This window comes from Streptosporangium sp. NPDC006930 (assembly GCF_040635605.1).
Classification (GTDB): domain Bacteria; phylum Actinomycetota; class Actinomycetes; order Streptosporangiales; family Streptosporangiaceae; genus Streptosporangium.
On sequence record NZ_JBEYID010000007.1, the window covers coordinates 273,581 to 331,019 of the forward strand.

The 57,439-nt window shown below is 67.0% G+C and carries 52 protein-coding genes and 1 other RNA gene (1 of these 53 only partly in view); 17 read left to right on the forward strand and 36 right to left on the reverse strand.

The window, feature by feature from the left end; genetic code table 11:
• Positions 1-499: 499 nt before the first annotated feature.
• The 6 genes from ABZ664_RS15450 to ABZ664_RS15475 all read left to right on the forward strand — a co-directional run bounded on the left by ABZ664_RS15450 (position 500) and on the right by ABZ664_RS15475 (position 10,043).
• The gene (locus ABZ664_RS15450) at positions 500-1,894 is read left to right on the forward strand and encodes an endo-1,4-beta-xylanase (RefSeq protein ID WP_362508956.1); all 1,395 of its coding nucleotides are present in this window, start codon (positions 500-502) and stop codon (positions 1,892-1,894) included.
• A 483-nt stretch (positions 1,895-2,377) separates the two neighbouring features.
• Positions 2,378-4,444 carry a family 43 glycosylhydrolase gene (locus tag ABZ664_RS15455; protein WP_362508959.1) on the forward strand — a complete coding sequence of 689 codons (2,067 nt, stop codon included), beginning with the start codon at positions 2,378-2,380 and terminating at the stop codon, positions 4,442-4,444.
• 100 nt (positions 4,445-4,544) lie between these two features.
• Positions 4,545-5,996 carry a non-reducing end alpha-L-arabinofuranosidase family hydrolase gene (locus ABZ664_RS15460; protein ID WP_362509249.1) on the forward strand — a complete coding sequence of 484 codons (1,452 nt, stop codon included), beginning with the start codon at positions 4,545-4,547 and terminating at the stop codon, positions 5,994-5,996.
• A gap of 219 nt (positions 5,997-6,215) precedes the next feature.
• Positions 6,216-8,051: a family 43 glycosylhydrolase gene (locus ABZ664_RS15465; RefSeq protein ID WP_362508962.1), complete on the forward strand. Its 1,836-nt coding sequence runs from the start codon at positions 6,216-6,218 to the stop codon at positions 8,049-8,051.
• Positions 8,052-8,074: 23 nt separating this feature from the next.
• Positions 8,075-8,236, forward strand: coding sequence for a hypothetical protein (locus tag ABZ664_RS15470; RefSeq protein ID WP_362508969.1), 162 nt, complete (start codon positions 8,075-8,077; stop codon positions 8,234-8,236).
• A 139-nt stretch (positions 8,237-8,375) separates the two neighbouring features.
• Complete coding sequence (locus ABZ664_RS15475; protein WP_362508972.1) at positions 8,376-10,043, forward strand: lectin; 1,668 nt, start codon at positions 8,376-8,378, stop codon at positions 10,041-10,043.
• A 173-nt stretch (positions 10,044-10,216) separates the two neighbouring features.
• Here ABZ664_RS15475 and ABZ664_RS15480 read toward each other — a convergent pair whose 3' ends face one another.
• Positions 10,217-11,128 carry an aminoglycoside phosphotransferase family protein gene (locus ABZ664_RS15480; RefSeq protein ID WP_362508975.1) on the reverse strand — a complete coding sequence of 304 codons (912 nt, stop codon included), beginning with the start codon at positions 11,126-11,128 and terminating at the stop codon, positions 10,217-10,219.
• A 225-nt stretch (positions 11,129-11,353) separates the two neighbouring features.
• Here ABZ664_RS15480 and ABZ664_RS15485 point away from each other — a divergent pair, with 225 nt between their 5' ends.
• A complete protein-coding gene (locus ABZ664_RS15485; protein WP_362508978.1) occupies positions 11,354-12,235 on the forward strand; it encodes a hypothetical protein in 882 nt (293 codons plus the stop codon).
• Positions 12,236-12,369: 134 nt separating this feature from the next.
• On the opposite strand, the gene ABZ664_RS15490 is transcribed toward ABZ664_RS15485, so the two are convergent.
• Positions 12,370-12,828 (reverse strand): hypothetical protein, encoded by a 459-nt coding sequence (locus ABZ664_RS15490; protein ID WP_362508981.1) that lies wholly within the window; start codon positions 12,826-12,828, stop codon positions 12,370-12,372.
• Between the two features lie 143 nt (positions 12,829-12,971).
• Here ABZ664_RS15490 and ABZ664_RS15495 point away from each other — a divergent pair, with 143 nt between their 5' ends.
• A complete protein-coding gene (locus ABZ664_RS15495; protein WP_362509252.1) occupies positions 12,972-13,163 on the forward strand; it encodes a VOC family protein in 192 nt (63 codons plus the stop codon).
• Here ABZ664_RS15495 and ABZ664_RS15500 read toward each other — a convergent pair.
• The 8 genes from ABZ664_RS15500 to ABZ664_RS15535 form a co-directional block, all read right to left on the reverse strand.
• Positions 13,140-13,760, reverse strand: a complete 621-nt coding sequence (locus ABZ664_RS15500) for a hypothetical protein (RefSeq protein ID WP_362508984.1) — start codon at positions 13,758-13,760, stop codon at positions 13,140-13,142. The genes ABZ664_RS15495 and ABZ664_RS15500 overlap by 24 nt on opposite strands.
• A complete protein-coding gene (locus ABZ664_RS15505) occupies positions 13,757-14,554 on the reverse strand; it encodes a hypothetical protein (RefSeq protein ID WP_362508987.1) in 798 nt (265 codons plus the stop codon). The genes ABZ664_RS15500 and ABZ664_RS15505 overlap by 4 nt, the downstream gene beginning before the upstream one ends.
• Before the next feature lie 314 nt (positions 14,555-14,868).
• Positions 14,869-15,495, reverse strand: a complete 627-nt coding sequence (locus tag ABZ664_RS15510) for a hypothetical protein (protein ID WP_362508990.1) — start codon at positions 15,493-15,495, stop codon at positions 14,869-14,871.
• Between the two features lie 171 nt (positions 15,496-15,666).
• A complete protein-coding gene (locus ABZ664_RS15515; RefSeq protein ID WP_362508993.1) occupies positions 15,667-16,050 on the reverse strand; it encodes a MazG nucleotide pyrophosphohydrolase domain-containing protein in 384 nt (127 codons plus the stop codon).
• Between the two features lie 97 nt (positions 16,051-16,147).
• Complete coding sequence (locus ABZ664_RS15520) at positions 16,148-16,483, reverse strand: helix-turn-helix transcriptional regulator (protein WP_362508996.1); 336 nt, start codon at positions 16,481-16,483, stop codon at positions 16,148-16,150.
• On the reverse strand, positions 16,480-16,851 hold the full coding sequence (locus ABZ664_RS15525; RefSeq protein WP_362508999.1) for a type II toxin-antitoxin system RelE/ParE family toxin: 372 nt from the start codon (positions 16,849-16,851) through the stop codon (positions 16,480-16,482). Before ABZ664_RS15525 ends, ABZ664_RS15520 begins: the two co-directional genes overlap by 4 nt.
• 130 nt (positions 16,852-16,981) lie before the next feature.
• On the reverse strand, positions 16,982-17,185 hold the full coding sequence (locus tag ABZ664_RS15530; RefSeq protein ID WP_362509002.1) for a DUF397 domain-containing protein: 204 nt from the start codon (positions 17,183-17,185) through the stop codon (positions 16,982-16,984).
• On the reverse strand, positions 17,172-18,020 hold the full coding sequence (locus tag ABZ664_RS15535) for a helix-turn-helix transcriptional regulator (RefSeq protein ID WP_362509005.1): 849 nt from the start codon (positions 18,018-18,020) through the stop codon (positions 17,172-17,174). The genes ABZ664_RS15530 and ABZ664_RS15535 overlap by 14 nt, the downstream gene beginning before the upstream one ends.
• Before the next feature lie 199 nt (positions 18,021-18,219).
• Between ABZ664_RS15535 and ABZ664_RS15540 the strand changes: the two genes are divergently transcribed.
• From ABZ664_RS15540 to ABZ664_RS15555, 4 genes are all read left to right on the forward strand, one after another.
• Positions 18,220-18,399, forward strand: coding sequence for a hypothetical protein (locus ABZ664_RS15540; RefSeq protein ID WP_362509008.1), 180 nt, complete (start codon positions 18,220-18,222; stop codon positions 18,397-18,399).
• 62 nt (positions 18,400-18,461) lie between these two features.
• Complete coding sequence (locus ABZ664_RS15545; RefSeq protein ID WP_362509011.1) at positions 18,462-18,788, forward strand: hypothetical protein; 327 nt, start codon at positions 18,462-18,464, stop codon at positions 18,786-18,788.
• The gene (locus ABZ664_RS15550) at positions 18,785-18,970 is read left to right on the forward strand and encodes a hypothetical protein (RefSeq protein WP_362509014.1); all 186 of its coding nucleotides are present in this window, start codon (positions 18,785-18,787) and stop codon (positions 18,968-18,970) included. The genes ABZ664_RS15545 and ABZ664_RS15550 overlap by 4 nt, the downstream gene beginning before the upstream one ends.
• 262 nt (positions 18,971-19,232) lie before the next feature.
• On the forward strand, positions 19,233-19,466 hold the full coding sequence (locus ABZ664_RS15555) for a hypothetical protein (RefSeq protein ID WP_362509017.1): 234 nt from the start codon (positions 19,233-19,235) through the stop codon (positions 19,464-19,466).
• On the opposite strand, the gene ABZ664_RS15560 is transcribed toward ABZ664_RS15555, so the two are convergent.
• Both ABZ664_RS15560 and ABZ664_RS15565 read right to left on the reverse strand, forming a co-directional pair.
• Positions 19,438-19,734, reverse strand: a complete 297-nt coding sequence (locus ABZ664_RS15560) for a helix-turn-helix transcriptional regulator (protein ID WP_362509020.1) — start codon at positions 19,732-19,734, stop codon at positions 19,438-19,440. The two genes, ABZ664_RS15555 and ABZ664_RS15560, sit on opposite strands and share 29 nt — an antisense overlap.
• A gap of 394 nt (positions 19,735-20,128) precedes the next feature.
• Positions 20,129-20,893 (reverse strand): transposase family protein, encoded by a 765-nt coding sequence (locus ABZ664_RS15565; protein WP_362509023.1) that lies wholly within the window; start codon positions 20,891-20,893, stop codon positions 20,129-20,131.
• A gap of 552 nt (positions 20,894-21,445) precedes the next feature.
• On the opposite strand from ABZ664_RS15565, the gene ABZ664_RS15570 reads away from it, so the two are divergent.
• Positions 21,446-22,429, forward strand: a complete 984-nt coding sequence (locus tag ABZ664_RS15570; protein WP_362509255.1) for a DUF6461 domain-containing protein — start codon at positions 21,446-21,448, stop codon at positions 22,427-22,429.
• Positions 22,430-22,630: 201 nt separating this feature from the next.
• Positions 22,631-23,266, forward strand: a complete 636-nt coding sequence (locus ABZ664_RS15575) for a class I SAM-dependent methyltransferase (protein WP_362509026.1) — start codon at positions 22,631-22,633, stop codon at positions 23,264-23,266.
• 84 nt (positions 23,267-23,350) lie between these two features.
• Here ABZ664_RS15575 and ABZ664_RS15580 read toward each other — a convergent pair whose 3' ends face one another.
• The 7 genes from ABZ664_RS15580 to ABZ664_RS15610 form a co-directional block, all read right to left on the reverse strand.
• The gene (locus tag ABZ664_RS15580; RefSeq protein WP_362509029.1) at positions 23,351-24,655 is read right to left on the reverse strand and encodes an FAD-dependent oxidoreductase; all 1,305 of its coding nucleotides are present in this window, start codon (positions 24,653-24,655) and stop codon (positions 23,351-23,353) included.
• Positions 24,652-26,025 (reverse strand): NAD(P)/FAD-dependent oxidoreductase, encoded by a 1,374-nt coding sequence (locus ABZ664_RS15585; RefSeq protein ID WP_362509032.1) that lies wholly within the window; start codon positions 26,023-26,025, stop codon positions 24,652-24,654. The genes ABZ664_RS15580 and ABZ664_RS15585 overlap by 4 nt, the downstream gene beginning before the upstream one ends.
• Positions 26,022-27,455, reverse strand: a complete 1,434-nt coding sequence (locus ABZ664_RS15590; protein WP_362509035.1) for an FGGY family carbohydrate kinase — start codon at positions 27,453-27,455, stop codon at positions 26,022-26,024. Before ABZ664_RS15590 ends, ABZ664_RS15585 begins: the two co-directional genes overlap by 4 nt.
• The gene (locus ABZ664_RS15595; RefSeq protein ID WP_362509039.1) at positions 27,452-28,921 is read right to left on the reverse strand and encodes an amino acid permease; all 1,470 of its coding nucleotides are present in this window, start codon (positions 28,919-28,921) and stop codon (positions 27,452-27,454) included. Before ABZ664_RS15595 ends, ABZ664_RS15590 begins: the two co-directional genes overlap by 4 nt.
• A gap of 182 nt (positions 28,922-29,103) precedes the next feature.
• Positions 29,104-29,871, reverse strand: a complete 768-nt coding sequence (locus ABZ664_RS15600; protein ID WP_362509042.1) for a DeoR/GlpR family DNA-binding transcription regulator — start codon at positions 29,869-29,871, stop codon at positions 29,104-29,106.
• 114 nt (positions 29,872-29,985) lie between these two features.
• A complete protein-coding gene (locus ABZ664_RS15605; protein WP_362509045.1) occupies positions 29,986-31,113 on the reverse strand; it encodes an FAD-dependent oxidoreductase in 1,128 nt (375 codons plus the stop codon).
• Positions 31,114-31,463: 350 nt separating this feature from the next.
• Positions 31,464-32,015, reverse strand: a complete 552-nt coding sequence (locus ABZ664_RS15610; RefSeq protein ID WP_362509048.1) for a hypothetical protein — start codon at positions 32,013-32,015, stop codon at positions 31,464-31,466.
• A gap of 315 nt (positions 32,016-32,330) precedes the next feature.
• Here ABZ664_RS15610 and ABZ664_RS15615 point away from each other — a divergent pair, with 315 nt between their 5' ends.
• Positions 32,331-34,043, forward strand: coding sequence for an alpha/beta fold hydrolase (locus tag ABZ664_RS15615; RefSeq protein ID WP_362509051.1), 1,713 nt, complete (start codon positions 32,331-32,333; stop codon positions 34,041-34,043).
• Between the two features lie 356 nt (positions 34,044-34,399).
• Here the strand turns inward: ABZ664_RS15615 and ABZ664_RS15620 are convergent, their stop codons facing one another.
• From ABZ664_RS15620 to ABZ664_RS15685, 14 genes are read right to left on the reverse strand one after another with little or no spacing between them, the layout of a single operon-like run.
• Positions 34,400-35,404 (reverse strand): diiron oxygenase, encoded by a 1,005-nt coding sequence (locus tag ABZ664_RS15620; RefSeq protein WP_362509054.1) that lies wholly within the window; start codon positions 35,402-35,404, stop codon positions 34,400-34,402.
• The gene (locus ABZ664_RS15625; protein ID WP_362509057.1) at positions 35,404-36,183 is read right to left on the reverse strand and encodes a phosphodiesterase; all 780 of its coding nucleotides are present in this window, start codon (positions 36,181-36,183) and stop codon (positions 35,404-35,406) included. Before ABZ664_RS15625 ends, ABZ664_RS15620 begins: the two co-directional genes overlap by 1 nt.
• A complete protein-coding gene (locus ABZ664_RS15630) occupies positions 36,167-37,417 on the reverse strand; it encodes an ATP-grasp domain-containing protein (RefSeq protein ID WP_362509060.1) in 1,251 nt (416 codons plus the stop codon). Before ABZ664_RS15630 ends, ABZ664_RS15625 begins: the two co-directional genes overlap by 17 nt.
• On the reverse strand, positions 37,414-39,027 hold the full coding sequence (locus tag ABZ664_RS15635) for a CTP synthase (RefSeq protein WP_362509063.1): 1,614 nt from the start codon (positions 39,025-39,027) through the stop codon (positions 37,414-37,416). The genes ABZ664_RS15630 and ABZ664_RS15635 overlap by 4 nt, the downstream gene beginning before the upstream one ends.
• Positions 39,028-39,061: 34 nt before the next feature.
• Positions 39,062-40,360, reverse strand: a complete 1,299-nt coding sequence (locus ABZ664_RS15640; protein ID WP_362509066.1) for a cation:proton antiporter — start codon at positions 40,358-40,360, stop codon at positions 39,062-39,064.
• Positions 40,360-40,884: a hypothetical protein gene (locus ABZ664_RS15645; RefSeq protein WP_362509069.1), complete on the reverse strand. Its 525-nt coding sequence runs from the start codon at positions 40,882-40,884 to the stop codon at positions 40,360-40,362. The genes ABZ664_RS15640 and ABZ664_RS15645 overlap by 1 nt, the downstream gene beginning before the upstream one ends.
• A complete protein-coding gene (locus tag ABZ664_RS15650; protein WP_362509072.1) occupies positions 40,881-42,467 on the reverse strand; it encodes an AAA family ATPase in 1,587 nt (528 codons plus the stop codon). Before ABZ664_RS15650 ends, ABZ664_RS15645 begins: the two co-directional genes overlap by 4 nt.
• Positions 42,460-42,891 (reverse strand): SRPBCC family protein, encoded by a 432-nt coding sequence (locus tag ABZ664_RS15655; RefSeq protein ID WP_362509074.1) that lies wholly within the window; start codon positions 42,889-42,891, stop codon positions 42,460-42,462. The genes ABZ664_RS15650 and ABZ664_RS15655 overlap by 8 nt, the downstream gene beginning before the upstream one ends.
• Entirely contained in the window at positions 42,891-43,427 is a 537-nt protein-coding gene (locus tag ABZ664_RS15660) for a DUF6031 family protein (RefSeq protein ID WP_362509077.1), read from the reverse strand. Before ABZ664_RS15660 ends, ABZ664_RS15655 begins: the two co-directional genes overlap by 1 nt.
• Positions 43,424-44,491, reverse strand: a complete 1,068-nt coding sequence (locus tag ABZ664_RS15665; protein WP_362509080.1) for a DUF6001 family protein — start codon at positions 44,489-44,491, stop codon at positions 43,424-43,426. The genes ABZ664_RS15660 and ABZ664_RS15665 overlap by 4 nt, the downstream gene beginning before the upstream one ends.
• Complete coding sequence (locus tag ABZ664_RS15670; RefSeq protein ID WP_362509082.1) at positions 44,488-46,107, reverse strand: alkaline phosphatase family protein; 1,620 nt, start codon at positions 46,105-46,107, stop codon at positions 44,488-44,490. The genes ABZ664_RS15665 and ABZ664_RS15670 overlap by 4 nt, the downstream gene beginning before the upstream one ends.
• Complete coding sequence (locus ABZ664_RS15675; protein WP_362509085.1) at positions 46,104-46,862, reverse strand: HAD hydrolase-like protein; 759 nt, start codon at positions 46,860-46,862, stop codon at positions 46,104-46,106. The genes ABZ664_RS15670 and ABZ664_RS15675 overlap by 4 nt, the downstream gene beginning before the upstream one ends.
• 1 nt (position 46,863) lies before the next feature.
• The gene (locus ABZ664_RS15680) at positions 46,864-48,015 is read right to left on the reverse strand and encodes a hypothetical protein (protein ID WP_362509088.1); all 1,152 of its coding nucleotides are present in this window, start codon (positions 48,013-48,015) and stop codon (positions 46,864-46,866) included.
• A gap of 6 nt (positions 48,016-48,021) precedes the next feature.
• Positions 48,022-50,451, reverse strand: coding sequence for a PEP/pyruvate-binding domain-containing protein (locus tag ABZ664_RS15685; RefSeq protein ID WP_362509091.1), 2,430 nt, complete (start codon positions 50,449-50,451; stop codon positions 48,022-48,024).
• 263 nt (positions 50,452-50,714) lie between these two features.
• Here ABZ664_RS15685 and ABZ664_RS15690 point away from each other — a divergent pair, with 263 nt between their 5' ends.
• Together ABZ664_RS15690 and ABZ664_RS15695 are read left to right on the forward strand one after the other, a co-directional pair.
• Positions 50,715-51,914 carry an ATP-grasp domain-containing protein gene (locus ABZ664_RS15690; protein ID WP_362509094.1) on the forward strand — a complete coding sequence of 400 codons (1,200 nt, stop codon included), beginning with the start codon at positions 50,715-50,717 and terminating at the stop codon, positions 51,912-51,914.
• On the forward strand, positions 51,911-53,110 hold the full coding sequence (locus tag ABZ664_RS15695) for an MFS transporter (protein WP_362509097.1): 1,200 nt from the start codon (positions 51,911-51,913) through the stop codon (positions 53,108-53,110). The genes ABZ664_RS15690 and ABZ664_RS15695 overlap by 4 nt, the downstream gene beginning before the upstream one ends.
• Positions 53,111-53,234: 124 nt before the next feature.
• Here the strand turns inward: ABZ664_RS15695 and ABZ664_RS15700 are convergent, their stop codons facing one another.
• The 3 genes from ABZ664_RS15700 to ABZ664_RS15710 form a co-directional block, all read right to left on the reverse strand.
• The gene (locus tag ABZ664_RS15700) at positions 53,235-55,958 is read right to left on the reverse strand and encodes a BTAD domain-containing putative transcriptional regulator (RefSeq protein ID WP_362509099.1); all 2,724 of its coding nucleotides are present in this window, start codon (positions 55,956-55,958) and stop codon (positions 53,235-53,237) included.
• 667 nt (positions 55,959-56,625) lie between these two features.
• Positions 56,626-57,020: RNase P RNA component class A (rnpB, locus tag ABZ664_RS15705), an RNA gene on the reverse strand.
• Between the two features lie 367 nt (positions 57,021-57,387).
• Positions 57,388-57,439 carry the final stretch of a bifunctional RNase H/acid phosphatase gene (locus tag ABZ664_RS15710; protein ID WP_362509102.1) on the reverse strand. The gene runs 1,283 nt beyond the window's last position, so only the last 52 of its 1,335 coding nucleotides appear in the window; the start codon falls outside the window, past its right edge — the gene reads right to left on this strand; its stop codon occupies positions 57,388-57,390.

Below are 57,439 nucleotides of genomic sequence, written 5' to 3' on the forward strand. Positions count from 1 at the left end.
TGTCAACCAGGGGTCTTGAGGAAGTCAGCTGGATTCGGTCAGAATTCCATGGTTGCCAACTGGTAACTTCTGTGAAACTTTCACATTCGCAGGCAACGCGACGCGATCTCCCTCTGGACGAATGCCCAGGCCGGAAACGTTTCGTTAGCAATGCCCAGGTCAGCGAGGGTCATGACTCGTTGACGGTGGATCGGACAGTCGGATGTACTCCCCGACAACGCACTTACAGGAGCAGGCCATGGAGATCTGGAAGCCCAGATGTTAGCGATAACAAAGCTCGATGGCCGCTGCCCCCTCGACCTGGCCAAGGAGCGTTGGATGCCCGTCTCATCCCGAACGCGAGCCCAGGACGGACCTTTGGCCCGCCTCCCGCGGTGCCGGCGACCCGCCCACCTCGCGACGACGGCTCTGGTCGGCTCCCACCCGCTCTCGAAGCCCGGCCTGCTCCTCCGGACCGACTCCACCCGCTGACGCCTCATCACCCCCCCAAGGAACCGGCATGCTCTTCACCGCGATCCCAACCATCGCCTCGAAAGCACGACGAACCATCACCATCGCGCTCGCCGCCGCCCTCGGGGCCGGCGTCGTGGTCTCCGTCCAACAGACCGCCTCCGCCGCGGAGACGACGCTCGGGGCCGCCGCCGCCCAGTCGGGCCGTTACTTCGGCGCGGCCATCGCGGCGGGCAGGCTCGGTGACTCCACCTACGTGAACATCCTGAACCGGGAGTTCAACTCGGTCACCGCCGAGAACGAGATGAAGTGGGACGCCACCGAACCCCAGCGCGGCAACTTCAACTACAACAACGCCAACCGCATCGTGAACCACGCGATCGGCCGGGGCATGTCGATTCGCGGACACGCCCTGCTGTGGCACCAGCAGATGCCCGGATGGGCCCAGGGTCTGTCCGGCTCCGACCTGCGCAACGCCGCCATCAACCACGTCACCCAGGTCGCCACCTACTTCCGCGGCAAGATCCACTCCTGGGACGTCGTCAACGAGGCCTTCGCCGACGGCGGAGGCGGCGGACGCCGTGACTCCAGCCTCCAGCGAACCGGCAACGACTGGATCGAAGCCGCCTTCCGCGCGGCCCGCGCCGCCGACCCTGGTGCCAAACTCTGCTACAACGACTACAACACCGACGGCATCAACGCCAAGAGCACCGGCATCTACAACATGGTCCGCGACTTCAAGTCACGCGGCGTCCCCATCGACTGCGTCGGTTTCCAGTCCCACCTGACCAACTCCACCCCCAGCGACTACCAGGCCAACCTCCAGCGCTTCGCGGACCTCGGCGTCGACGTCCAGATCACCGAGCTCGACATCTCCGGCTCCAACCAGGCCAACGCCTACGCCGCCGTCACCCGCGCCTGCCTGAACGTCGCCCGCTGCAACGGCATCACCGTCTGGGGCATCCGCGACAGCGACTCCTGGCGCACCGGCCAGAACCCCCTCCTCTTCGATGCCTCGGGCAACAAGAAGGCCGCGTACACCTCCGTCCTGAACACGCTCAACTCAGTCACCCCCAACCCGTCCCCCACCCCCACGGTCACGCCCACGCCCACGCCGGGTCCGGGCGGGCCGTGCCGGGTGGGGTACACCCTCAACGCCTGGAACAGCGGATTCACCTCGGCGATCACCATCACCAACACCGGGTCCTCCGCGATCAACGGCTGGTCGCTGACGTTCGGCCTGCCGTCGGGCCAGACCATCACCTCGGGCTGGAACGCCACCTACTCGCCCTCCAGCGGCCAGGTGACGGCGCGCAACGTGAGCTACAACGGCTCGATCCCCGCCGGCGGTTCGATCGACATCGGCTTCCAGGCCAACCACACCGGCAACACCTCCGCGCCCTCCTCCTTCACCCTCAACGGGAACACCTGCTCCCGCGCCTGAACTCCCGGTGGGGAGAGGCCGTCCGCCCGTGATCGGCGGGCGGACGGCCACACCACCGGCGGCTCGGTGGCATCGTCCCCCAACCCGACCACAGCGGTAATCCGGCAGCTCCACCTCGTTCTCCCCCCAACGGCCGGACCTGCGGTGTGACCTGACCTCACCCCGCGCCCCCGGTCCCGTCGTCCACCGGACGACGGGACCGGGCACCCCCCACCTGTCTCACCCCCCAGAGAAAGGAACGCCTGTGTCACCCAGCCGCAGGCAGTGTCGCCACCGCCCAGCAGCGTTCCGGTCGCACGACTTTTCGGCCCGCCTTCCGCGGCACCGGGGCCACATGCCGCGCATCGACTCGATCAACGCGTCGTCGAGTGCCTCCGACCGGCAGGACGCCACATTCAAGGTGAGGTCGTAATCGAAGTGTTAACGCTAACAAAATCCTTCAAGGGAGGACGTATGCCTTTTAAAAGGCGAAATCGCCTGCGCATGCTGCTAGCCGCCCTCACCTCGATCGTGCTCACCGGTGCCCTGCTCACACTCGCCAGCCCCGCGGCGACCGCGGCGACCGTCGACACGAACGCCTGGTACGTGCTGGTCAACCGCACCAGCGGCAAGGCCCTGGACGTCTACAACCTCTCCACCGCCGACGGCGGGCGCATCACCCAGTGGACCCGCAACAACAACAACAATCAGCAGTGGCAGTTCGTCGACTCCGGTGGCGGCTACTACCGCATCAAGTCCCGCCACTCCGGCAAGGTGCTGGACGTCAGCGGCTTCTCCACCGCCAACGGCGGCGCGGTCGTCCAGTGGGCCGACCTCAACGGCACCAACCAGCAGTGGCGCCTCGCCGACTCCCCGGACGGCTACGTGAGATTCGTCAACCGCAACAGCAACAAGGCCATGGAGGTCCAGAACGCCTCCACCGCCGACAACGCCAACATCGTCCAGTACGACGACTGGGGCGGCAACAACCAGCAGTGGCAGCTCGTCCAGGTCGGCGGCGGACCGAACCCGACCCCCACCCCGACGCCGACGCCGACGCCGGGTCCCGGTGGCAACTACACCAACCCGGTCGTGTGGCAGGACTTCGCCGACGGTGACATCATCCGGGTCGGCGACGCCTACTACTACTCGGCCTCGACGATGCACTACTCGCCGGGCGCGCCGATCCTGCGCTCCTACAACCTGGTCGACTGGGAGTACGCGGGCCACTCGGTCCCCAAGCTCGACTTCAACTCGAACGCCTACGACCTCAACGGCGGCCGGGCGTACGTGAAGGGCATCTGGGCCTCGACCCTCAACTACCGGCCGAGCAACAGCACCTACTACTGGATGGGCTGCATCGAGTTCAACCGCACCTACGTCTACACCGCCTCCGCGGTCGACGGCACCTGGACCAAGCGCTCCCAGATCAACAACTGCTACTACGACGCCGGTCTGCTCGTCGACGACAACGACACGATGTACGTCGCCTACGGCAACGGCACGATCAGCGTCGCCCAGCTCTCGGCCGACGGCCTCAGCCAGGTGCGCGCCCAGCAGGTGTTCCAGACCCCTTCCAGCGTCGGCGGCACCCTTGAGGGCGCCCGCTTCTACAAGCGGAACGGTTACTACTACATCTGGCTGACCAAGCCCGCGAACGGCCAGTACGTGCTGCGCTCGACCAGCCCGTTCGGCCCGTACGAGATGCGCCAGGTCCTGCTGAACATGCCCAGCCCGATCTCCGGCGGCGGCGTGCCCCACCAGGGCGGACTGGTGCAGACCCAGAACGGCGCCTGGTACTACATGTCGTTCGTCGACGCCTACCCCGGCGGCCGGGTGCCCGCTCTCGCGCCGATCACCTGGACCGGCGACGGCTGGCCCACGATCCAGACGGTGAACGGCGGCTGGGGCGTCAACTACCCGAAGCCGAACATCCAGACCAACAAGACCGTTCAGTCGATGATCGGCCCCGACACCTTCACCTCACCCTCGCTCGGCCACCGGTGGGAGTGGAACCACAACCCCGACGACTCACGCTGGTCGACCGGGAACGGCCTGCGCCTGCAGACCGCGACCGTGACGAACGACCTGTACAACGCCCGCAACACCCTGACCCACCGCATCCAGGGGCCGTCGTCGACCGCGACGATCGAACTCGACTACTCGCAGATGGCCAACGGCGACCGCAGCGGCCTCGCCATCCTGCGTGACCAGTCGGCCTGGATCGGCGTCAAACGCGACAACGGGGCGACCCGCGTCGTGATGACCAACGGGCTGACCATGAACAGCAGCTGGCAGACCACGGGAACCGGCACCGAGGCGGCGAGCGCCAACGTCTCGGGCGGCCGGATCTGGCTGAGGGTCAACGCCGACATCCGGCCCGGCTCCGGACGGCAGGCCCGCTTCTCCTACAGCACCGACGGGACCAACTTCACCGCGCTCGGACCGGCCTTCACGATGAACAACGCCTGGCAGTTCTTCATGGGCAACCGCTTCGGGATCTTCAACCACGCCACCCAGGCCCTCGGCGGCTCGGTGACCGTGCGCCGCTTCGACCTCACGACCCCGTAAGACCAAAAAACACCCTATGAGAACCGTCCCAACCAGCCCTTCCGCTCCCCGTCGGACGAAATCGGAGTGAATTGTGAGATTTAAACCCCTAGCCGTCATCATGGCGGCGGCCACCTTGCTGGTGAGCCTGTTCGTGGCCGTCCAAACCGCGAACGCGGCGACCGTCGACACGAACGCCTGGTACGTGCTGGTCAACCGCAACAGCGGCAAGGCCCTGGACGTCTACAACCTGGCCACCAACGACGGCGCCCGCATCACCCAGTGGACCCGTAACAACGGCAACCAGCAGCAGTGGCAGTTCGTCGACTCGGGCGGCGGCTACTACCGCATCAAGTCCCGCCACTCCGGCAAGGTGCTGGACGTCAGCGGCTTCTCCACCGCCAACGGCGGCGCCATCGTCCAGTGGGCCGACCTCAACGGCACCAACCAGCAGTGGCGCCTGGCCGACTCGGCGGGTGGCTACGTGCGCTTCATCTCCCGGAACAGCAACAAGGCGCTGGAGGTGCAGGGCGCCTCCACCGCCGACGGCGGCAACATCGTCCAGTACGACGACTGGGGCGGCAACAACCAGCAGTGGCAGCTCGTCCAGGTCGGCGGAGCGAACCCGAGCCCCACCCCGACCGTGACGCCGACGCCGGGCACCTGCACCCTGCCCTCGACGTACCGCTGGACCTCCTCGGGCGTGCTGGCGAACCCGAGGTCGGGCTGGGTCTCGCTCAAGGACTTCACCGTCGCCCCCTACAACGGCAGGCAGCTCGTCTACGCCACCACCCACGACTTCGGCAGCAGCTGGGGTTCGATGAACTTCAGCCTGTTCACCAACTACTCGGAGATGGCCTCGGCCAGCCAGAACGCGATGAACTCCGGCACCGTGGCGCCCTCGCTGTTCTACTTCGCGCCGAAGAACATCTGGGTGCTCGCCTACCAGTGGGGCGGGGCCGCCTTCTCCTACAAGACCTCCACCGACCCCACCAACCCCAACGGCTGGTCGTCGGCGCAGACGCTCTTCTCCGGCAGCATCACCGGCTCCAACACCGGCCCCATCGACCAGGCGCTCATCGGTGACGGCCAGAACATGTACCTGTTCTTCGCCGGCGACAACGGCAAGATCTACCGGGCCAGCATGCCCATCGGCAACTTCCCCGGCAGCTTCGGCTCGAACTACACGACCATCATGACCGACACCACGAACAACCTGTTCGAGGCCGTCCAGGTCTACAAGATCCAGAACGAGAACCGCTACCTCATGATCGTCGAGGCGATCGGCTCGCAGGGCCGCTACTTCCGGTCCTTCACCGCCACCAGCCTCGGCGGCAACTGGACCCCGCAGGCCGCGACCGAGAGCAACCCCTTCGCGGGCAAGGCCAACAGCGGCGCCACCTGGACCAACGACATCAGCCACGGTGAGCTGCTGCGCACCAACGCCGACCAGACCATGACCATCGACCCCTGCAACCTGCAGCTGCTCTACCAGGGCCGCAACCCCAACTCCAACGGTGTCGACTACGGCCTGCTGCCCTACCGGCCCGGCCTGCTCACCCTGCAGCGATAACACCATGACGCCGATCCGGCTCGAACGTCTCCGACGCTCACCGCGAAGGCGCACACCCCACCGGGTGAACGTCGTCACGGCACGCGATCAGGACCGGTTCGAGCCGGAACGGCGCGAGACCGATCCCCTCTGAACCGCCCCGGACGCGTCGGAGACGCCGAGCCGCCGCGTCCGGGGCCACCAACCCCCCCAATGAACGCCGCCTGAGGGAGACGACCGGTGAGACCCGCACTTCGCACGGCGAGGAGAAGAGCTCGCCGCCTGATCCTCTGGACACTGAGCCTGCTGATGTTGATCGCGTTGTCACCGCTCTCCGCGAGGGCGGACAACCCGATCGTCCAGACCATCTACACCGCGGACCCCGCGCCGCTCGTCCACAACGGCCGTGTCTACCTCTACACCGGCCACGACGAGGACGGCTCGACGTACTTCACCATGCGCGACTGGCGGGTCTTCTCCTCCACCGACATGGCCAACTGGACCGACCACGGCTCGCCCATGAGCCTGGCCACCTTCGCCTGGGCCGACGCCAACGCCTGGGCCGGCCACGTCGTCCCCCGCAACGGGAAGTTCTACTGGTACGTACCGGTGCGCAACCGGGCGACCGGCGGGATGGCGATCGGGGTCGCGGTCGGCGACAGCCCCACCGGGCCCTTCCGTGACGCGCTGGGCCGCCCGCTCGTCGAGAACGGCGAGATCGACCCGCACGCGTTCATCGACGACAACGGGCAGGCCTACCTGTACTGGGGCAACCCCCGTCTCTGGTACGTCCGGCTCAACACCGACATGATCTCCTTCTCCGGCAGTCCCACCCAGATCCCGCTCACCGCCGCGGGCTTCGGCGCGCGCAGCGGCAACGCGAGCCGGCCCACCCTCTACGAGGAGGGGCCCTGGGTCTTCAAGCGCGGCAACCTCTACTACAACGTGTTCGCCGCAGAGTGCTGCTCGGAGTTCATCGCCTACTCCACGGCGCCCAGCGCCACCGGACCGTGGACCTACCGGGGAACGATCATGCCCCGCCAGGGCGGCAGCTTCACCAACCACCCCGGGATCATCGATTTCAACGGCGGATCCTACTTCTTCTACCACAACGGCGCGCTGCCGGGCGGTGGCGGATACACCCGCTCGGTCGCCGTGGAGAAGTTCACCTACAACGCCGACGGCACCATCCCGACCATCAACATGACCACCGCCGGCCCTCCGCAGGTGGGAACGCTGAACCCGTTCGTACGCCAGGAGGCCGAGACCATCGCCTGGGCGAACGGCGTCGAGACCGAGCCCGCCAGCGAAGGCGGCATGAACGTCGGCTTCATCAGCAACGGCGACAACATCAAGGTCAAGGGCGTCGCCTTCGGCACGGGTGCCTCGTCGTTCACCGCCCGGGTGGCCTCTGCGGCGAGCGGCGGCACCATCGAACTCCGCCTGGGCAGCGCCACCGGCACCCTGGTCGGCACCTGTTCCGTCCCGGGGACCGGCGGGTGGCAGAACTGGACCAGCGTCACCTGTCCGGTGAGCGGGGCCACCGGAACCCGCGACCTGTATCTCCGCTTCACCGGCGGCAGCGGCAACCTGTTCAACCTCAACTGGTGGCAGTTCACCGCCGGCGGCAACACCGGGGGAAACCTGCTCACCAACGGGAACATGGAGAACGGCACGACCGGGTGGACGACCTCGGGGGGCACCCTGTCGTCGGCCACGAACGTCGCCTACGCCGGCAGCCGCTCCCTGCTCAACTCCGGACGCACCTCGGCCTGGCAGGGCCCCCACCAGAACGTGACCTCGCTGCTCACCAACGGCAAGAGCTACACCACGAGCGTCTGGGTGCGCTCGCAAAGCGGCACCCCCAGCGCGAAGGCGACCCTGACGTACACGGCCAACGGCACGACGAACTACCTCCAGCTCACCCCTGCGCAAACGGTGAACGCCAACGGCTGGACCCAGCTGACCGGCACCGCGACCGTCTCATGGACCGGCACCCTGACCAACGCCTCCTTCTACGTCGAGACAGCCGCCGGAACCGACGGCCTCTACATCGACGACGCCTCCTTCCAGTGATCCGGGCAGAAAGGAGTCATCCCATGTGCAGGCACAGACCCGTGCTCACCGCCGTCACGGCCACGGCACCTCTCGTCCTCTCCGCGGGTGCCGTGGCGATGAGCCGCGATGCGAGCGCGAACACGCCCTTCGGATTCCCCGGCAACGGCACCCCGGCCACTCCGGCGGCCACCTGCGCCGCGTGACCGTAGCGCGCATCTCGACCAAGCACGATCGGGCCCCTGGTGCGGGGCGCCAGCCCGCACCAGGGGCCCGATCGTCGATCCCCCGACAGGCGGGGCCCTGCCGCCACGCCCACCCCCCACCCCCTGAGGAGCGATGTCAATGAGAAAGAACCGGCTACGCGCGTTACTCGCCCCGGCCGTCACCGTGACGCTGGCCCTCGCGATGGGAGCCGTGGCGCTCTCCACGGCCACCCCCGCGCAGGCGTTGAACAACGGCGTGGGCCGCACCCCGCCGATGGGGTGGAACACCTGGAACACCTTCGGCTGCAACATCAACGAGACACTGATCAAGCAGACGGCCGACGCGCTCGTCAACAACGGCATGCGCGACCTGGGGTACGAGTACGTCGTCGTCGACGACTGCTGGTTCGATCCCAACCGCGACTCGGCGGGCAACCTCCAGGCCAACCTGTCGCGCTTCCCGAGCGGGATGAAGGCCCTGGGCGACTATCTGCACGCCAGGGGCCTGAAGTTCGGTCTCTACCAGGCCCCCCTCGACAAGACCTGCGCCCAGTACTTCAACTCCTACCCCGGCGCGACCGGCAGCCTCAACCACGAGGTCCAGGACGCCCGGCAGTTCGCCGCCTGGGGCGTCGACTATCTCAAGTACGACTGGTGCTCGCCCACCGGCAGCATCGACGACCAGGTACGCACCTTCGCCAAGATGCGCGACGCCCTGGCCGCGACCGGCCGGCCGATCCTCTACAGCATCAACCCCAACAGCATTCACTCCAAGACCGGCCCGCAGCGCAACTGGGGCGACGTCGCCAACATCTGGCGCACCACCGAGGACATCACCAACGCCTGGAACACGAATCAGACCAACGGCTACCCGATGGGCATCCAGAACATCGTCAACGTCAACGCCCCCCTCTCCGGCTACGCCGCACCGGGACAGTTCAACGACCCGGACATGATGGTGGTCGGCCGAGGCGGCATGAACGACACCGAGATGCGCAGCCACTTCGCCCTGTGGGCGATCATGGCCGCACCCCTCATCGCCGGTAACGACGTCCGGAACATGGACAACGCGACCTCCACGATCATGAAGAACCAGAACCTGATCGCCATCAACCAGGACACGCTCGGCCTTCAGGCCGCCCAGATCAGCAACGACGGCACGCGCCGTATCCTGGCCAAGCGGCTGAGCAACGGCGACGTCGCGGTCGCCCTGTTCAACCAGGGCGGCAGCACCACCACGATCAGCACCACCGCCTCCGCGATCGGCCTGTCCGGCAACTCCTTCAACCTGCGCGACGCCTGGACGAACGCCGTCACCTCGACCACCGGCGCCATCTCGGCGAGCGTTCCCGCCCACGGCACCGTCGTGTTCCGGGTGAGCGGCGGCACGCCCAATCCCACGGTCTCCCCGTCCGCCCCGACCACGACCCGGATCCAGGGGGTGGGCTCGGGCCGGTGCCTCGACGTGACCGGCGTCTCCCAGACCAACGGGACCCAGGTGGGGATCTGGGACTGCAACGGCCAGACCAACCAGCAGTGGACCGCCACGGCCGCCGGTGAGCTGCGGGTCTACGGCAACAAGTGCCTGGACGTCAACAACAACGGCACCGCCGACGGCACCACCGTCATCATCTGGGACTGCAACGGCCAGAACAACCAGAAGTGGCGCTTCAACGCCGACGGGACCGTCACCGCCCTCGGCTCGAACAAGTGCCTGGACGTCGTCGGCAACTCCACGGCCAACGGCGCCAAGACCCAGATCTGGTCGTGCAACGGCGCCGCCAACCAGCGGTGGAACCGCACCTGATCACAACACGCCCAAGCTCCGGCTCCTCGTACCACGTGAGCCGCCGGAACCCGCTCGCCGCCGCTGTGTGCCCAGCGGCGGCGAGCGTGCCCCATACGGCCGACTTCACGACGACGGGCGCGGGTGACCGCGCAGACGTCGCGTGAGGGCGGCCGTCACGCGTTCAGATGGCGTCAGCCGGCCCGATCGTGGTCGGCCAGGACCTCGTCGACGACATGGCGGTGCTCCGCGACTTTCCGCTCATCCCCGTCGATGTTCTGGGCCAGGGTGATCAGCGCCTTCCACAGTGCCCAGCCACGAGCACGCGCCCACATGGCGGCGTCCTGAGCGACGACGTCACGGAAGACCGCCCGGCTCCGACCGGAGAACATCGTCCACGCGATCACCAGGTCACAGGCGGGATCACCGACGCCTGAGGTCCCGAAGTCGATGACGGCCCTCAGCTTCCCATCCCGAACCAGCAGGTTTCCGCTCGCGATGTCGCCGTGGAACCACATCGGCGGCCCGGACCAGGTCGCCCCGAGCGCGGCGTCCCACACGGCCGCCGCCCGGACGGTGTCGACGCGGCCCTCCAGAGCGACGAGGGTACGGCGCGTCTCCTCGTCGTAGTAGGCCGGTGGCGTACCCCGGTGGAAGCTGTGCGCGCCCGCCACCGGCCCTCCGGTCGCGTCGACGCGTTGCAGGGCGAGGACGAACTCGGCGACCGAGGCCGCGAACTCGGACAGGTCGTCGACGCGCTCAGGGCTCGCGGTCTCGCCGTCCAGCCAACCGCGGATCGACCAGTTGAACGGGTATCCCTCGCCGGGAACCCCCTTCGCGAGGGGAACGGGAATGTCGACCGGCAACGACGGGGCGAGCACCGGCAGCCATCGGTCCTCCTTGTCGACCGCGGGGGCGTAACCGGCCGCGGTGGGAAGACGCGCCGTCATCTCGTCGCCGAGACGGTAGGTGCGGTTGTCCCACCCGTCGACCTCGACCGGTGTCACAGGAAGGGCGCTCCAGTGGGGAAACTGGGCGGCGACCAGCCGTCTCACCAACCCCGCGTCGATGCCGGCGCGCCCGTCGATGCTCCTGCTCTCCACCACCCCGAGAGTGTGTCGGCCCTCCCCTCCACCACGCAAAAGGTTTTCGGCGCCCGTGCGTTCGTCGTATGGGTGGCGGCCGGTGCGAGTATCGTCCGCCTCCTCCGCGTGGAGCGACGTCGGCGCTCTCTGGCAGCCGCGGAGTCGCCGTGAGAAAATCCGCACGAACAGGCCGAACTCCCCTCTCCCGCCGAATGCCCCAAAAAGCCCGAAAAGGACGAATACTCCATGAGACGACGGGCCGCCCTGGCGGTCGCCGTACTGATCGCGTCCATGCCGGGCGCGCTGAGTCCCGCCGCCGCCGCGCAGGCGGGCGCTCCCGATCCGGCGCGCGCGGTCAAGCAGCAGTTCAGAAACGAGCACGGCGTTCGGATCTCCGAGACCAACCGCTTCTTCTACGGCAAGAAGTCCACGGTCTCCGGGAGCGGGATCCTGATCAGAGGTCGTCTCCAGTTGGCCCCGTCGGGTCCGGCGGCCGCGGATTTCACCTGGTGGGACCTCTCCCGGCCGGAGAAGGGAACCCCGTCCAAGAAATCGGCCCCCTACCGGGTGATCCGCGTCGGTAAGAAGACCTACGACGACGCCACCCGATACCCCGGCCCCGTGCCGGACGGCAAGAAGTGGGTCCAGTTCCCGGACAAGCACCGGGGACGGATGAACCGGGACATGGCCCGAGGCGCCAGTCTGCAGCCGATCGACCTGTACGACCCGTCCATGATGAAGGCCGTACTGAAACGCTCGGCGAGCAAAGCCGTCTCCGGCGGTTTCCTCTACCAGGGCACCGTGAGCTACCAGGAACTGCGCAGGATTTCCAAGAGTCCTCCCATCGCCTGGACCTCGGGCAAGCGCATCGGCAAGAAGAGCAAGGGAAAGGTCTCCTGGCGGCTCTGGACCGGCCGTGACGGTCTGCCCAAGCGCCTGGTCACCGCCGACTCCACGGGAGTGGGGAAGGAGCCGCTGGTCAAGCGGAGCGACACGCGCTACACCGACTGGGGATGCCGTCTCGTCATCACCGCCCCGCCCGCCGACGAGGTCATCTCTGAGAAGGATCTACTGGAGTACGCCCGTAGACAGAACGCGTCCGCTCCGACGGACTCCGGGAACACCTGACACACTTCGTCGATCACACCGCGCGGTCGCCCGTGACCCTGCTCTGCGGCTCTCCCGGTAGTCCGGACAGTTCGGTGCGCGGGCCGGAGCGCATCGGGCCGACCACCGCTTGATGTGGGCCGGCACGATGGATGTCAGGCGGCCAGAGCCAGCGCCGGAGGCAGGTAGGTGATGTCGCTGGTGGCGGTGTAAAGGCGCCAGTTCAGCGAGGCGGGACGGCTCACCACGGTCACGTGCAGTCCCGCTGCCGCCAGCCAGGCCGCGAGGTCGACGAAGTAGCCGTCTCCCGAACCGATCACGACTCGCTCGAACCGCAGGTCGATCCTGTCGCTCACGGCCGCTTCCGTGAGGGCGCTGTCGGCTCCGTCGGCGCCCGGACGGATCAGCAGCTGCACCCCACGGATCGCGATTCCCGCACTCACCATGGAGCGAGGGTTCACCGCGACGATGAACTGATCCTTGGGGCCGATCGGGACGCGCTCCCGATACTCGTTCATCGTCTGCCTCACCTCGGCCGTTGTCGGCGCGGAGGACGCCGTCAGGTTCTCGATGTCCAGAAGGTGGATCGACCGTCCGTCACGCAGGGATCTCATAGCCCGCACCCACTCACTTCTCTTCGCGGCAAGAGTCTTGAGAATAATTACTGTGAACTTAGTATGCAACTTCTTTGCCAACAAGGCGTTCACAGTGAAGCCGCCTGGGAAGTCCGAACATCAACGCCGTCACGCACTCGCAGATCTACGTCCCCGACCAGGACGAGGCCCTCGACTTCTACGTCGGCAAGCTCGGCCTGGAGGTCAACGCCGATGTCGACCTGGGCTTCATGCGCTGGCTGACCGTCAACGTTCCCGGGCAGCCGGATCGCCAGGTCCTGCCGGAGAAGCCGGGCGGCCCGGCCCCCGGCTCACCGCCGCGCCGGGTCGCGTGACATCCGGATCAGCACCGCGAGGCCCGCCACCAGCAGCAGCGACCAGCGCAGATGCGCCGCCGTCCAGTCCTGCGGCCGGAGTGTGAACATCGCGACCGGTCCCGGCAGGACGAACAGCAGCAGCCATCCGCCCACCACTCCGGGCGCCGCCGCGACACCGGGCTCCCGCATGCCGTACCTCGTGGCCAGCGTGGCGGCGCCGGCCAGGCCCGCGGCGAGCAGGCCCGCCAACTCCACCGTCGACCACCAGATCCACACCGCCGGCATGCCCGGCGCCAGGACCAGCAGGGACACCCCCCAGACCGGGGTGACGCAGAGCAGTGCGAACCCCAGGCGCAACCCGGTCCGTGCCGCCAGCGGCACCGGCACCGGCGCCAGCACCTCGGCCGCCACGTCGTCCAGCACGAACACCACGGCCAGCGTGACCAGGACGGCGATCACGCGTAACGACCAGACCGTGCCCTTCCAGGTGAGCGGTTCGTCGTGGGGCCAGGCCAGCACCACAGCGGTGAGCAGGAACGCACCCAGCAGCGGCTGCCATCGGATCACCTTGCCGCTCAACCGCGCCAGCAGGGCCAGCTGAGCCAGACGGATCATGGAAGCTGCCAGACGCCCGTGACCACCGCGCAGAGCACGGCGACCGCCCCGGCTCCCAGCCAGAGCTCGCGTCGTGAGCCGTCCCTGAGCATCGCCAGTGCCCCCGCCCCGATGGCGAGTGACAGCAGGTAGAGCGCGTGCGGACCGGCGTGCCCGGGGACGAACCCTGCCGGGGCGAGGTACGGCGCGGGCCCCCAGATCGTGAAGTCCAGGTAGAGGCCGAGCATGTACTGGCCCCCGTGATCAAGCATGATCTTGTTGAAGGCCATCAGCGCCAGCATGACGAGCACCGACGCCCCCGGCCACGGCAGCCACCTGGCGACGGCCACCCCGAGCAGGCAGGCCCCCAGCACGTTCAGCGGTCCGGTGCTCAGCTCCGCCAGGAACGGGAAACGCTCCAGCTCGTTGCCGGTGACCACGTAGAGCCCGGCCAGCAGGGCCTGCGCCACACAGGCCAGCGCGAACGGGCCCAGCGCGGCCAGACAGAGCGCGGCGGTGCGCCGCTGCCGGTCACAGGGGACGACCGACAGCGTCTCCTCGGCCACTCGCGTGGCGCCGGCGACCAGGTTCGCGGCGAAGAGGACCGGAACCCCCCAGAAGATGGTCATCTCCGAGGTCAGCGCGGCGAACGCGGGTCGCGGGCCCGCCCAGCCGTCGCTGACGACCCGCAGTATCCACAGCGCCAGGCCCAGCAGGGTGAGCGGATGCCGCAGAAGCCGCCAGGTCTCGTTCCGGGCGAGCGGCGGCACGACCCGTACCCCGGGGGCGGACGCCCGCAGAACCTCGGCGGTCACCGGGTCACCCCCGGCGTGGCGTCCGCGAACGACAGTGGGTGGCCAGGCGTCCCGCACACGTCACGGTCACCGCCGGCAGCGATCTTCGAACTCTCGTGGCCGCTCATACGAGCCGACTTCTCATCGATTTCACGTCCGTCTGTCGCGCCTCGGCACCCGGAGGGTTCACGGATACGCCAATCAGCTTGAAACCATTTTGACGGCTGTGCTTCTCCCCGCGGCGATCAGGCTCGGAACCCCGGCGACGGACATCCGGAGTCCGGTGTGACAGGTGTCAGGCCACCCTGGCACCTGTCACCGGGTGCGTACGCCGGTCAGGAGGCAGAGGGCTGGTCGCGGTCCTGGCGCTCGCCCTTGTCCCGCCCCTCGCCTTTCTTGCCGTGCCCGTGCCGGCCCCGGCCCTCGCGCTGGGGCACTTCGTGGATCTTGACGGCGGTGGCCGTCTCTCCCTCCACCTTGGCCATGACCACGACCTGCTGCCCGGTCTTCAGCGCCTCGGTACCCTCGCCACCGCGGTTGATCCGGGTGTCGCTGTTGATCGCGTACTCCTTGGTGTAACCGTCCGCGCTCTTGACCGTGATCGAGCCCTGGCTGACGGCCGTGACATCGCCGTACTGCCCGGCGAAGGTCACGTAATTGCCCTCCCGGTCGGGTGCCACGAACTCACCGTGAATGGGGTGGCCGCCGAAGCCCATCTTGGGGCCCATGCCCGGCCCCTTCTTGGCAGGCTTCTCCGGGGGAGCCGACGGCGTGGCGGTGTCGGTGACCGTGGGCGTCGAGGCCGGCGCGGGCGAGAACGCGGTCGCGCCGGCGACACCGGCCCCCGCGACCACGACGAGCGCGGTGGCGGCGGCGAGCATCAAGGAGCGAGGGACACGGCGCCTGGACGGCTCGTTCGCCGGCGTCTCCGCGGTGCTGAATCCATCCTGCTCAGGGGTCATCTTCCTACCTCCCGACAGTTGAGCGATGACACCACGATGCACCACTGCACCTAAAACTGCCGTAAATGCGGCCTATATCCCGATATTTACCTTTTGCCCGACTTACTCCCGCACGCGGAACCCGGCGCGAGGAGGCCGTCGCCATGACGCCCAGATCAGGAGCACACCGGCCTACCTCCAGACGCGGGTCTCGTTGATCCGCTCTTTTTCCCGCAGGGCTTCAGAGAGGTCGACTCCGGCGCGGTTGGCGATCGACGCGACGTAGATGAGGACGTCGGCGAGCTCGGCGCCGACGCTTCCCGTCGAGCCGGCAGGGTCGATCGGCAGGGAGGCGTGCTTGCGCACGGCCTTACACACCTCGCTGGTCTCCTCGCTAAGCTTCAGACATTGCTCGATGATCGTGCTGTCGGAAAAGCCGCGTTCTTGCTCCATCTCCGCGACATAACGCTGAAGCGTCTCCAGCGACGGGGAATGTGTACTGGGAAGAGGCTGCATGGTGATCCCGAGTGTGACGGGTGAGAACGTCGTGGACGACGCGATCGTGATAAGGATCATCCGGCCTCGTTTCCTCGCCCGACCACATCCAAGCCGAACGAGACCAAGTAAGCCTTGAGTTGGTTTCGCGCAGCTGAATTGACGGCGTGCGCAGGGGTTACGCAGCGTGGGTGTCAGTGCCGCGCAGGATGTACAGGTCGTCGCCGAAGACGGCGGAGATCTGGAGATGGCCGCCGAGGGCCTGGACGTAACGGGCGATGGCCTCGACGGTGGAAACCTCGCCGCGTTCGATCTGGGAGACACGGCTCTTGGTGACGCCCATCCTCTCGGCCACCTCAAGCTGGGTCAGGTCCAATGCGGTACGGCGTTCGGCGAGGCGGTGGCCGTCGATGTATGCCTGGTTGCGTTTGCGGGCTTCGGCGACCACCTGCTCGCCCCCAGCGTCGGCGACAATGCCGGGGCGTACGTCGCTCCACTTGGGAAAGTTCGTCATCGCCGGCCCTCCTCTTCTTCCCGTTCCTTCACATACCGCGCGTACAGCTCTTCGGCTTGCGGGATCACCCGCCGGTACCAGCCGGACCAATCTCCCGATTTGTCCCCGCCGACCAGCAGGATCGCCGACCGCCAGGGATCGAACACGAAGATGACTCGTATCTCCGAGCGTCCCGCCGATCCAGGCCGCAACTCCTTGAGGTTGTGGACTTGCGAGCCCTCCAGCCGGTCAACCAGTGGCCTCCCCAGCCCGGGACCTCCCTCGGCCAGTCGGTCGATAGCGTCGACCACTTGAGCTTTGGACCTCTCATCCAAGGCGTTGACCCAGGCTAGGAACTCGTTGGTGACGCGAATCTCCCACTCCTCCACGCCGCGAGTGTAGCAAATCCTCTACCGCACGGGGATGGGGCAGGCAACGCGACGCACGGACGAGGTCTTGCGCTTGCCGCACGGCTAGGCACGTCCGAGGCACCTCAGCCGTGCGGCACTCGTGGTCGGGTCAGATCTCTTCGCTGCGGATGCCGGCCAGGAAGTTGTTCCAGGCCGCCGGAGAGAAGGTCAACATCGGGCCGGACGGGTCCTTGCTGTCACGCACAGCGATGAGGCCCGGAAGGTTGGTGGCCACCTCTACGCAGTTGTCGCTACTTCCGCCGCTGTAGCTGCTCTTACGCCATGTGACGCCAGTCAGGTCAGAGGGGGGCATGGTCACTCCTTACCGCAGCTATGAACGCCGCAGACTCTTCGGGGGACAAGCACACACCAGCAAGACGCTCGAACGTCAGCTTAAGGTTCTCCACCTGATCCGTCGCCTCCACATAGACGTCTCCGCCTGGGCAACCGGTGTAGCCCACCACTGGATCTTCGGCATCAAATGTCAGCAGAGAGAAGGCGCCTTCCAGGCCACAGTGCGCACCGACCCGAAGTGGAAGAACCTGAACGGTGATGTTGGGCCAGTCCATGACTTGAAGAATGTCTCCCAGTTGGCGAGCCATGATGCTGGGCGAGCAGACGGGGCGGCGCAGAGCGCATTCGTCCATGAGTACATGCAGGGCGGGCGCCCGTGAGCTGAGAAGGCTGATTTTGCGTGCCATCCGGGCTGCGACATACCGCTCCAGTTCCACGGAGGCCAGTCCGGGACGAGATGTACGGATAAGTTCGCGGGCATAGTCCTCGTTCTGTAGAAGGCCCGGTATCAACAGTGGTTCCCAGCTGCGGATGGTCGTCGCCTCGGCCTCCAGGCCGACATAGGCGCTGGCGAACACATCGCTGTAGGCGGTCCACCAGCCACGTTGGTTGGCATTTTGACCGAGTTGGATCAACCCAGCCTTCGTCGGCGGGTCCACAGCGTATAGATCACAAAGGTCAGCCACGTCCGTGTCGCTGGGCATGGTCCGGGCGTTCTCGATGCGGCTTAGCTTGGCCGTGGACCAACGGAGCGGCGTGGCCACCTCTTCCAGAGTGAGGTTCGCCTTCTCGCGCAGTCTTCGCAGCTCACGGCCGAGGCGGCGGTGTCGAACGGTGGGACTCGCAGAAGCCATGCCGACAAGCATGCCTGATCACAGCCGTCGTACGCCGAGCAAATTTATACAAGGCACTTGTGATCATGTAAGTTGCACGCAACACTGCAAGGAGTCACTTAACTACTAAGAGTGATGGGCGGGGCAAGGGTGTCCATGCGACACCACCGCCATCGCCGGCTGCCCGCTACCTGGTCCGTTAACTCAGGGTGAGGATTCCATGACATTCGCGGACCGCTCCGTGCAGCTCCTCGACAGGCAGGTGGGCAGCGGCTGTTTCGCCGAGGTGCCGCCGATGCCGATGGGGTGTGCCCTCTGCGGGCAGGCCCCCTACGCGCACGGCTGTCCCGGCCACTCGGCCGGTACGGCGAACCCCTCCAAATCCTTTCCCGCTTCATAAAACAGGCCCGCCCCACGCTGGCAGCATCCGGACGGGCCCTTGATCAGATGGAGGTCCGATCAGTGAGCGATGGTAGTTCCACCTACCCCGAGTCCACCAGTCCCGAGACGACGATCCCCGGCTGGCGGTTGATCCTCAGCGACGCCGGGCGGTTGTGGGCCAGCCGGAAGGAGCCCTTCTCCGAGGCCGCGGCCCATGCCGGGGCCGAGCGGACCGTCGACGGCGACAGCCTGGAGGCGTTGCGGGCCGAGACCGACCGGCAGGAGACCTTCGCCCGCGAGGCGGAGGAGCAGGCGGCACGAGAAAAGGAAGCGCAGAAGGCTCCTGCCCCGAAGACCCGAGAGCCGGGGACACGGGAGCAGGCGCAGGCCGGGCAGGTGATCGTATGATCCGCCGTACTCTGGCCCGCGCCCGGGGCCGCCACCGCGACGGGGTGGTCATCACCTCCGTACCGCACTACACCTGGGACCACGAGGCCCGAGCCGAGGCCGCGATGCTGGAGATCACCCAGCCCGGCTGGTCCGTCCTGTACGGCACCAGCAGCCGTCTCTTCCACGCCATCGCCACCTGACCCACCCCCGAGCCGGTGCTCATCTGCGACCGGACCATCGACGGGTTGAAGACCCAGATGCGCGAGGCCGAGATGACCGCACTCGTCCAACGCTGGGAACTCCCCACCACCGGCCGATCCTGAGCACGCACGGCGGTCCCGTCCCTTCCCCGGTCAAAGACCGCCGTGCCACCCAAGACGTACCGCGAGAGTGCGACGCGGTGCGCGACGCGGGCGGGTCCGCGCACCCGGCCCCGCCCGCGTCCCCCAGACAGGAGCCCTCATGACCGCTCCACCCCACGATCCGCTCACCGCACTACGCCAGGCCTTCCCCGGCTGGTACATCGACCACGATCCCGTCCTCGGCCGCTGGATCGCCCTGCGCCACCGCCCCCTCACCGTCCAGGAACACAAGGCCGGAGCCAAATACTTTCTCCAACGCGCCTGCCCCGATCGCCTCAGCGCCGCCCTGACCGACCAGACCGAACTCACCCGCCGCCCCCGTACCGCCCCTTGAACCGGTAGATGGCACGTTCGATGTCGGCGACCTGCGGACGGTCAGGCTCGTGAAAGTCACGGGGACTCTCGCCGAGGAGCACGACGGTGCGTACGCCAAGGACGAAGGCGATCTGCCGCAGCAGCGGTATCGAGGGGATTCGCTTGCCTTGCTCGATCAGTTCGATGTGCCGGGTTGTGCACCCTGCCCGCGTTGCCAGCGCCGTGGTGCTCATGCCTTTGGTTTCACGCTGGCGTCTGATCGTGTGCCCCGTGATGACGTCGCGCATAAGGCTCTGCCTCCCCTGAAGGGTCGACCTCCTCAGGCTAGTGGCCCGTCTCCGAACGTTGACCGGGTATCACGACCGGGTGACCGGCTCTCTTCAGGTCTGGTTTCCCCAGCAAGGTTGTGTGACGGCCCACTAGATGCGCAGAGTGCGCTCACGCCGGGGGTTCTTGTATGGCGGCAGGAAAGTCTTCCGAACGACGCGGGTAACTACCGGCCACGAGGCGTGAACTACTTGGTGAAACCCAAAGGTGGCATCAAATATTACTACACATACGATCACCTGCTAGACGGAGATGCATTCTTCCTACGCCTCCACAACAAATCGGGCACGCGAATCAATCCCCAATCCGGCTCATCGAAAAACGTAATGCCTATTTAAGTGCAGTGAACGTATTTCATCCCGATTCGCGGGTCTGGAGAACGCAGATGGCTTTGATGAGCTGACCTGCGCGAAGGGTACAACAGCGTAGTTTCCGCAGGATGCGCCAGGTCTTCAGCACCGCATTGGCGCGCTCGCCAGTGCCCCGGAGCTTGGCGTGGGCGGAGTTGGCCGCCTTCTGCGAGGCAGGCTTCTTCCTCCCTTCGTACGGCACCAGCACCCGCGGGCCGGCGCCGATGTAGGCCTTATCGGCAAGGGTGATCAGTCCGGCGCTCTCCAGACGCCGGATGATGCCCCAGATCCGCGCCGCCGTCAGGTCGTGCACCGACCCTGGAAGGGAGCCCGACGTCCACAGCGGCGTACCGTCCGGAGCAGCGACGATCTGGACGTTCATGCCGTGATGATGGTGTTTGCCGGAGTAGTACGGCCGATCGGCGGCGACCCGGTCGATTGGGATGAGCGTGCCGTCCAAAACGACGAAGGCGTATCCGGCGCGCTTGGCCGTGCGCAGCGCCTGATCCAACGTGGGCGAACGCCGCGCGAGCAGGGCCACGGCCTCGTGAACGTAGCGCCAGGCCGTGGCCGCCCCGACGCCGAATCCGGCCGCGACCTCGGCAAACGTCTCTCCCTTGCGCAGGTGGACCAGGACCAGCAGGGCCTGCTGCCCGGGGTTGAGTCGGCGCCAGGTCGAACCGATCGAGGTTCGATGACGGCGGATCACCCCGGCAAGGTAGGTCAGGGTCCGACGTGACAAGGGCAGCGCAGCACGATAGAACAGCAACTCGAAGCCTCTGGTTACAGGTTGATCTTGGTCGACAACCCTTATACCAGGGGCTTCTCTACGTCAGGGCCGAACCCAGCAACCTACAGCGAGCTCACGACCTGCGACACCAGGTTGGAATCAGCTCATTGATCCGGCCGACCAGCCTGGTTCCTCGCCCGCCGATCCCTTTGTAAAGGTCAGCGTCGAGATCGCCCCACTGTGGTTCGGTAAAGCCCGACCGGGTAGTTCACGGTTGCTCGGTGGTTGCTCATTGGTATGCGATACGGGGCGACATCGCGCACCACCAGCGGTTACTTTGACAGCGGCAAATTCGGGCGGTCTGATAGAAATAGACAGATGAGCGACTGCTTTCGTTGCACGGGATTGTCATCCCAAGATCGCATCGACCTGACGCGCATCGTCCCAGCTCACGAAGCAAATGGGCTGCCGCACTAGCCCTTACAGGAGCACCCGATAAACCCTATCGATGCAAGTTATGCTGAGTTAATCGAAGCGGGCCTGCCTGACGACCTATGTCTTACCTGGTGTCTGGGCGACAATCTGGAGAAGATAGCCGGTAAATTCGGCGCAGACACGGAAACCGGACTTTGGGCATCGATTGACGAGTTGGAGGAAATGGAAGCAGAGGACGACTCAGAATCTCTAATCGAACTCGATTCGCTGGGTAAGTGGGCGATAGCGTTTGAGCCCAATGGCCATGAGGGGGCAAGGAAGGCCGTAATGGAATCCGTTTCCATCGGCGGGTGCGCCTTCAGCGTCTTCTGGAACGTGGAATTGGACAGCTCCATCATGTACGCAGTCGACGGTCACGTCCTGACATCGTTCACCCTACTCGACCTTGAGCGGCGGTCGGGAAGCGCCCCAGAGGCATTGGATCAAATGATGGCAGAACTAGGCATTGGTCACGGGTTGTCGATTCCGGCCCTTAAAGCGCGACTCCTGGCGCTGGGAGAGGCCATAAGCGGACAGCCCATAACTCCAGAATTTCTGCGTTCCCCAAAGTTTGCCTTCCAGATAAACAACCCGATCCAAGATCCACTTATCTCTCGCGAGTACCTGGATCCGAGAGCTCCATTTCTAGACGAGCCCGAGTTTGCGCGAATCCTGGCGAACCCCTCGCCTACCATCGCACCGACCATCACCAACATGATCGTCGCTATCGTTGTTTCTGCAACTCTTTCAGAAAATCCTTTGGTAGAAGATGTTTTACGGCTACTCAATCACGGGGAGCAGCATAAAGGAGAAAGGGAAATGCTACAAGCAAAGTTGTTCGAACAATCATCAGAGGGAGAAAGAAAGGCAGGCTCATTGCGTAGTGACTCTACACCGAATGCACAGGAAGAGGCTGTGCAGGCGCAGAGGAAAAGCCGTTCTCTCAGCGTCCTCGCCAGAGCACTAAATCCCCATCAAGTAAATGCTGCATATGGCGCTGCATTGGAAGCAGCAAGCATTCCCCTTCTTTCAATAGATGACTCCATGCGCCTGAACGTACTTTGGAAAGTCGCCAAACATATTGAGTCCAGCGGCCATTGAGGCGATCATAAGTATTGAGATTTTCCGGATATCCCGCCGATCTGTCTACCGCTCCAGCAGGGACGACTTTCCTTCTGATCTTCTCGAAAGTCTCGGAACTTATCATTACTCAGCATCATCCCGGTCAGCGGGATTTACTTCCCCTCAACATCGAAGGGCTGCTATATGACGAGTGCCGAAAGCGGACCAAGTGCTTCGATCGTGTCTTTCTGGGATGCCTTCGCCGCCTCCTTCGACGAGGAGGCCGACCACGGTCTTCGCGACCCCGCCGTCAGGACCGCCTGGGCGGAACGCCTGCGCTCCTGGATGCCCGCCTCACCCGCCGACGTCCTGGACCTGGGATGCGGCACCGGCTCATTGTCCCTGGTGCTCGCCGAGCAGGGTCACCGGCCGGTCGGGGTGGATCTGGCCCCGCTGATGATCGAGCAGGCCCGGCGCAAGCTCACGGCGGCCGGTTTCGACGCCACGATGATGGTGGGTGACGCGAGTGACCCGCCCGCGCGGGCCGGGACGTCTTTCGACGTGGTCCTCTCCCGTCACCTGTTGTGGACCCTGCCCGATCCGCAGGAGGCGTTGCGCCGGTGGATCGGTCTGCTGCGGCCCGGCGGGCGTTTGGTTCTCATCGAGGGACGTTGGGCGTCGGCAGAGCCGGGTGAGGATCAGCCCTACGAGGGGAAGTCCGAGCCGCTGCCGTGGGCGGGCGGGGTCGAGGCGGAACGTCTCCTGGCGACGCTGCGGCCACTGGTCGACACCGCCCGCGTCGATCCACTGCCCGATCCCGTCCTGTGGGGACGAGCCGTCCAGGACGAGAGATACGCCGTTGTCGCGTTCGCGTAGTCGTTCGCGCTTCAGGCCGGCCCCCTGGGAGACGGCAGCGGTGCGGCCGGATGGATGCCGTAGAGGCGCGGTGGGAGAGGGATGTCAGGCCTCCACCCCGATGTGCACGGGGCCCGCCTCCGGGGAGACCGCCCTCAGGATGCCGCTCGGGATGCGGAACACCCGTCCCGGAGCCGCGGGCCACCACAGTCGTCTGCGGGCGATGACCCGTCCCCCCTGCCGCAGCACGATCCGGGGGAACGGGATGTAGCGGTCGCTCCACAGCAGCAGGCGGTGTCGGGCCGGGGCCGGGTCTCCGGGGCGGAAGATCTCCGGCGCCACCCAGCGGAAGGGCGCGTCGGCGAAGAGACGGACCTGTTCGGCCGGGGCGCTCCGTCCGGCCAGCCAGTCGATGACGGAGCGTGCCACATGAGCGCCGTCGATCGCCGCGATGTCGGCGGTGTCCACCGGATGGAGCAGGTTGCCCACCGCGAACACCCCCGGTCGCTCGGTACGGAGCGCGTTGTCGACCAGCGGGCCGTTCGTGCCCGGGTCCAGGGTGATCCCCGCGGCGCGTGCCAGCTCGTGGTCGGGAATCCAGTCACCGGTGAGGACGAGCGTGTCGCACTCGACGATCCGCCTCCTTCCGGTGTCGAGGTCCTCGATCTCGACGGCCCGCAGCTGTGGCCGGCCGATCACCTTCGTCACCCGGGTGCGGGTGGCGACCCTGGTCCGGAAGAGGATCCTGCCGGGAACGCTGAACAGGGAGTAGGAGTCCGGCCGGGGATACTCGGTGGTCATCAGGACGGTCCGGCAACCGGCCTCGCGCAGGGTCAGCGCGGCCGACCAGCTGACCAGCTCGGCGCCGACGACGACCGCTCTCCTCCCGACCTTCCCGTGCCGCAGGTGGACGAGGTTCTGCAGGTGCCCGGTGGTGTAGACGCCGTGAGCCCGGTCTCCGGGGATGAGCCGCGCCGGGCGGGGGCGCTCCCTGGCACCGGTGGCCAGGATGACGGCCCGCGCCTCGACGCGGACGCGCCCTTCGGGGGTGGTGGCCTCGATCACGCGTTCCCCGGCCCAGTTCGTCACGGTGGCGTTCGTCAGGATCTTCGCACCGGCGGCCTCGGCCTGCCTGACGAGTCTCCTGGCGTAGGCGGGACCGCTCATGAAGCGTCTCATGTCCCTGATCCCGTAGCCGGGGTGGTCACTGTGCCGGGGGATGCCTCCGGCTGCGCTCTCCCGTTCCAGGACGAGGACGTCGCCGTCGACCTTCGGCGCGAGCGCGCGGGCGGCGCTCAGCCCGGAGGGTCCGGCGCCGATGACGACGACGGCCGGGGTGAGGACGGTGACGTCGCCGGACGTGACCCCCACCGGGGGTGTCAGCGGTGTCAGCGGTGTCGGCGCTGTCATCGGTGCTCCTCAAGCAGCTTCTTGACCTCGGCGCCGCAGAAGAATCCCTGGCAGCGTCCGTTCATCGCCCGGGTACGGCGGCGCAACCCCTCCAGGGTGGCCGGTGGGATCGGCGATGCGAAGGTGTCGCGGATCTCGCCGGCGGTCACCCGCTCGCAGAAGCAGACCACCCGGCCGTAGGCGGGGTCGGCGGCGATCCGGGCGGCGTCCTGGTACGGGCGGGTGAACGCCTCCCCGAGGTTGGGCATCCGGGGCGGCTCAGGCAGGTTCTCCCGTGGCACGAGCGCCAGGCCGGCGTCGCGGGCGAGTTCGGCGACGTACTCGGCGATGGCGATGCCGGCGGTCAGGCCGGTCGAGCGGATCCCGCCGACCAGCACGTAGCGCCGCCCGGCGTCGGCCTCGATGAGGTAGTCGGGGTGGTCGCTCGCGGCCCGCAGACCGGCGTAGGTCGCGGTGACCTCCTCGCGCAGCAGGTCGGGCATCAACTTCTCGCCCTTGTCCAGCAGGAAGCGCAGTCCCTGCTCCGAGGTCCCGGTGTCGGTGCGGTCCGTGAGGTCCTCGGCGGTGGGACCGAGCAGCACGTTGCCGTAGACGGTGGGGCTGATCAGCACGCCCTTGCCACGCGAGCTGGGCACCGGCAGCACGATCCGGTCGGCCATCGGGCGGGCCGACTTGTCGTAGACCAGCAGCTCGCCACGGCGTGGCGTGACCGTGAACCGGTCGTGGCCGAACAGCCGGTCGACGACGTCGGCGCCGAGCCCTGCCGCGTTGACCACCCAGCGGGCCCGCACCTCCCCGCCGGAGGTACGCAGCACCGTGTGGCCTTCGCGGTCCTCGACCGAGGAGACGGCCCGGTTCAGCAGCGGCGTCACGCCGCGGCCGACCGCGTCCGTGGCCAGCGCGAGGTTGGTGGTCCAGGTGCAGATGATGGACTCGTCGGGCACGGTGAGGCCGCCCAGGGCACCCTCCCCGAGGTAGGGCAGCTGCCGGTACACCTCCTCGGGTCCGACGATCTCCGTCCGGTCGTAGCCGTTCTGCTCCGCCTTGTGGCGCAGGCCCGGCAACGCGTCGAGTTCCTCGGTGGTCCAGGCCACCAGCAGTGCCCCGGTGCGCTCGACCGGGATGCCGGTCCGCTCGGCGTACTCCGACAGCAGGTGGTAGCCCTCACGGACCAACCGGGATTCGAGGGTGCCGGGTTTGGCGTCGAAACCGGTGTGCAGGATGGCGGTGTTCGCCTTGCTCGTGCCGTCACCGACGTCGTCACGCGCGTCCAGCAGCGCGACGCTCAGCTCGTAGCCGGCCAGCTTCCTGGCGATGGCCGAGCCGACGATACCGGCGCCGATCACCGCCACGTCGAACGTGCTGTTCACCGTGCTCCCTCCCCGGGCAGGGTGGCGGCGACCGCCTCTTTCCAGCGGGAGCGGAAGTCGGCCGTCCGGTCGGCGGACCACCGGGGTTCGTAGGTGGTGCTCGGCTCCCACGGGTCCACCGCGTCCGCCAGGGAGAGCGACGGGTCCAGCGCGGCGCGGGCCAGCGCCACCGCCCCCATCGGGGTGGCGTGCTGGGAGGGGTAGACGTCGATCGGGATCCGCGTCAGGTCGGCGACCGACTGCATCAGAACCGCGCTGCGGGTGAGCCCGCCGTCCACCCGCAGCCGGGTCAGCGGCTGCCCGAGGTCGGCGGCGACGAGATCGCCGAGTTCGGCGACCTGCGCCGCGATCCCCTGCAGTACGGCGAGCACGAGGTGCCCCGCACCGGTGGAGAGGGTCAGCCCGGAGAACGAGGCCTTGGCGTCGGGACGCCACCAGGGCGCCGCCAGCCCGGCCAGCGCGGGCACGCACAGCACCTCTTCGGCGTCCGCCGCCGCGACCGTGTCCAGGTCGGCGGCGCCGCGGATGAAGCCGAGATCCTGGATCCACCGTACGGCGGAGGCGGCCGTGTAGACCTGGCCGTCGAAGCAGTACGAGGTCTCTCCCCGGACCCGCCAGGCGACCGAGGCGGCCAGCCGGGCGGTGGAGCGTACGGCGGAGGTGCCGGTGTTGGCCAGCAGGAACGCGCCGGTGCCGAAGGTGCACTTCGCCTCGCCCGCGCTGAGGCAGTTCTCGGCGAGCAGGGCGGCCTGCTGGTCGACCACGAGTCCGCCGACGGGGACGTTCCCGCCGAAGGCGGAGGTGTGACCGACCACCTCGTCGCAGGCGACGATGCGCGGCAGGCGTTCGCCGCCGAGCCCGAACAGCTCCAGCAGTTCCCGATCCCACTCGCCGTCGTCCAGCCGGGTGACCAGCGACCGGCCGGCCGTCGCGACGTCGGTGACGAACTCCCCGGTCAGGTGGTGGATGATCCAGGAGTCGGAGGTGGTGACCACCCCCTGCTCCGTCACGTTCCGGCGTAGCCAGGCCATCTTCGGTGCGGAGAAGTACGGGTCCAGGACCAGCCCGGTGGTCGCGGCGATCCGCTCCCCGTACTCCCCCAGCTCCGCGCAGACGCTCTCCGAGCGGCGGTCCTGCCACACGATGGCGGCCGAGAGCGGTTCACCCGTGGCGGGATCCCACGCCAGGACGGTCTCGCCCTGGTTCGCCAGCGTGACGGCGTCGATCCGTACCCCGGCCCGCGCGACGGCCTGACGGCCGGCGTCGAGCACCGAGTCGAGCAGCTCCCGGGGGTTCTGCTCGACCCCGCCGCCGGGCAGGTAGGTGGGGCGGACCGGGAGCTCGGCAAGGCCGAGCACCTGGCCGCGGGCGTCGACGACGATCGCCTTGGTGCCGGATGTTCCCTGATCTATCGCCAGTACGGTGGTCACCGTCGGTGCGCCCCCTCCGTGTGCCCGCCCTTGGCCACGTCCGGTGCGTCGGCGGTCAGCTCCGCGTCGATGGACTGCATCTTCGGCATCACCAGGCCCTTCGTGCCCCTGGTGAACAGCAGGTAGGCGAAGTACACGGCGCCGATGGCGAGCATGAGGAGCACGTAGACCCACGACTCCACGAACGAGGAGTCACGGAAGAGCAGCAGTTCGAAGGCGAGCCAGAGCAGCGCGACGACGATCACCGGGATCTCCCAGCGGCCCAGGTCGAAGCCCTTGCTCGGCGGCAGTGACCTGCGCTTGACCACGTACATGATGACGGTGCCGGTGTAGATGATCGCCGGCAGCAGGGTGGCGGCGGCGAACAGGCCGAACAGGGCGTCGGTCCGGGTGGAGAAGATCGCCAGGATCAACTCACCGACGACGAACATGAAGACGGTGGCGTTCAGCGGGGTGCCGAAGCGGGGGGAGACCTTGTGCAGGCCCTGCCAGCCGGGGAAGCGCTGGTCGCGGGACATCGCCCAGACCAGGCGGACGCCGGTCATCATGATCACCATGCCGCAGGCGAAGATCGCGATGACCACCAGCACGAGCAGCCCCGTACCCACGACGGGGCCGAGCGACCGGCTGATCACGTCCGCGACCGGGGTGCCGGACTTGGCCAGCTCGATCGGGTCACCGGCGAGCAGGGTGACCGCGACCAGGAACAGGAAGCCGAGCACACCGGAGGCCAGCACCGCCTGCCACATGGCGCGGGGGACGACACGGGCCGGGTCCTTGGTCTCCTCGGCGAGGTTGGCCGCCGACTCGAAACCGACGATGGTGAACGCGCCGAGCAGGAAGCCCAGCATCCACGGGCCGGCCGAGGTGAGCGTGCCCATGCTGAGGTAGCCCTCGGAGGGGACGGCGCCGGTGCTGAACAGGTTGGCGAAGTTCAGTTCCTTCGCGATGAACCCCACGACCAGCAGCAGCAGGACGAGCGCGATCATGCCGATCAACTCGGCCGTCACCGCGAAGTTGTTGACCCGCTCGGTCCACTTGGTGGAGAGGCCGACCAGCAGCGCCTGGCTCAGGATGACCACGCCGGTGATCGCCCAGGCGTTCATCGCGTTGCCCTCGTAGCCGAGCAGCACGGGCATCACGGTGGAGGCGATGGTGTAGTCGACCGCCACGACCACGACGCCGAGGAACGAGAACGAGACCCAGCCGATGATCCAGCCGAGCACGGGGTTGGCCAGCCGGGACATCCACTGGTAGGAGTAGCCGGTCACCGGGATGCGCGCGGCCAGCGAGCCGAAGATGAACGCGACGGCGAGCTGACCGATGATCACGAGCGGCCAGGTCCAGATGCCCGCCGGTCCCGAACTGTTCAGCACCGAGCCGTACGTGGTGAAGATGCCGGTGGCGATCGAGACGAAGGCGAACGCCACGGCGAACGAGGCGAAACGCCCCGTACCTCGCTTCATCGCCTGCTTGTAGCCGAATTCCGCGACATCGGAGGAAGATCCCCGGCTCTCAGCCGCAGGTGGTGAATAATGGGTCATGGATTCCCAACTCCTGTGTTTCCTGTCAGAGGGTGCATCGGTGCGGTGGTCCGAAGCCGGGTGGCGTTGCCGCGCCGCCCGGCTCTTTCAACGGTCGGGAACGTTCAGGACAGCACGATCACCCCGCCTTTGCGGGTGAACGTGTCCTGGATGGCGGACGGCGGTTCCGCCTCGGTGACGAGGCCGGTGAACTCGCCCACCTCGGCGACCCGGTGCCGGGCGACCAGGCCGAACTTGCCGGAATCGGCCAGCACGTACGAGCGCGCCGCGTTCCTGAGGATGATCTTTCGCACCGCGATCTCATCCAGGTGGTAGTCGGTCAGACCGGCCGAGGCGTCGATGCCCCCCGACCCGAGGAACGCGATGTCCGGGTTCAGGTCCGTGAAGAACGTCTGGGCCACCGGACCGGAGAGCGCGAGGTCTCCGGTCCGCAACCGGCCCCCGCAGACGAGAACCTCGACGCCGGGCCGCTCGGAGAGCTCGGCGGCGACCAGCAGGGAACAGGTGGCCACGGTCCCGGTGAAGTCCAGTGACAGGGCCCGCGCCACCTGGACGGCGGTGGTCCCCACGTCGATCATCACGGTCTGACCGGGACGCACCAGGGCGGCGGCGGCACGTCCGATGCGGGCCTTCGCGTCCGCGGCGGTCCCGGTGCGTTCGGCGAACGGGGCCTCCTCTCCGCCGACCTGCCCGAGCGTGATCGTCGCGCCCCCGTGGACACGGGACAGCCTGCCCTGGCGCTCAAGCACCACGAAGTCGCGGCGGATCGTCTCCGCCGACACGCCGAGCTCCTGCGCGAGGTCGTCGGTGCTGACGACACGGGAGGTACGCAGTGCCTCCCCGATCCGCGCATGCCGCTCAGCGGGCAGCACGTGTGCCCACTTCTGTGGAAGTTTGTGCTTGCATGACGGGAATTATGCTTATGTGTGGTTATTTGGTCAATACATGGCGCTACCAAAGAGGGAAACCTTTACCGGCGGCAGGGATCAGGCAGCGGACGGGCGGGGCAGCGCGAAGCGCGCGTCGGGTCGTTCACCGGTGAGGGCGAGGTCGGCGAGGATGCGTCCGACCGCCGGAACGAACTTGAAGCCGTGCCCGGAGAAGCCCGCCGCCACGACGACGGGACCCACTCGGTCCAGGATGAAATCAGAGGTCGGCGTCGTGGTGTACGTGCAGCTGATCGGGGTGAAAGCGTCCGCGTCGACACCGGGCAGCCACGTGCGGGCGTACTCACGCAGAATGCGCAACTGGGCGGGCTCCGGCTGGAAGTCGCGGTCGTCGGGGTCGACCACCGGCCCCGTGCCGTGAAACCCGGCCTTGACCCCCTCGCCGGGCGTCCCGAGGCCGTACACCCCGCTGAGGAACCCCGTGGCCTTCAGTGTCTCGCCGTCAAGGTGATGCACGAAGCTGGGCCACGCCACGTCGTCGCGCAGCGGGGTGAAGTGCGCCGGCTGCTCCTGCGTGACGCGCAGTGGCGGCAGCGGCACGAGCCCGCCGAGCAGCTTCTCCGCCCACGCCCCGGCCGCGACGACGACCCTCTTCGCGCGGTAGACGTCCTCCCCCGCCACCACCTCGACGGCGTCGTCGCCGCGTACCGCGATCGAGGTGACCGGCGTCTCGTGCCGGACGACGGCGCCCAGCCGGACGGCCTGCGCCTGAAGCGCCGACAGGGCGTCGTCGGCGTGCAGCCGTCCGCCTGCCGGATGAAAGAGCACCCTGCCGTCGTACCGTAGACCGGGCCAGCGCTCGGTGGCCTCCTCGGGGGCGAGCCACTCACCTGGCGCACCCGCCGCCTCGGCCGCTTCGGCCAGTACGTCGAGGTCCGCCGTCCGCCCGTGGTCGACTCCGCCGGTGAGGGTGAGCAGGGAGACGTCCGAGACGTCCTCAAGCTCCCGCCACAACCTCTCGGCCTCTCGGGCAAGCCGAATGTAGACGGGCTCGGCGTAAGAGACGCGGAAGATCCGGGAGGCCCCATGCGAGGCTCCGCGCACGTGCCCCGCCTCGAATCGCTCCAGCAGCACCACGTCGACCCCGCGATCGGCCAGCCGCCACGCGGCCGCCGATCCCATCCCCCCGCCGCCCACGACGACGACATCCACCTCGTGCCTGGTCATTCACGACTCATTCCGCTTTTCGTGCCGCCCGCTTCTCCTGCCCCTGACACGTATGGCGAGGCTCTCGCGGCGACGGCCTTCACCGTACACTTCCAACGGAACAAAAACCCATATTACCTAGCTGCCTTACATAAATACTGCTCAACCCGTGCTCTCGATGGGGTTCGCCCAGCAGTCCGGACAGCTTGGTACACGGTTTGGAGCACATCGGACCACCTGCCGCTTGGTGCAGGTGGTCCGGTGGATGGTGCCGCTGAGGATCTCCCGGGCGGTGCTGCGGCCTTCCGCATCGTTCAACGGCCCGGCGATCCAGCGCCGGGTGGAGGCCGAGCCGTGGCGAGGACCACCGGTCAGTGGGTGCAGGTGGCCGAGACGGTGACGTTGTAGATCCACCACGCGCCGCCGGGCGCGGAGTAGACCAGCGACGACGTCGTGGCGTAGCCCGTGCACGCCTGGCCCGCCGCCAGGAGCGCCGCGCGGGCAGCCTGCGAGCCGTTCTCGACGGCGACGGACGGGCTCGCGCCACCGGCCTGACTGGTCTCGGTGCGCGGCACGGTGTACGACGGCGGCGTGGATGAGGGGACCTCGCAGTTGCCCGACGCGGTCGCCTCGTAGATCCACGCCGAACCGTCGGGCGCGGTGTAGAGGTGCCTGGTGGTGGCAGACACGCCCGAGCAGACCTCGCCCGCCGCGGCGGCCTGCTGGTTCAGCGCGGCGCGGGCGTTGTTTTCCGCGGCTGCCTTTCCCGCCGCCGGGCTGGGGCCCCAGCCCGAGGAGGTGGCCGAGCGATAGGTAGCGGCGAGCGCGGTGGGAGCGGACAGCAACGCGCCGCCGGTCAACATCAGGGCGATGACGAGGGCGAAGCGCAGAACCTGGGCAGGACGACGAACACTGAGTTCCATGATGTCCCTCTCGCGAGAGGCCGGAGGTTCGGGACCGTCACCATAAAACCGGGCAGACCGGGCCGACCAGCGCCGGGAGCGCGGGCGGGCATCCGCGCACGTCAAGGCTGAAACTTTCACCTAGGTCCGCACCACAGGCGGAAGCCGCACGCGACATCACCCCCGCCGGCTTGACACGACCCGCGCGCCAAGTGATCGTCAGGGCCCGGCCTCCCCCGGGTCGCTCGCGAACCGCCCTTCACGGCAGGGAGACCCATGCCTGTACGGAAGCCTCGACCGGTGGACGTGCACGCACGAAAGACGGAGAGTGACGACATGACGGACACCACGGGCGACTCCCCAGACGGCACTCGCCTGCCCTGGGTGACACGGCTCTCGGACCACGCGGCCCATGCCTCCGCCTCCCGGCAACGGGGCGCCGCGGCCGCGGCTTCGGTGGAACACCGCCGCCGGCGGGGGAGCGCGGACCGTGCTCCGGCCGTGCCGCGCGACGTGGGAGGGGACGGCACGAGCGCGGTCCCGGCCGACCCGGCGCGCGGGCGGGGCCGGTCCGGACGCCTCGTCCGTGCCGTGACGGCCGCCGCGCTCGTGCCGGTCGCCGCCGCGACCCTGGCCGCCCCCGCGGTCGCCGCACCCGGTACCGCCACCGGGGGCAAGGGACTGCGGTGGGAGGCGTGCGCCGGGGTGAGCACGCCGGACCTGCGATGCGCACGGGTCACCGTCCCCCTCGACCACCGTCGCCCGCGCGGCCGCACCATCTCCGTCGTCATCTCCCGGCTGCCCGCCACCGACCCGGCGCGGCGCCGGGGCGTTTTGCTCACCACCGGCGGCGGACCCGGCGGGCCGGGCGTCCCGCTGCCCGTGAGCCTCGCCCCGGCGCTGTCCCCCGAAGTCCGCGCCCGGTATGACCTGGTCGGGTTTGACATGAGATTCATCGAGCGCAGCACGCCCATCGGCTGCGGGCAGCCCGAGGAGGAGCCCAGCGGGTTCTGGGTACGCCCCGCGCCCCCCGGACGCTTCCCCGCCGAAGCCGCCGAGGCCCGGCGGTACGCCGAAGACTGCGCACGGGCCTCCGGCTGGGCCCTGCCGCACGCCACCACCGCGAACGCCGCCCGCGACATGGACCTCATCCGCGCGGCCCTCGGCGAGGAGAAGATCTCCTACCTGGGCGGCTCGTACGCGGGACTGCTCGGCACCGTCTACGGCACGCTGTTCCCGCACCGCGTGGACCGATTCGTACTGGACAGCCCGGTGAACGCCGACACGATCTGGCGGCCCTACGAGATGGGCCGCACCCCTGCGTTTGAGAAGGGAACGGTGGCCCTCGCCGCCTGGGTCGCCGGACGGCACTCCGAATACGGTCTGGGAGAGACCACCGCACAGGTGCACGCCACGCTCACCGGGATCCTCGACCGGGCCACCCGAGCGCCCATCGTCATCGGCGGTCACGCCTGGACCATCGGCGAGCTGGGTGCCCTGCTGGTGGCCGGGATCTACGACGAGCGCGCCTTCGGCGTCGTCGCCGCGGCCTTCGCCGCCGTCGCGGCCGGACGGGAGCCGTCCCTGCCATTCCCCATCCGCCCTCCGCGGCCCGAGGGCGTGCCCGGCGTACCCGCCGACCACTACACCGCCACCAACATCGCCTACCGCTGCGCCGACGCCCCCTGGCCGCGCGACCCGCGCGTCTACCTGCGCGACATCGCCTCCCAGCGGGACCGCCACCCGCTGTTCGGCCCGGTCAACGCCAACATCAACCCATGCGCGTTCTGGCCGCCCGCCAAGGACGAACCGGTGCGGCTCGACGGCAACCGCGCGCCGGCCGCCCTGGTCGTCGCGGCCCTGCGGGACGTGGCGGTGCCGCCGTCTGTGAGCAGAGCCGTGGCCGCGCGCATCCGCGGGTCACGCCTGGTCACGATCGACGCCCAGACCCACGCCCCGTTCCCGCACTACGGGAACGCCTGCCTCAACGCCACGGTCACCCACTACCTCACCACCGGTGAACTGCCGGCCACCGACACCGCCTGCTGACCCCGCCGCCCAGCGCGCCCACCTCTTATCCGTCCGACAGCCGCTTCCGCCGCTCGCCCACGGCGGAGACCGCGCATCGTGCGGCCGGAGGACACGGCAGTGTCCAACGCCGCCAGGGTCTCCTCCAGCGCTCGCGCGGTCGGCTTTATCGACGCATCGACCGTCGCCGGCGTGATAGGTCAGAGGAGGACAGGGCGGACGAGCCGGCCTGTAGGCCGGGTGCTAATCCGGCCTGCGCGTGACCTGCACGCCGGCCGGCGATCTGCCTCCTGACCTGATCGGGACACCTGGTCGACGCACACGCCGGCCGGCCTCCTGAATCGCGGAGATACCTGGCTCGCGAGAGCCCCGCGGGTTTACCGATGGATCTGGACGACCGACCAATCGAAGTCGATCTCCTCGAGGACGTCCATGTCCGAGAACAGCGAGTGAATTCCACTGAAGTCGCTGAACAGGCGGCTGCCGCCGGGGCTCTTGCAGTCTTCCAGCATGCTGCGCCCCTCCGCCACGCCCACCAGGTCCATGATGCGCTGCCACGTGCTGTAGTCAGCGGTCGTGTAAGCGGTCAGGGCCTCGAAGGTCGAGCGGGTGAAGAATCGCTGCTGCGCCGGGTCGAGGCTCGGATAGACCTTCTTGGCCAACTCGGCCGCGATAGCCGAGTGGCAGTACTCATCACGGGCGTGCAGCCGTGCGGTGGCGCTGTGCACGGGCTGGATCTCGGGGGCGTCGGCGATCGTGTCGAGGTACGGGCCGATGCCGATCTCGGCGATGGTCGCGAAGGCGAGGGTCGTCAGGCTGCGCTGCCAGCGTTCGCCAGACCCTTCCCACAACTCCTGGTGGCGCCGCGAGTGCAGCGGCAGCGGCAGCGCGTTGTCCGGGTACGGTTTTCCACGCAGCTTTCGCGTAACGGCACTCGCGTTCATGTGCATGAGCGTGTGGTACTGCTCGTCGACCATCGCCTGGGTAAGGCACGTCTCCAACTCGTCACCGGACAGGGCAGGGAACTCCCCGCTGATGACCAACCCGAAGGCCGGGTTGGCGATCGCCTCTTCGGTCACGATCGTCTTCCGGTTGAAGGCGATGATCGCCCAGGTGAGCACGTCGCTGCGCTGGGCTGGGTCGAGAGCAAGCCAGGTCGGATGGTTGCGGAACGGAAGGATGCTCTCCGGATAGTCGGGGCGCTCCAACTCGTACAGGTCCTCCAAACGGAGTTCGTCACGCTTGACACTCGCGCGGCGGTGCCAGTTTCCGGCGAGCCGCCGGATCACTGCGCTCTCGGTGACATCTGCGCCGCCGTCGTTGATCGCCGCCAGATCTTCGAAGAGCGCTTCGTCGTACTCGTCGCGCTTGATGACGCCCATCAGAATTGCTCCATCTTGTAGTCAGGGCATGGTTGGAAATAGGTGAACAGGCGGTCGTCCCAGAATTCGTGCAAGACCACCAACGGTTCGGTGACCCCATGATCAGGATCCGCTCGGTCCAGCGGGAGTTTCCAGGCGTAGGCCGTACTGGGCGCCATGATCAACGGGATCCCGGCGAACTCGGTACGCACGGCCGTATGGACATGGCCGCACAAGATCCCGACTACTTGGGGGTGGTCGGCCAGCACGTCGGCGAGTGCCTGAGCATCGGCGAGTCGGGAGCCGTCCAGGTTGGGGACGCCGAGCGCGAGCGGAGGCTGGTGGAAGGCGACCACGGCCGGCCCTCTGGATCCGCGCAACGCCTCTGCGAGCCATTCGAGCGTTGCCGCTCCGAGCTCGCCTTTCGAGCTGCCCGGCACGACAGCGTCGCAGAGAAGCACGGTGAGCTCGCCGACCCTGACCACCTGGTTGACCGGACCGTCCCCTGGCTGGTTCAGCAGCATCCGGCGGATCAGGTCTCGGTCATCGTGGTTGCCAGGGCAGACGAAGATCGGCAGCACCCCCGACAGCGGATCCAGTACCTCCGCGAGCGCCTCGTATTCGCGGTCGAGCCCGTCCTGGGTCAGGTCACCGGTGATGACCACCCCCGCCAGGTGCCCCGCCCGCCGCCGCAGATACTCCACTACCCGGGACGCCCGGGCACCATGGCGCCCGTCCGCGTCTATGTGCAGGTCGCTGATGTGGGCAATACGAGTGACCCGCTCAGTTGACGACTTCATAGAAGCCTTCCCCGTCGAGGTAACGGACCGTGTGATAGTCCCGCTGGACGACCCCCGGCAGCTCGTGGACGAGATGGACCAGCATGGGGTAGGTCATGTCGTTGATCGAGCGATGCAGCCTGTCCCCTACCCGAGTCCGGATCAGGGCCTCGTCGAAGCTCTCCAGGGCTTCCAGCTCGGCCATCCGCGGGTATGCGGCCAGCACCCCCGACTTCGGTGAGATTATGTTGACGCAGGTCGCGTGGCGCGAGATCTCGTAATCGCGCATCGCCCTCTCTCTGAAACGGTCCTGGTCGACGTATGCGTCAACGGTCCACTCCAGTTGCGACTCACCGATCGCCTTGCCCGTGAGCACGGGCAGGTCGGAGCCGCAGATCCGGATGCCGGTCTCGATCAGCCGCGGCCCGTCCGGGGTGAGCTTCAACTCTGTGTGTGCGCCGCCGTTGCGCACCCCCAGAGCGTCCAGGACCTCGGCGGCGTATGCGGCCAGCGAGTCCTGCTCCGGCCCCCTTCGGGGCATCAGCACAGACCCGCCGAGCAGATCCTTGACTCCGTTGATGTCGAGGTGCTGGGTCTCCCAGATATCGCAGATGTAGTGGATCCCGTCCATGCTGACCGAGTTGACGTAGTACTCGGTGCCGCGCAGGTACTCCTGGGCCACGACCCCGTCGTTCACCTGGGTGAAGGCGCTGTACGAACCGGCGAGTGACCGGAAGGCCGCGATCACCTCGTCGGCGGAGTCGCAGAAGGAGACCCCATCGTTGAGCGCGCTGCGCAGCGGCTTGATCACTACTCTGCCGCCGACCTTCTCGTACCAGTCGAGCAACGTCTGCTCGTCGGTCGCCCGCACCTGCTCGGCGGCCGCGACGCCCGCCGCCTTCACCGTCTCGACCATCTGGTACTTGTCGCGGCGGGCGGGGCTGAGAGCGGCTCCGTTGGTGCGAAGACCCAGCCGGTCACTGAGCTGGTCCGCGAGTTCGACGCCGCTCTCCGCCCCGGCGATGACAACGTACGGGCCATGTGCGGCGATCTGCTGGAGTGTCTCCTCCAGGTCTCCGCGGTGCACGATGTGCTCGTAGAAGTCATCTGGCCGGTAGCGGGAGGCGAAGACCGCGGGCGGTTCTGGTGTGCTTTGAACATGCAGGGTCCGGAAATCCCGCTCGTGGAAGAGGGGAGCCAGGAAACGGGCGGTCGAGTACGCGTCGACAATCGCGACGACAGGCTGTGGGGTCACAGGTCCCTCCTGTTCAGCGCCGCTCCGATGAGTCCGGAGAACAGCGGATGTGGCCGGGTGGGGCGGGAACGAAACTCCGGGTGTGCCTGGGTGGCGACGAGGAATGGGTGGATCGCGCGGGAATACTCGACGAACTCGACCAGGTCCCCGTCGGGGGAGGTGCCGGAAAACACCAGGCCCGCACGCCGGGCCAGTTCCTCGCGATATTGATTGGTCACCTCGTACCTGTGCCGATGGCGTTCGCGGACGACGTTGGTCCCATACAGTTCGTGGACCAGCGAATCCTCTGCCAGCACCGCCAGGTAACTCCCAAGCCGCATGGAACCGCCCAAGTCGGCTTCGCCGGAGACCGCGGCGACCTGGTCGGCCATCGTAGAGATCACTGGGTGCGGGGTGTCAGGACGGAACTCGGTGGAGTCCGCGTCAGGCATTCCTGCCAGCGATCTGGCCGCCTCGATCACGACGCATTGCAGGCCGAGGCAGAGACCCAGCATCGGAACCTGCTGCTCGCGGGCATATGTCACGGCCGCGATCTTCCCGGCGACGCCCCGGTCACCGAATCCGCCGGGTATGACGATCGCATCCGCATCGTGCAGCATGGTCTTGGGGCTGGGCAGGCAGGCCTTCGCGTCCACCCAGTGGAGGTGCACCCGGGCGTGGTGCGCGAAGCCACCGGCCCGCAGCGCCTCGGCGACCGAAAGATAGGCGTCCGGCAGCTCGACGTACTTGCCGACCACGGCGACGGTGACCTCGTGGAGCGGGTGGTGAACCCGCCCGACCAGATCATCCCATCGGGTCCAGTCGATCTCGCCCGCGACCAGGCCCAGCTTGCCGATGACGACACTGTCCAGTCCCTCGGCGTGCAGCGCACGGGGGATGTCGTAGATGGAGGCGGCGTCGATGGCGGCGACCACCGCATCTGTTTCCACGTCGCAGGCTGCGGCGATCTTCTGCTTGAGCTTGTCGGGGATGGCGCGATCGGCCCTCAGTACCAACGCGTCCGGCCGGATGCCCAGGCTGCGCAGGGCCGCCACCGAGTGCTGGGTCGGCTTGGTCTTCAGTTCCTGGGACGCGCCCAGGTAGGGGACAAGCGAGACGTGGAGGTGGAAGACGTTCCCCGGACCTTCCTCGTGCCGCAACTGCCGGATCGCCTCCAGAAAAGGGAGCGACTCGATGTCACCGACGGTTCCGCCGACCTCGGTGATGACGACATCGACGTCGTGCGCCGCCCGCCGGATGTTCGCCTTGATCTCCTCGGTGATATGCGGGATGACCTGGACGGTCTCCCCCAGATAGCCACCACGTCTCTCTCGTGCGAGTACCTCCGAATAGATCTTTCCCGTTGTGATGGAGGCGACTGCGCTGAGGTCGACATCGAGGAACCGTTCATAGTGGCCGATGTCCAGGTCGACCTCGGCACCGTCCTCGGTGACGAAGACCTCGCCGTGCTGTAGAGGGCTCATGGTGCCTGGGTCGACGTTGAGGTAGGGGTCGAGCTTCTGCATGGTGACCCGCACCCTTCTGGCGGCCAACAGCGTCCCAAGGCTCGCGCCGGTGAGCCCTTTGCCCAGGGAGGAGACGACCCCGCCCGTAACGAAGATGTACTTCAAGCTCTCTACCTCGCAGGTCACGATGCGGATGACATCAGGGCAGGGCCGGAGACTCTGCGGCCTTGGGCATGAGCTGCCCCCGAGCCAGCGCACGCTCAAGCCAGGAGCCGGCGAGAAGTGAGGTGGCGATCGCGGTGAGTATCAAGGTGGTGAACAACTGCTGGCTGACGATCCCCGCGTCAAAGGCGAGTGTCGCCATGACGATCCCCGGGCCGCCGCGCGCGTTCATCGCGACCGCCAGGTTGATCGCGTTCTGTGTGGGGCTCCCGGCCAGCCGCGCCCCGGCAAAGACCCCAGCGATCTTCAGTGTGCAGGCGAGCAGGATGAACCCGATGGTGAACCACAGGGCGAACCCGTGCACCAGATCGAGCTTGAGGCCGACTATCGCGAAGTAGATGGGAATGAAGAACCCGGAGGCGAAGGAGCGGATCGCCGTCATGGATTCCGATCCTGTGCGAGGCAGGTCCGTCAGCAGTCCGACCGCGAATGCACCGAAGATCGGCGCCAGCCCGAGCAGTACACATGAAGCGGCCACGCCCAGCGTGAGCACGACCCGGATCGCCACCTGGTCGGCGGCGCGGTCGGACACGAGCCGGCGAGCCGGCCGACGTACCTTGCTGACCCCGTACACCAGCAGCAGGAATCCCATCGAGGCAAGCGTGTGGTAAACGATCGACTCGGTGGTGGAGGAAAGCTGCAAGACCGTGGACAGGCCGAATGCGTCCTGCTTCGCATGACTCACCATGCCGAGCGCGACGGCGAGCAGGACATTCAGCACGATGTCCTCCAGCACCGCGACCGACAGAACAACTCGTGCGAATGCCGTTTGCATGATGCCCAGATCGAGCATGATCCGGGCGATCACGGGAATGCTGGTGACCGCGAGCGAGCTGATCAGCACCAGCCCCAACGCGATGCTGTTGTTTGCCGGGCCGATGAGTCCGGAGCCGTCCAGGAACCACGTGAACAGCACGCCCCCGGCCAGAGGTACCACTATCCCGGCTACTGCGATCATGCCGACCGTTCGGCCGTCGCGGCGAGAGAACACCGTCCTCATCTCCGCACCGGCGAGGAACATCAGCAGCAGCATTCCGATCTGACTGACCAGGCCGAGCCCGCCGGCGACCACTCCGGTCCGGGGAAACAGCCATGCCTGTGCTTCAGGGGCGAACAGGCCGAAGAGCGTCGGCCCAAGCAGGAGGCCGCCGAGGATCTCCCCGATCACCGGGGGTTGACGGAACCGTTTGAACACCCGCCCGAACAGGTTGGCTGAGCCCAGCAGGATCGCCAACGCCGCCAGGATGCCGAACAGGTCACCGTCGGTGATGCTCACTACGGTCTCCGGAAATCGAGGCTGAACCGAGAGGCCACAGCCGAGGAAGATCCGGTGTACCTGCCGTCGTAGTTGATCGCGGAACCCTGCATCGTCCAGAAGGCAAGCTTTCCGATGATCATTCCGGGGTAGACCCGGACGGGGTGGGCGACCTTGATCTCAAGCGTCCAGGGGAAGACCGCGCCGCTGTGTCCCAGCGGCGCCGAGTACTGGATCCAGATGCCAAGAGTCGAGGCCGACCGGCAGGCGTAGAGCGTGGCCGCGTGGTGAGGGCTGCCCATCGCCTCCATCGTGCTACCGAGGTAGAGCCGGCCGGGTTCGAGAACCGTCCCGTCCGAGCCCATGGTGGTGTGCACCGCCTCCGGCAGTTCGTAGCAGTCGATGACCTTCTTCTCGTAGGTCAGGATGTCCTCCGCCAGCCGGAAGCCGTAGCTGTTGGGCTCAAGCCTTTCGGCGTCGAAGTCATCGATGTGGATACGGCCGACCTCGACCTCGGCCAGGATCTGCGCGCCGGTGAGGATCACAGCCAGCCCTTCAGGAGGTCGTGCACGGCGGCACGATGCCCGTCCAGATCACCGCTGTTGTCCAGCTCCAGGTCCGCCTCGATCTCGTCCAGCCGGCTGGTCGAGCGATCGGCGCGTGTCGGGTCCCCCCGTTTGGCCAATCGCTCCTGCCGCAGGTCCTCATCGCAGCGAACCCGCAACACCCGGAAGCCCAGGGCACGTAGGGCGACGGCGTCCACCTGCGGGTCGCGCAAGTCGTCATTGACGATCACGTCCGCGTCGACGGCACTCAGCCTGACCGTGAAGTCATCGATGAAAGCGCGCGGGTTGATCCGGCGTAGGTTGTCGGCCAGGTCCTCCATCAGGATCTGGTCTTGCGCTCCGGCGCCCACTGTCCGGCCCGCAGTCACGTACACCGAGTCCTGCAGGTCGTACAAGGGCTTCGCCAGTTTGACCCTGGCGTGGCTCAGGCCTGCGTCGGTCGCTGCTTCCTCCAGCAGGGACGCGGTCGTCGACTTCCCGCTGCCCGCCAGGCCGATCACGGCGATCCGAAGGCCTCCGCCGCGCAGTACCCGGTCAGGGTCCACATCGAGGGTGCCACGCAGTCGGACCATCGCCACCGACGGAAGAACCTCACGAAGATCGGCGAGCGATCGGTAGAACGCGCAGTAGTCCGGTACCAGGTGGGACTGCCAGGTGAAGAACGTGGTGTCCACCTGGCGGTCAACGATCTTGTTAAGGTGGGCCCAGCGCTCGGCCTCCGACCGCAGCTGCCAGGTGGTGAGCGGCTCGCCGGGGCGCACCTCGGGCAACAGGATCGCTGCGAGCCGCCGCGGCTGTGCCGAGAACTCGACCCCCAGCCAGCCCTCGAAAAGGTCCGGGTCGATGAGCAGTTTGTCGGTCGCGGCCCGCTCATCGATTCCGGGGTCCACCTGTTCGCGGACCAGCCGTTCCAGCCGGGCGTCGGCTCGGATGGTGCCGACACCGACGTACGGGTAGTCGCGCCACGGGTAGACCTCGATCGTCTCGCCGACGCGGCGGCAGAACACCTTGTCACCGCTGAAGTACGACCAACCGGGACGGCGCAGCGCCGACAGCATGGTCGTCGTTTTACCCGCGCCCTTCGCCCCGGCGATGATCACGGCTTCACTGCCTCGGACCAGCCCGGAGGCATGCAGAACCACGGTGCCGAGGTCCTCTTCGTTCCGGATGACCAGATCACGCAGGAAGTCGATGACCTGGATGGCGGAGCCCGCGGTGATCCGCAGCCGGAACAGCCCGTCCGACCGGGCGTCCTTCGGGACGTCCACCACCGTGGTGCGGTTGACGTAGAGGCGGCGGTCGCCCTCCTCCACCACATGGGCGTCGAAGTTGAACTCCGCCGCGTTGCTGCGGCGGATCACAGACTGCTCGGTGTCCCAGATCTGCCGGTCAACGTCGGCTTCGGGATCGTACGCATCCACCTTGATCGTGAACGTGGCCGGCCGGTCCGAGACCGGCCCCAGCAGATGCCGGAAGAAGCGGCGGATCGGCTGGAAGGCGGGTTCGGCGTCGGGTGAGATCTCAAGCCGGATCACGGTGTTCAGGAAGTCGAGGTCAATCATGGTCGTGGGGTTCCTTGGCCGAGGCGAGGGCGGACAGCAGGAGGTTTGCGTGAGCGCGTAGCGACTGCGCCCAGATGGGGTCCAGCAGCGGGGCCAGCCCGTCGATCCCGAGATGAAAAGCGATGCTCAGTCCGACCCGGGTGCCGGCGCAGTCCGGAGCGAACGTCCACGTCACGACCAAGGAGTCGAAGTCGCCCTGGGTCTGTGCGAAGACCAGCCGTTGGCCTGAGACAGTGGCCTCCCGCTGAGTCCAGCCCACCCGGCTTCCGTTGAGCAGGACGCTCCAACGGGCTGTCCCGTCCGATTGCGGCTCGACCTCGAGCACATGAGGCGCGAGCGCCGGCAGGCCGGTACCCTCCCGGACGATCTGGTGGAGTTCGGCCGCCGACGCGGGGACAAAGGCCGTAGCGGAAATCTGAGGCATCACGACTCCTTCATGAACGGAGTGAGGAAGCCGATGTCAAGACCGGCCGCACGGGAGAGCGCAGCCCAAGAGCGCAGGGTCACCAGCATGTCGCGCTGTCCCTGCGCGATCAGACGGTCAGGCAGCTCGCCGGGGAAGGCTTCAAGCAGCCGCTCCCAGAACACGAAGATCTCGTCATGGGAGCCGGGGCCGCCGAACTCCTCCGCCAGGGCGAAGATCTCGATGAGGTCGGTCCCGGTGGCCTGCGCGACCTCCTGCAGCCCGTACTCCAGTCCGAGCGCGAGGCAGTGCGCGTCGGCCACCGGGACTCGTCCGGCGAGCCGGTTGTCCACGTCGACGAGTTGCTCCAGCAGTCGCAGCTTGACGGCACTCTGCATCTGCGGCTGGTCAGTCCCGCCCTCGATGTCCTCGATATAGGAGCGGCCCTCGGCCAGCATCAGCCAGGCGGCCTGGATCCAGGCCTCTACCGCCGCCGTGACGGGCCGCGCGTGCCCGGCCCTGACCTGGGGGAAAACCGGTATGTCCGCTGCGTTCATGCGCTCGTTCCTCCGGTGTAGTCGATCCGCTGGGCCAAGGCGCCACCCCGCAGGGCGCGCAGCAGCACTCCGGCTTCGCGTCCGGGAACGTCCCTCAACTCGGTGAGGGCGCACGGTCCAGCCGGAGCCCGGCCGGAAGCAGGCATTGCACCGTCCGACGTCAGCAGCAGCTCCGCGCCGGGCAGGAAGGCATACCGGTCCGCGCGATCGGCCGGGTCGAAGGCGACACTGACCGAACGGGTCTGCGCGGTGAGGGCTGCCGCCTCCCTCACCAAGGCGAGGTAGTCGGCGGCGATCCGGGCATCCGGCCGGGTCAGGACGGAGGCCACTGTCACACGCAGCCGCTCCACCTCCGCACCGAGCGCGGCGAACGAGGCATCCGCCCAGCCCTGCTCTGCGACGAGCCGGGCCCACCTGAGCAGATACCACTTCCGGGTGGTGTAGACGTCACCGTGGTGGGAGAGGATCGCGTCCATCAGGAACAGGAGCGTGTTGATCGCGTAGCCGACCCGGCCGCGCAGCTCGCCGGCGGCTTCGGCCAGGGCGAGATGAACCGCCTGCTCGATCGAGCTCTGCAGTGCCGCCCGGCTCCACACGGCCGCCAGTGCCGGCAGCGCGGCGATATAAGGCATCTGCCCATCGAGAGTCAAGCCATTGATGATGCGCTCGGTCTGTTTGCGCCGAGGTTCCCGATGCTTGTCCCAGCTCCGGAAGGCCTTGACGATCTCTTCTGGGGGACGAACGGCCAGGTCTGTGAGCTCCTTGAGGTTGGCAGCCAGCTCCGCGGCGGAGAATGAGACGACCTCCAGATGTTCACCCCACTCGAAGATCTTGGTGGAGATCCGGGCACCTTCCAGGGGTTCGTCCTGGATTCGAATGAAGTCCAGGTCGCTGGTCGCGTTGGCGAGACCGTGCACCGGCGAGCTGGTGATCAGGAGCTGCCCGGGGCCGACCCGCTCAGTCATGAGCGCGCCGAGCGCCGCCGGATCCAGCTGCCTGCTCCGCAGGAAGGTTGTGACGTTGGTGTGCCTCTGCTCGGCCAGCCGCGTCGTGGAGAGATTCATGAGTCGACTTTCTGGAGGGAGCTGAGAAATCGCCGTCGCACCAACTGAGCCGCGAACGTGTTATCGACTTCGCCCAGGTGACAGCGGGCCTTGATGCCGGGGCCCGCAGCCGCGAAGGTGGCCAGTAGCCGGTCATCGCCGGTGTTGACCACGTGGGCACCCGGCTTGGCCGCCGGCCGCACCACAGGACCGGCCCCGGCCGGCGCGGCGGTCGGCTGGTAGTCGTGGTGCAACTCGACGAAGACGACCGAAGGAACGGCTCCGTCCGACAGCGGCACGCCATGCCGGTCCAGGAACCGGGCGACGACCGGCCGGCCGGAGTCGGGGTCGATCACCTCCTGGAGCACAGCCATCGCCCTGGCCATGGCAGGTCCGGCCTCTTGCGGTGGGACGACCCCGTAAGGGCGGTCCAGGGTGTTGACGCAGAGCGAGCCGTTGTTGGCAGGGTGGTAGACCACGCTGGACCGGGCCGGGTCCAGGGCACCCGCCGCGTCCCACGCGGCCAGTCCCGCCTCGATCAAGGGCTCGTTGAGGTGGACCAGTTTCGCGCATCCCACGATGCCGTGGTCGGCGGTCAGGATCACGGTGTCGTTCTGGTCGGCTCGGTCCAGCACCCGCCCGAGGAACTGATCGGCCCAGCCGTAGACCTGGCGCACGAGCTCCCACAGGACAGCGGCGCTTTCTGGGCGGAACATCCCGCTGCGCTCGTCGCACCAGCCGATGAACTCGTGCCCGACATCGTCGGTGATCGGAAGATAAAGAACGACGAGATCGGCTTCATGGCCGGCCAGCGTCCGCTCTGCCGCCCCGGTGAACGCCCGCGCCGCGCACTGGACCGCAGAGAGAAAGACCTCCTCCGCCGCGCCATCGCCCCCTTCGACCAGACGGGGACCGAACGTCCCGGTCCGGTAGGAGGGACCGATACTCTCCCCGGCGAAGACCGGAGCGGTGCGCATCGCCTCGACCAGAGCCAGGTCCGCTCCCGCAAAACGGGCGTGGTAGAGGCCGGTATGGGCGAACAACCGATCGCCGCCCGGCTGCTCCAGACAACGAACCCAGGTGCCGAGACCGTCAGAGAACCGGCGCTCGACCCACCCCTCGGCCGAGCGCACCAGTCGGCCGTCGAACAGCAGCCCGCCCGGCACAGCTTCAAGCTTGTGCCCCTGCCATTGCACCTTCGCTCCGGTGGGGACCCGCAGATGGCCAGGACGGGCGATTCGCCTGCTGAAAGCCTCGACAGCGGCGTCGACCCAAGGCGCCACGGCACCATCGGCGTCGAACACCCATGGGACGTGCACGAAGGCCGCCCGCAGACCGAGCTCCGCCCAGACCGGCGGCACCAGCGGGAATTTCGGCCCGAAACCCGAGCTCATCCCGGTGACCGGCCCCTCCCGGTCCGGAACGGGAAAGCCGGTCACGCCGTGCCGCTCCGTCCCTGTCCCCGTGAAGAGAGTCGCGAGGGAGGGTGGGGTCTGACAGTTGGGGCGCGGTGGCCTCGCAGCGGCGAAGCTCCCCGTTGCCCGCAGCCTCCGTACCGCCGGCAGCGACCCCTCGGCCTCCAGCCGGTCGACGATCCAGGCCGCTGCGGCATCCCAGACCACCCAGTAGACCGTCATCGCGGCCCGGTCAACAGGTCGGGCAGGTCCACGATCGAGTCGATGGTGTGCGAAGCACCGCCGGTCAGCCCTTCGGCTTGTTGATCGGCGAACTTACCGGTCCGTACCTGGACGGTGACAGCCCCGGCGGCGCGGCCTCCGGCGATGTCGGTGGTGGCGTCGTCCCCGACGACGACGCAACCGGTGACCGGGGTCCCGGCCGAATCAGCGGCCAGGGTGAAGAACTCGGCCGACGGCTTGCCGACGACGACGGCCTGACAGCCCGCGGCGTACTCCAGCGCGGCGACGACCGCCCCGGTGTCAAGGTGATCGCCGTCTGCGCGCTTGAAATAGCGGCCGCGCTGCAGCGCCACCAACTGCGCTCCCGCGCGGAGCGCGCGGAACGCTCCGTCGAGAAGGCTGTAGTCCAGGGTGTCGCGGCAGTCCCCCACCAGCACATGCGTGCAGGGAGCGCAGGCCACGGCTTTGAACTCGGTACGCAGAGCCTCGGCAACGACCAGATAAGCGTTCCCTCCAGCCGCCTCGAGCAGCCGTTGAGCCGCGACCACCGGGGTGAACAGCTCCTCCTGCCGGATCCTCAGCCCGAAGCCCTCCAGGTCTGCGGCGACTCGGACCAGAGGTTTGGAGTCGGTGTTGGTCAGGAACCGCAGCACGTGGCCTTGCTCGCGCAGCGCGGCGACCGCTGCCGTCGCGCCCGGGATGGGCTCACCCTTGGCGTAAAGCGTTCCTTCCAGGTCGAGCAGGATCGTGCCCACCTCAGCGCACCCCCTGGGCCAGCTCGGGGCGGGCGGACACGGAGTCCTTCAGGAAGGTCCTCTTTGAGTAGAAGCCACGCTGGTCGTTCAGGCCGCGGGCGCGAAGGAACCCTTCCAGCCACTGTGCGATCTCTGCTATCTCATCCAGGACAGCGGCCTCGTCCGCAGCGATTGCGGTACGGCTGCGCAGGTACTCCAGTTCGCACTGGTGCAGGACGACGTCGGGGGCGTCCAAAAGGCTGCAGTGGTCGAAGAAGATCCCGTATACGTGTCCGGTGGTCACGGACTCGAAGTTGACGTCGTAACGGACCCGACGGAAAGAGGGGAGCCGGACCGCCTCAACGCCTAGCACGTCGGTGATGTAGTCGCCGAAATGCTCGACCTCGACACCGTAGGTGTGGCTCTCCCTGCGCTCGAAGGAGTCCTCGGCGTACCACTTGCGCTTGACCAGGTGCTTGCCGTCGGTAGTGGGGATGAAGGAGACGTATCCCAGCTCTGCCTCGGGCGCGGTGACCTCGTACAGGTGGTTCAGGTAGTCCCACGCTTGGAACTCATCGCGGTACTCCATGACGTAGCCGGGCAGGTCGCCCGCCAGCAGGCTCCGATAGAGGTCCAGGTTGGCGGTCCATATGTCCACTGGGGGAGTGAGTGTGTACTTGTACTCGAGCTCCTGGCCGGCGAAGCACTTGCGGTAGTACCGCTGGTGGTTGTTGAGGAACAGCGCCTGCTCGCCGTGGAGCCGGGCCGCCTCGGGCAGCCAGCGCAGCGAATCGGCAGGTTCGGCCAGCGGACTCGGGGTGATCCGGATGAAGCACGCGTCTTCCTCAAGGAATCGGATCTGGGAGTACACGTGCAGCCCGTCGCCGGTGTCGCTCAGGTAGAACAGTGGGACGATCGGGCCGTCTCCCAGCAGGCTCCGGACCTCCTGGCTCGGCCGCATGCCGGGGAACAGGGCGACCCCCTCAGATCTGACCCGGCGGTCACCGGCGATCAGCTCGACCGGGCCGAGGTCGGACCAGCGCAGCACGAGGGTGTTGCCCGGGGCCTGCAGCTCCAGTGGAATCAGGATGAGCGGCTCGTCCGCGCGCAGCGGAGCTGTTCCGTTAAGGACGTGCAATCCGCCCAGGACCAGCCAGCAGTTGTTCTCTGTCATGTTCAGTCACTTTCCGCCGGTCACAGTGACGGTCCCACCGCTGATCACTACATGTCCTTCGCTGGGCAGACCCTGGGCCGCCACCGCCGGCAGACGGGCCTCCCGCAGCAGGATGGCCAGGTGGCCAAGGGTGGAGCCCTGATCGAAGACGAACCCTGCGACGTCACCGATAAGGACCGAGAGCACGGCGTACGGGCGAGAGGCCCGGACGATCGGTGGCTCCGAGCAGGCCCGGACTCGCGCGATGATCTCCGCGAGCCCTTCGTGACCGGACAGGTCCTGCGACCTGTCGACACTGACTGCCGGCCCGATCGACAGCCGGCTGAGCACTTCGTCTTCGTCCAGATCGAGCAGCGGCCCAGCGGCGGTTCCCGCCGAGATCACACGCGCGTCGGCGGAGTTCAGGGCGTCCCCGCCCAACAGCGAGTAATCGACGAAGAACAGCTTCCCCGACTGTCGCACCCACTCAAGAGTCATCGGTCCGTACCGGTCACTCATGGCCCCGGTGAACTCGGTGAGCTCGCCTACATGGGCGTTGATCGGGCTGTCGGCCGGGTCGATCCGTCCGTCACGTATCATCACCGCCGCGGCGCCCGAGGTGCCGCGATTGAGTGCCATGAGACCCTCGGGGGTGTACTCGACGATGAAGTCGTCGCCGACGCGCCGGGAGATGATTCCCAGATCGCCCCGAAGGTAGTCCCGAACGATCACTGTGTGCAGCCGGGTGGACTCCGGTCCTGCTCCGGTGGTCTCGGCGAGTCGGCCGAGAAGTTCCGCCTTGTGCACCACGATCTGCCGGAGGGTGTCACCGAAGTCCAATACGCACTCGTCGGCGTAACCCTCGTCGATGACCTCACGCAGTCGACCACCGGTCTCCGCAGCGCACAGGCCGCGCCCGTTGAAGTGGACGACCCAGCCGTGGCCGACACCGACACCGCGTTCGACGGCCAGCCTGTGCGCCGGCCCACGCTTGGCCGCATAGCCGCCATAGATCGCGGAGACCTCACCGAGATCGACGGAGGCGGGTATCTCGTCGAAGTAGAGTCTGTAGGCATCGGCGACCGGCTCGTCATGGCAGGTGTTCTGCCGGGACGCAGCGGTCTGTGGCCGGACCTGGATGAGGTGCACCCCGTCGACGTCGGCGGCCCACTCGACGTCCACGTCATAGCCCTCGGCCGCGCGGAGCCCCTGTACCAACCGCACGACCTCGGCCAGCGCAGGGACATCACCGGTGAGCTCAGCCGATTTGGCAAGGACCGGCACGGCAACCCCGGCGACCAGAGAGTCGGCCAAGCCTTCGACATATTCGATCACGACCCCGTCCTCGGGGTCGGAGAAGGCGACCCCGGCCAGCTCAGGTCGGATCATCCTCTGGACGATGACGGCCAGCCTGGGTGCATGGGAGAAGTCGCCCGCGCGGATCCGGGCCGCCACAGCCGAGGCCTCGTAGTAGGAGCGCCAGCACTGCTCGACCGCCTGGACCACCGCGTCAACGCCCTTTACCCCCAGGACCGTGGTATGGATCCCGGCCAGGCTCGAGCCGGCTGTGTCCTCGTCGAGGCCGGAGGAGCGGACGGCGAACTCGACGCTCTCGTCGTCGCCGAACATGTCGGCGATCCGGATTGCCAGCAATTGCCGGGCCTGTTCGGTCAGGTGCACCCCGGACACGATCTTGTGGATGTCCATCAGGGAGTCCGTGAGGAATGCTCCCACCGTGGCTCGAAGGTCATTGAAGACTGCGGCCAACCCGCGGCGCTGGTCGTCACCGAGCGCTCCGTCGAACTCCTCGGCTGAGATGCAGAACGCGTTAGGGACTCGGAAACGGCGACTGTTCGCCGCCAGAGCGGCGAACTTCGGTCCTGTCCCAGCGGGGTCGACGCTCGCCCCCAGGCCGGGGAAGCGCTGCCGGGCGAACTGCTTGTGGAAGTCCTTGTGGATGTCGCTGCTTCGGGGTCCGGTCGCGCCCTGGTACTTACCGTCGTAGAGTTCGATGTCTCCCTGCGGTCGCCACCACATCATCTGACCGATGTTGATACCCGGATAGACCCGGACCGCGTTCATGGAGTAAAGCTGGAGCGTCCATTGGCCCTTGTACCCGATGTCGCCCAGACTCGCCGACAGGTTGATGAACAGCCCTAGCCTTGCCACCGATGAGCGTGCGGCGAAGGTCGGCGCATAATGCTCGCTGCCCAGGACCTCGATCGTATGCGCAAGATACAGCCGGCCAGGCTCAAGGACATATCCTTCGTCGGGAATCTCAATCTCGTCGCACTCGTTGCCGTGCCGAGCATCCAATGGCATGTTCCGATAAACGCATAGCGTCCGACCGAGCCGGAAGTTGTAGCTGTTCGGATTCACCTGCTCGGGAGTGAAGGGGTCGATGGTGATACGACCGTTCGCCCACTCCCGCTGAATCTCGGCACCCGTGAGGATCACTGTCCACCCGTCCTGAATCTTTGCTGGGTGAACAACATCCCTCCGTGGTGTAACGCAGCAGTATCGCGCCGATGGCGCACCAGATCAGTACAGGACGGCAGCGGCTCCGCTTCACCAGGACCGCAGGACCAGCCGCTACCGACGACCACTGGCGATACCTGCGTGATACGGATGACACGGGATGATTATTCACTTAGCAGCCGATCATCCCCTGGAGAGTCACCATTCACGCCCAAGGAAAACGGCCCCTGCTCATCCTGATCGTGACGGGCCTTCAGAATTACCGTGAGTACCTACTGGCGAGCATCAGTACCCGCTACCGGATTCATCTGTTCACGTTGACCCCGACCACCTGGGAAGATCCTTACCTGGTCGGCAGCACCGTCGTCACGGCGACCGACACCGACACACTCGCCGTGGCGGCCGCCGAGCTGAATGCGCGTGAGCCGGTCAGTGGCGTGATCTGCTGGGACGAATCCCGGGTCCACCAGGCAGCGTGCGTCGCCGAGCGCCTCGGCCTTCCACATACTCCTGCCGAGGCGGTGTGGCGCTGCCGCGACAAATACCAGGGCCGCTCCGCCCTGGCCGGGCTCGCACAGCCGAAGTTCGCTCTGGCCGGGACCGTCGAAGAGGCCTTGGCCGCGGCCGAGAACATCGGCTATCCAGTGGTGGTCAAGCCCCGGGCCGCAGCGGCCAGTTATGGCGTGTCGCTGGTGCGCTCCGCCGAGAAGATGTCCGAATCCTTCGCCTTCGCGGACCAGGCAACCGTGGCACATATGCCCGAGTTCGACCAGTCAGTCCTGGTTGAAGAGTATCTCGCCGGACCCGAAGTGAGCGTGGACTCCGTAGTCGTCGGCGGGCGCGTGACACCGCTGTTCATCGGCCGCAAACAGACCGGCTACCCGCCCTACTTCGAGGAGACCGGCCATGTGGTCACGAACCATGACCCGCTGCTGCGCGACCCCGCTTTCCTCACCTTGCTCCAGGACACCCACACCACGCTCGGCTTCACCCACGGCTGGACTCACGCCGAGCTGAAACTCCACCCGATCCTGAAGATCATCGAGGTGAACGCCCGGCTCGGGGGTGACATGATCCCTTATCTCGGGATGGCCGCCTCAGGGATCGACCCCGGCCTGGCCATCGCCGCGCTGGCCAGCGGCGCCGAGCCGGCGCTCGAGGTGCGACACGACCTGGTGGCGGCGATCCGGTTCTTCTATCCCGAGCATGACGACACCGTTATCGACAGCGTGAAGTTCGACGCTGCGGCGCTGCCGGCCGAAATCGACCGAGCAGTCGCCGTCGTCATGCCCGGCGCCATCGTCTCCCCACCACCGCGCGGCCTGCTGATGGGCCGGATCGCGTACGCCACCGCGGTCGCCCCGACCGAGCAAGAGTGCGTGGCCGCCCTCGACCAGGCGGCCAAAGCACTGCAGATCAGGGAAAGGACGGAGGTTCGGTGACCACCCACCCCCCTCAGACCCACGCCGAGAAAGCCGGTGTAATCGCGACCTTCACCGAGGCGCCGTTCGCCGTGAAGGCGCTTCTCTTCGGTGTTCTGGTCAACAAGCTGGGTTCGTTCGTCCAGGTCTTCCTCATCCTTTTCATGACCACCCGTGGTTTCACAGGGGTCCAAGGAGGGATAGCACTGGGCGTCTACGGTGCCGGCTCCGTTCTGGGCGTGCTGGCCGGCGGCACGCTGGCCGACCGCATCGGCGCCCGGATGACCATCGTTTTGGGAATGGTGGGAACTGCCGTACTTCTCGTCGCCGTGCTGCACATCCGCTGGTACGCGGGGATACTGGCGGCGGTGGCCCTGGTCGGGATGATCAGCCAGGTCTACCGACCGGCAGCCTCCGCATACATCGCCGCGCTGATCCCGGGCGACCAGCAGGTGATGATCACCGCGATGTACCGGCTGGCGCTCAATCTGGGCACCACCGCCGCTCCGCTGCTCGGAGCGGCACTGGCCGCGGTCTCCTACGATCTGTTGTTCTACGGTGAGGCGGCCGCCGCCCTCTGTTACGCCGTGGTCGTCCTGGTGGCCTTGCCGCGCAGAACCGTCGTATCGGTTGCCACCCCTGTCAGTCAGACAGGTGGGTACCTGGTGGTCCTGCGTGACCGCCGCTTCGTCGCCTTCTTGGTCGCTGTGATGCTCAACTCGGCGGTGTACATCCAGTACATGAGCACCCTTCCGCTTGCCATCCGCGAGGCGGGCTTCGACACCTTCTGGTACGGAGTCATGCTCGCGATCAACGGTGCGATTGTGATCTGTTTCGAGCTGTTGATGACCAAGATCGTCCGGACGTGGCGGATGCGACAGGTGGTGACGGTCGGCTTCTTCTTGCTGGGCGCCGGTATGGCCGTATACGCGCTGCCTGGCGGACTGGCGGTGTTCGTCATCGGCACCCTGCTCTGGACACTCGCCGAGATCATCCAGGGGCCGTCGATGTTCGCCTACCCCGCCCTCGCCGCCCCCCCTGAGAGCAGGGGGCGCTATCAGGGTGCCACCCACGCGATGTTCGGTATCGGAACCGCTGTCGGCCCCGCTGTCGGCGTCGTCCTTTGGAGCAACCTCGGCCAGCCTGCCTGGATCATCATGGGCGCGATCTCCGTGCTGGCCCTCATCCCCGCCTGGTATGCCTTCGGCAAGAAGTAGGTGACGTTCACCGGCCGAGCACGGCGGGGGCAGGAAACGCGGCCGACGGGTTTCGGAGCGGATGCCGAGCAAGGCCTGGGCGATGGTTACGGTGACTCGCCCTACCCGTTCTCAGCCTTAGGACTTACTTGTCCAGGAGTTCCTGGGCCTTGCGCCAGAGCTGCAGCGCCCCGACCGTATCCCCAAGCTCTTGTCTAAGGTCGCCGTACCTGCTCAAGGTCTCGGCCTGGTTATAGCGGTGCCCAAGCCGGGGAAGTTGCTCGTCCAGGAGAATCACCTGCCGATAGCACTCCTCAGCCGCGTCAAGGTCGCCGCTGCTCTGGTACGCGTAGGCGAGGCTGTCCCATACGTCGGCCTCGCCGGCCAGGTTTCCGGATTCGCGATTGAGGGTCAATGCCTCGCGGCAGGCCGACACAGCCGTGTCGTAATCGCCGAACGACGCGAAGTACCAACCCAACGCATTGCGCGCCTCGGCCTGCCCGACCGGGTTGTCGTCCTTGGCGTGCAGATCGAATGCCCGCTCGGCGTGGTGCCGGCACTCGTGCTTACGGTGACGTCTACCGCTGTACAGGCTGAGACGGTGATGGGTCCTGGCCTGTCCGCCGATGTCGCCGATCTCTTCGAACAGGGCGAGCGCGCGGACCAGTTCCGGCTCGGCGCCTTCGCCTGCGGGATCCAGCAAGTCGGCGGCACTCCCGAACTCCAGCCGAGCGATGGCCTCAGCGTACGGATCTCCAAGGGCACATGTCGCATCGACCGTGTTCTTGGCCACCCGATACCAGTCGTGCCAGTGACCGAGCGGTTCCAGGAAGGGAGCGAGCCCCTCGACGATCCGCCACGTGTGGTTGGGGAGGCCGTCGTCCTGCGCCTTGAGAAGTGCTGCAATGATCGAGCCTCGGTTGTCCTCGAACCAAGCTTCAGCCTCGGCCACCGTTTGGAAATGGGTCGTGAGCACTCCGTGCTGCAGGGTGGGCAGCGGGGTGAGGCGGCGGGTGGGCATGAGCAGTCCCACAGCTCGGTGGACGTTGTGGAGGTAGTAATCCAGCACACGGTTGGAGGCCAACCGTCGGTCGGCCTCCAGCTCCTCCTGGTTCACGACCTCCGCGGCGAAGCTGTGGACCAGGTCGTGCATCGAGTACTGCCCCGGTCTCACATTCTCCACCAGGTGGTTTCTCGCGAGGTTGGTGAGAGCTTTTTGCGTGCTCGCCAGGGACATCCCGGCGAGAGTGGCCGCCGCCGCAGTGGTCACCTGATTTCCATGATGGAGGCCGAAGAAGCGCAACAGCCTACGTCCATCGTCGGTCAGGTGCCGGTAGGAGCCGTGGAGCAGGGATCGCATGCTGGTCGCGGTGTCGCCGGTTTCCAACCGGTCCAGCGGGCTCAGCGTCTCCTCGAACATCTCTACGAAGTCCGCGAGTCGCAAAGACGGCTGGCTGAGGGTCATCGAGGCCAGGATGCTGGCCGCAAGCGGAATGCACTCTGACATCGCGACCATCGTGGATATCGCCTCGGGCTCAGCCTTGACCCGCTCGTCCCCGACGAATTCCTCGATCAACTTGGCCGTCTCGTCCATCCGCAACGGTCCCAACCTGATCGACTTGGCGCCGGTACTGACCAGGAGGCCGGTCAGCTGGTTGCGGCTGGAAATGACGGTCAGGCAGCCGGACGAAGCGGGGATCAGGGGAAGTACCTGCTCGGTGTCCCCGACGTTGTCGAGAATCAACAGCACCCGTTTGCCCGCGAGCGCACTTCGGAACAGGGCCGCCTGCGCCTCGAGCTGTACCGGGATTTGACTTTCCGGAACGCGGAGCGCGTTGAGCATGGACCGGAGCGCGGTCTCCGGCTCGATCGGATTGCCCGAGGTCTCGAAGCCTCGGAGGTTGAGGAAGAGCTGGCCGTCAGGGAACAGATCTGCCACTTGATGTGCCCAGTGCACGGCCAAAGCAGTCTTGCCGATGCCCCCGATGCCGCTGATCACCACGATGGAGGCAGCCGTCCTGTCCCCTCGCTGCGTCTGACTCAGTACTTGGTTGAGTACTCCTAGCCCGTCGACTCGTCCTGTGAAGTGATACGGGGCTGCGGGCAGCTGTCGGGGTACCATCGCGGGCGACTCGATCGCCTGCTGCCGGGCTTCTGGTTCTTCACCGGCTTGCGGCACGACCAGGGTTTCGTCGTTCTTGAGTATCGCCAGATGCAGTTGCTGCAGTTCGAGCCCCGGCTCGCTTCCCAGCTCCTTGATGAGCTCGCGGCGAATCCTCTGGAAGGCGGCGAGAGCGTCACCCTTACGCCTACTGCGGTAGAGGGCCGTCATCAACTGAGCCCAGAACCGCTCACGGAACGGATGTGACTCGACAGCGCGCTCGAGCTCCAACACGATGTCATCGTGATGCCCGAGCGCGAGCTGGGCCTCGTAATGCAGCTCCAGAGTTCGCTGATGAAGCTGCTCGAGGTAGGGCAGCTCGCGCTCCCGAAGGCTCGCGGACGGCACCTCGGTGAATGGCTCGCCAGACCAAAGCGCAAGCGCTCGCTGCAGCTCGCCTGCGGCCGCCCTCCAGTTGCCCTCCCGTACAGCGGACCTCGCGTTCATCGCGTGCCGTTGAAACATCAGCAGGTCTACCTCATGCACCTCGGCTCTGATCTGGTAGCCCTGCGGTCGGGTCACGATCCTGCCGCCCAGTTCGTCGCCCAGTGCTTGACGCAGCCGCATCACATAGGTGCGCAGAGCTACTCTGGCGTTTTCCGGAGGGTATCTGCCCCAGAGGACCTCGATCAGGTGTTCCACCGACAGAGGCTGGTTCGGTTTTGCCAAGAGTGCGGCCAGTAGCGCGCGCTGACGGCCGGAGTTCACGGGAATCGTTCTATGGCCGTCGCTGATACTCAGCGGCCCGAGTATCTGGGCTTCCAACCGTCACCCAGCCTTTCACCATTCTCCTAACGCAACACTTTTGCTGTCAATATTTCCATGATATGGGTACCGGATTCGTAGAGCTAGTAGTACGGGCATCGCGATATACTTCTGGCCTTGGGAGGCGTTGAGGTTTTCTCGATGAAAGAGATCCGGACAGATCGAATTCGAATATCGCAGTGGCCCGAAACAAGCGTGAAACCGCCGGCAGAAGAGTGTCTTGCGACGGATCAACCTCTACACGGAACGGCTCTATATGATCTAGAAAAAGTCATTATCCGTCCTTGAAAGACCAGCACGGAAAGTGTTACCGCACCCGCACGCTACGCACTGAACTCGGCCGACGTTGAGAGCATCGAGATGTTGCCGAAGAACGCGGCAGCAGACGATCCCGCCGGCGAAGATTTCCTCCGACGCCCGTGGCGGTTCGAGGGCCTACTACTTAAGCAGGTGCGGAGATTCCTCGCCCTCGGTCCGTTTCGACCAAACGGGTTCGTCTCGTGAACCAAGCGGGGCCGGGGGCGTCTTCGTGATCTCTCGGGCGAATGTGCCCTAAATGTGCCCTGATCTTGCCTGACGGATGCTCCATGCCAGGTCAGCGGCTTAAGGGCGGACGAGTCGGCCTGTAGGCCGGGTTTTGTCCTTCACGTGTGTGAAGGGGCGACCATCCATCTAGGACCGACGTTGCCGTCGGCCTCAAGCGGTCTACCCGCGCGACTCGGGCGAGCAGCCCTCAGGCGTCGCGCGCGGGACGCTCCGAAGAGCGCCCCTTCTTGACCTTGCTCCAGGTGGGGTTTACCGAGCCGCCCACGTCACCGTGGGCGCTGGTGGTCTCTTACACCACCGTTTCACCCTTACCTCGTCCTGCGACGAGGCGGTCTGTTCTCTGTGGCACTTTCCCGCGGGTCACCCCGGGTCGGCGTTACCGACCACCCTGCTCTGTGGAGCCCGGACCTTCCTCGGCGGGCCTCGTAAGAGACCCGACGCGGCCGCCCGGCCGGCTCGTCCGCCGTGATCCAAGCCTAACGGCTCCCAAGTGGACTCCAACCGAGCGGCAAGTCGCGTGCGCTGGAATATGGATCAAGCGAGACGGGACGGACGAGCACCGGGGGAACCGATGAGAGCACCGACGACCGGCGGGGCAGCCGGTTTCGCACGCCGTGAGGGTTCCGGCCGCCGCGGAGGGCGAATGTTTCACCGCCTCCGCGGCCGGGGCCTGTCATGGACGTGAGCCGCCTGCGCGGGGATTTCAGCATCCCCGCGGCCTTTAGTGGATGGGGTTCACCACCCCTGCGGCCTTTCGTGGACGTGAGACCGCCGAGGCGGGGGTCTCATCGCCTTCACGGTCGTCCGTGGAGGTGAGACCGACGGTTCAGCGTAGGTGCGAGGTGTCGTTGAACGCCTTCACCACCGCCGGGCCGTCG

What these genes read in the sequence shown, in the direction of transcription:
- ABZ664_RS15500 (WP_362508984.1), bottom strand. Translation starts at nt 13,760, where the DNA reads ATGATCCGTCTGGCTCAGCTGGCCCTGCTGGCGCGGTTGAGCGGCAAG.
- ABZ664_RS15475 (WP_362508972.1), top strand. Translation starts at nt 8,376, where the DNA reads ATGAGAAAGAACCGGCTACGCGCGTTACTCGCCCCGGCCGTCACCGTG.
- ABZ664_RS15595 (WP_362509039.1), bottom strand. Translation starts at nt 28,921, where the DNA reads ATGAAGCGAGGTACGGGGCGTTTCGCCTCGTTCGCCGTGGCGTTCGCC.
- ABZ664_RS15540 (WP_362509008.1), top strand. Translation starts at nt 18,220, where the DNA reads ATGACATTCGCGGACCGCTCCGTGCAGCTCCTCGACAGGCAGGTGGGC.
- ABZ664_RS15470 (WP_362508969.1), top strand. Translation starts at nt 8,075, where the DNA reads ATGTGCAGGCACAGACCCGTGCTCACCGCCGTCACGGCCACGGCACCT.
- ABZ664_RS15605 (WP_362509045.1), bottom strand. Translation starts at nt 31,113, where the DNA reads ATGACCAGGCACGAGGTGGATGTCGTCGTCGTGGGCGGCGGGGGGATG.
- ABZ664_RS15535 (WP_362509005.1), bottom strand. Translation starts at nt 18,020, where the DNA reads ATGGCTTCTGCGAGTCCCACCGTTCGACACCGCCGCCTCGGCCGTGAG.
- ABZ664_RS15670 (WP_362509082.1), bottom strand. Translation starts at nt 46,107, where the DNA reads ATGACGGTCTACTGGGTGGTCTGGGATGCCGCAGCGGCCTGGATCGTC.
- ABZ664_RS15580 (WP_362509029.1), bottom strand. Translation starts at nt 24,655, where the DNA reads ATGACAGCGCCGACACCGCTGACACCGCTGACACCCCCGGTGGGGGTC.
- ABZ664_RS15515 (WP_362508993.1), bottom strand. Translation starts at nt 16,050, where the DNA reads ATGATCCTTATCACGATCGCGTCGTCCACGACGTTCTCACCCGTCACA.
- ABZ664_RS15665 (WP_362509080.1), bottom strand. Translation starts at nt 44,491, where the DNA reads ATGAATCTCTCCACGACGCGGCTGGCCGAGCAGAGGCACACCAACGTC.
- ABZ664_RS15660 (WP_362509077.1), bottom strand. Translation starts at nt 43,427, where the DNA reads ATGAACGCAGCGGACATACCGGTTTTCCCCCAGGTCAGGGCCGGGCAC.
- ABZ664_RS15560 (WP_362509020.1), bottom strand. Translation starts at nt 19,734, where the DNA reads ATGCGCGACGTCATCACGGGGCACACGATCAGACGCCAGCGTGAAACC.
- ABZ664_RS15550 (WP_362509014.1), top strand. Translation starts at nt 18,785, where the DNA reads ATGATCCGCCGTACTCTGGCCCGCGCCCGGGGCCGCCACCGCGACGGG.
- ABZ664_RS15455 (WP_362508959.1), top strand. Translation starts at nt 2,378, where the DNA reads ATGCTGCTAGCCGCCCTCACCTCGATCGTGCTCACCGGTGCCCTGCTC.
- ABZ664_RS15615 (WP_362509051.1), top strand. Translation starts at nt 32,331, where the DNA reads ATGACGGACACCACGGGCGACTCCCCAGACGGCACTCGCCTGCCCTGG.
- ABZ664_RS15625 (WP_362509057.1), bottom strand. Translation starts at nt 36,183, where the DNA reads ATGAAGTCGTCAACTGAGCGGGTCACTCGTATTGCCCACATCAGCGAC.
- ABZ664_RS15650 (WP_362509072.1), bottom strand. Translation starts at nt 42,467, where the DNA reads ATGATTGACCTCGACTTCCTGAACACCGTGATCCGGCTTGAGATCTCA.
- ABZ664_RS15485 (WP_362508978.1), top strand. Translation starts at nt 11,354, where the DNA reads ATGAGACGACGGGCCGCCCTGGCGGTCGCCGTACTGATCGCGTCCATG.
- ABZ664_RS15655 (WP_362509074.1), bottom strand. Translation starts at nt 42,891, where the DNA reads ATGCCTCAGATTTCCGCTACGGCCTTTGTCCCCGCGTCGGCGGCCGAA.
- ABZ664_RS15610 (WP_362509048.1), bottom strand. Translation starts at nt 32,015, where the DNA reads ATGGAACTCAGTGTTCGTCGTCCTGCCCAGGTTCTGCGCTTCGCCCTC.
- ABZ664_RS15620 (WP_362509054.1), bottom strand. Translation starts at nt 35,404, where the DNA reads ATGGGCGTCATCAAGCGCGACGAGTACGACGAAGCGCTCTTCGAAGAT.
- ABZ664_RS15510 (WP_362508990.1), bottom strand. Translation starts at nt 15,495, where the DNA reads ATGACCCCTGAGCAGGATGGATTCAGCACCGCGGAGACGCCGGCGAAC.
- ABZ664_RS15530 (WP_362509002.1), bottom strand. Translation starts at nt 17,185, where the DNA reads ATGCCCCCCTCTGACCTGACTGGCGTCACATGGCGTAAGAGCAGCTAC.
- ABZ664_RS15555 (WP_362509017.1), top strand. Translation starts at nt 19,233, where the DNA reads ATGACCGCTCCACCCCACGATCCGCTCACCGCACTACGCCAGGCCTTC.
- ABZ664_RS15460 (WP_362509249.1), top strand. Translation starts at nt 4,545, where the DNA reads ATGGCGGCGGCCACCTTGCTGGTGAGCCTGTTCGTGGCCGTCCAAACC.
- ABZ664_RS15520 (WP_362508996.1), bottom strand. Translation starts at nt 16,483, where the DNA reads ATGACGAACTTTCCCAAGTGGAGCGACGTACGCCCCGGCATTGTCGCC.
- ABZ664_RS15450 (WP_362508956.1), top strand. Translation starts at nt 500, where the DNA reads ATGCTCTTCACCGCGATCCCAACCATCGCCTCGAAAGCACGACGAACC.
- ABZ664_RS15490 (WP_362508981.1), bottom strand. Translation starts at nt 12,828, where the DNA reads ATGAGATCCCTGCGTGACGGACGGTCGATCCACCTTCTGGACATCGAG.
- ABZ664_RS15680 (WP_362509088.1), bottom strand. Translation starts at nt 48,015, where the DNA reads ATGACAGAGAACAACTGCTGGCTGGTCCTGGGCGGATTGCACGTCCTT.